The following is a 57,671-nucleotide window of genomic DNA, read 5'->3' on the forward strand; positions in this document are numbered from 1 at the left end:
GGTCATGATTTAAAGGAGTTGAATCATACACCTACATCTCTTATAGTGATCGGTTTCCCCGCAAGTTCAGAAAGGTAAGTTCATGGCTACGATAGAGGTACCCTGCCGTTATTGTAACAGTCTATTAGTGTATAAACATGGATATGCCCGCAGTGGCGAACCGCGCTATCGATGCCGTGAGTGTCTGCGTAGTTTTCAGCACACCTATCGTTACGAAGGCAACAAGCCAGAGACGCCTGAAAAGATAGTAGAGATGGCCATGAATGGCAGTGGTGTCCGCGACACCAGCCGGGTGTTGAAAGTGAGTATCACGACCGTGATTGCTCACTTAAAAAAAATTAGAACCGGTAAAAGTCAATCCATTACCGATACAAGAGGTGATGGAGCACCATAAGGTGGAACTTATCTGTGAAATGGACGAGCAATGGTCTTATGTGGGTCACAAGAAACAAAAGCGGTGGCTATGGTATGCGTGGCAACCGCATTTAAAGACGGTGTTGGCCTATGAGCTGGGAAGCCGCGCGGATAAGACCCTAAAGCGTTTATTAGCTTCCTTACAGCGCTTCAAGATTCGGCTGTTTTGCACAGATGGCTGGGAGGGGTATCAACGTCTCTTACCGAAGGATAAGCACCTGATCACTAAGCGTTATACCCAGTCTATTGAGCGCCAGAATCTTAATTTTCGCACCCGTATCAAGCGGTTGGCACGCAAGACGATTTGCTTTTCTAAGTCGGTGGAGATTCATGATAAGGTGATCGGGGCGTTTATTAACAGAATGTTTTTCAACTCTTCTAAATCATGACCCGTTTGCTTTGGGTGGTGCCACGGCCGCTCCGAGATGCCCTATATAGCGTTGTCGCTCGAAATCGGTACTCGTGGTTTGGAAAGGCCGATACCTGTTTAATACCAACACCCGAACTCAAAGCTCGGTTCAACTATGACTGAGCTGCAAGCCAATATTAATTGGTTTACATTGTTTATTTTTGGTACTAAATTGGTAGTATAAATGGTTGTTGTGAGGAACAAAGCATGAAAGCATTTAACAAGTTCCCAGCTACAATAGCAGTGCTATACACGGGGGCGCGCTGATTATGAGAACCATAAGGAGAGTAGCGTATGATGCTGAAAAATGTGTCCATAATAGCATTGGCGACTATGGTCTGGATGACATCGGGTCTAGTTCAGGCTACTGGTTCGGCTAGAGGCAATCCCGAATCCTACCAGTATGGCATGAAGCTTTATCCGGCTGCTCCTGCTGGTTATACCCGCATGAGCATACGCCTGCCTAAACTGGCGGGCGAGGAAGAACTTCTGCTGGTCTTTAGAGCAGGAAAGCAGATGATGACGGATTGCAACTATAAATCTATCCCTCATGGAAGTTGGCGAGAACAGACGGTGCAAGGCTGGGGACTCGACTATTACACCCTAAATACCAACGGAGAGGTGGAGACAACTGTGATGGAGTGTGTTGACAAGAAAGAAGAAAAACAGATTTTTGTGCGGGCAGGCGATGTGCAGTATGTGCGCTATAACAGCCGAATGCCGATCGTAGTTTATGTACCGAAAGGCTATGAGGTACGGTACAACGTCATGGTGTCGAAATCTGAAGGAGTTGGAAGTCCGGAATAGAGCGCAGTGCCAAAGGAGTGTTTTGGTTATAGCTACGGGTTTGTGTACATGCCAGAATAGGGACTATTCAAAGGATAGGATATTGCATGTTTGAACAAACCTTTAAGAACATTGATGATGTGCTGTGGAAAGAGGCGGGCTGTTCTTCCGAACTGGACTACACAGAACAAACCTCTTGGATTCTGTTTCTGAAATATCTAGACGATCTGGAGCAGGAGTGGGAGCAAGAAGCCGAGCTTGCCGGTAATGATTACGACTATATCATTGAAGCACCTTATCGCTGGTCAACGTGGGCAGCACCGAAGAAAAACGGTCAGATTGACCGTGATAGTGCTATGACTGGTAATGATCTGATCCGTTTTGTTGACAGTAAACTATTCCCCTATCTGCAAAATTTTAAAGAGTTAGCCACTTCTCCTGATACGATTGAATACAAGATTGGGGAAATTTTCGGGGAGATCAAAAACCGTTTTCAGAGTGGTTACTCCTTGCGGGATGCTCTTGATCTAGTCGATCAGCTACGTTTTGGTACACAAGAAGAAAAGCATGAGTTGTCCCACCTCTATGAAACCAAGATCAAGAATATGGGCAATGCTGGGCGCAATGGTGGCGAGTATTACACCCCGCGTCCACTGATTCGCGCCATGATCCGTGTCACCCAGCCCAAGGTGGGAGAGACGGTTTATGATGGAGCCTGCGGGTCGGCTGGCTTTTTATGCGAAACCTTTAATTATCTGCGCTACGATGAGAGCGGGAACAGTAGACCCCTTAAAACCGCTGAGCTGAATACGCTGCAAACCAGCACTCTGTATGGCAAGGAGAAAAAGAGCCTTGCCTATGTCATCGCTATCATGAACTTGATCCTGCATGGGGTGGATGCGCCCAATATTATCCACACTAATACCCTGACCGAGAATCTAGATGATGTGCAGGAGAAAGACCGCTATGACGTGATCCTTGCTAATCCTCCTTTTGGTGGTAAGGAGCGCCCGGAGATTCAACAGAATTTCCCGATCAAGACCGGAGAAACCGCGTTCTTGTTTTTGCAGCATTTCATTAAGCACCTGAAAGCCGGTGGACGGGCTGCAGTGGTGATCAAGAATACCTTTTTGTCGAATTCGGATAATGCCTCCCGTGCCTTGCGGCAGGAGCTGCTGGAGAATTGTAATCTGCATACCGTGCTGGATTGTCCGGGGGGTACGTTCATTGGGGCGGGTGTTAAGACGGTGGTGTTATTTTTCACTAAGGGCGAGCCGACGCAAAAAATCTGGTATTACCAGCTTGATCCGGGGCGGAGTATGGGTAAGACCAATCCGTTGAATGATAATGATCTGAAAGAGTTTGTTGAGTTACAGGCCAGTTTTGCTGATTCGGATAGGTCGTGGTCGGTGAGTAGGGCGGAGGTGGATCAGGCTACTTTTGATTTGTCTGTTAAGAACCCTAATAAGGGAGAGGAAGCACCGCTGCGTGAGCCATCCGAGATTCTGGATGAGATTGCTGCTCTTGATGCGGAGAGTGCTGAGATTCTTGAGACGATTAGGGGGCTGTTGTGATGGAAAAAACACCAGATTATCAGAGGGTTGTTGTGATTAATCAATCCTCGCATTGGAAATCTGCAAAATTAGGTGATGTGGCCTATTTAGCGGGGCGTATTGGATGGAAAGGATTGACGGCAAAAGAATATACAGATGCTGGCCCTCTTTTTTTGTCTGTCCATTCTCTGAATTATGGGGATTATGTTGATTGCCGAGATGCTTTTCATATTAGTCAGGCTCGGTATGATGAAAGCCCTGAAATCATGCTGCAAAAAAATGATGTCCTAATATGCAAAGATGGTGCTGGAATTGGAAAGGTTGGCATTGTTAAGGATTTACCAGCTCTTGCAACAATAAATTCATCCTTGCTTTTGATTAGATCGGGAGACGCAGTTAATGCTAAATATCTCTACTATGTACTTTTAAGCCCCTATTTTCAGCGTATTGTGCAGTCACGATTGGAAGGTGCAACTACTCCTCACCTATATCAGAGAGATATTAAAGAGTTTCCTATTCATTACCCCCCTCTCCCCGAACAAAAACGTATTGTCGCCATTCTCGATGAAGCCTTTGCAGGCATCAGCCAAGCGGTTGCCAATGCCGAGAAGAACCTTGCCAATGCCCGTGAGTTGTTTGATAGCTATTTGAATGAGGTGCTTACACGTAAAGAGGAAGGGTGGGGACAAGAGATTCTGTCTAATATCTGTACAGTTAAAGATGGAACTCATGATTCGCCTAAGTATGTTCAGCAAGGTATTCCTTTTATAACTCAGAAAAATATTAAGGATGATGGGCTAAATTTTGATGATGTTCGACTTATTTCAGCGAGTGATCATAATAACTTTTACCGGAGATCAGATGTCGCAAAGGGTGATATTCTAATATCAATGATAGGTGTTAACCGTGGAATGCCCTGTTTAGTGGATGATGATCGGGTTTTTAGTATAAAGAATGTTGGATTGATTAAAAGTAGTGATAGTATAAATATGAATTTTCTACTTTTTTATTTAAAATCCAGTCTGGCCAGAAAATATGTTGAGATTTCATCTAATGGTGGAGCACAACCATTTATTGGTTTAACCAAGCTACGGAGCTTTCCCATTCTGATAGCTCCAAAACCTGCTCAGAATAAGATTGTTGATACTTTAAATGCTATTCAAGGTGAGATTCGAGTTCTTGAAAGCATTTACCAGCGCAAACTAACAGCCCTAGTCGAGTTAAAACAAACTATCCTGCAAAAAGCCTTTACTGGAGAGCTGACCGCCGATTGGGTTGAAAAAGAGGTAGCCACATGACCATAGAACGTGACCTCAACGAAGCCAACACCCGTGCCGAATACATCGAAGAACACTTAAAAGCCGCACACTGGGGCGAACGCCTCACCCCAAAATCACGTATAGACCGCGAACACAGCATTTCCGTCGGCAAACTAGTCGGGGGCGGCAAACGCGGTGAAGCCAAAGCCGCCGACTTTGTACTGCTCTACAAAGGCAAAAAACTAGCGGTTATTGAAGCCAAACGAGTACGCCTACACGCCACCGAAGGCGTACAACAGGCAAAAGACTACGCGGCATTACTCAACATCCGCTTTGCTTACGCCACCAATGGCAAACAAATCTGGCGTATTGACAGGCAAACCGGAGCCGAGGGCTATGTCGAGCGCTACCCGACCCCAGATGAACTCTGGAGCGCTACCTATACCCAGCCCAGCAACTGGCGTGACCGCTTCGCTACCATCCCGTTTGAAGACAAAAGCGGTACTTGGCAACCGCGCTACTACCAGCACAACGCCATTGAAGCCACACTAGAAGCCATTATCAGCGGCAAAGATCGTATCCTATTGACCCTAGCCACTGGCACTGGCAAAACCGCCATCGCCTTTCAGATTGCTTGGAAACTCTTTCACAGCCGCTGGAACGTCAAGCACTGGCACGGTGATGCCAGCGTCGACCGCCAGCCGCGCATCCTATTTCTAGCTGACCGCAATATTCTGGCGAATCAGGCCTACAATGCCTTTTCCCCTTTTCCAGAGGATGCCATGGTGCGAATTTCCCCTGAAGCCATTAGCAAGAAAAAAACGGTTCCCAAAAATGGCAATCTGTTTTTTACCATCTTCCAGACCTTCATGAGCGGGAAAAAGGATGCTGATGGCAACCCGACTCCCAGTTTTGGCGACTATCCGCCGGACTTTTTTGATCTCATCATTATTGACGAATGCCATAGAGGCGGAGCCAATGATGAAGGCAATTGGCGCAAGATCATGGAGTATTTTGCTCCAGCGGTACAATTAGGTCTAACCGCGACCCCGAAGCGGGCGGGTAATGTAGATACCTACAAATATTTCGGCGAGCCAGTCTATACCTATGCCCTCAAGGATGGCATTAATGATGGCTTCCTCACTCCGTTTCGCATTCGCCGCATTGTCAGCACCCTAGATGAATACACCTATGGCTCGGATGATGAAGTATTAGAAGGCGAAGTGGAGGAGGGCAGGGTTTACAAAGAAGCCGAGATAAACCGTCTCATTGAGATTGACGAGCGGGAACAGCACCGAGTTAAAACCTTCATGGATATGATCGACCAACGTGAAAAGACGCTGGTATTCTGCGCCACTCAAGAGCATGCGCTGGCTGTGCGTAACCTGATTAACCAGATAAAGCTCAACAAACATCCGAACTATTGCGTCCGAGTCGCCGCACGAGATGGAGAAGAAGGGGAGCGACAGCTGCGCGAATTCCAGAACAATGAAAAGACCATCCCCACTATCCTGACCACCTCGCGTAAACTATCCACTGGGGTAGATGCTCGCAATGTGCGCAATATTGTACTGATGCGTCCGGTCACTTCTATTATTGAGTTCAAGCAGATTGTGGGGCGTGGTACGCGCTTGTTTGACCAAAAGGACTACTTCACCCTCTATGACTTTGTGAAAGCCTATGAACATTTCAATGATCCAGAGTGGGACGGTGAGCCAGAACCCTGTCCGGTCTGTCAGCAGTCGGTGTGTAGCTGTGAACCTAAGCCCAAGCCAACTCCCAAACCCTGCCCTCAGTGCCACCAAAGCCCGTGCATCTGCGAACCAGAGGCTTGTCAGGTATGTGGGGAAATACCCTGTAACTGCTTAGTGCAGAAAAAAATCCGCATCAAGCTAGGCAATCGCACCATTGAAAACCTGATTGCTACCGAGTTTTTGGGTGAGGATGGTAAACCGATTTCGATGCAGGATTATTTGCGACAGTTCTATGACAGCCTGCCGGAGTTCTTTAAGGATGAGGATCAGCTCCGTGCGCTTTGGAGTCAGCCAGAGACTCGTCAAGGTTTGCTGAATGGTTTACAGGCTAAGGGATATAGCTTAGAGCAACTTAAGTTGATTGCTCAGGCTATCAATGCCACCAATAGTGACCTGTTTGATGTGTTAGCACATATAGCCTTTTCTTTGCCGACCAAAAGTCGAGAGCAGCGGGTGGCAGAACGTAAAGCGGCTATTAGTCGGGGGTATAATTACCAGCAACGCGACTTTATTAACTTTGTGCTGAGCCACTATATCGATGAAGGTGTGGGCGAGCTGGCAGACGATAAACTAAAAACGTTTATTGAGCTGAAATACCAAGGCGTACGTGATATGCCAGACGAGCTAGGGAAAGTTGCCGGAGTTAGGCAATTGTTTCTGGATGTTCAGCAGCGTTTATACCAGTGAGAGCGTGGGAACCTCCCTGCCTTGCGCCATCATACCAGCACAAGGCAGTTGGCATGTTTACGCGCTAATTTGCCGTATCTGCTAATAAGCGGAAGGTGAAAACCCGTGTCCCTTTATAATCAAATAGGGTTAGTTTTTTGCCTAAACGCTGATAAGAGCGTACGCGTTGCCAAGCCGCTAAAAAGGCTTGTTCTTCTTTCATGACTCGGTCTGGTGTATGGCACATTTTGCGTGTGCTACCCATTTTATCGACCTGCAGAGTGCCTTGGCTCGGATCGATTTTATAGCTCGCCCGATAGTGATTACAGCCTGCAAACCCACTGAGCTGCCCTTGTTTATCAAAAGCGGCGGTCATCCGTGCTGAATTGACACTGGTTACTAAGGCATTACCGGAATTATAGGAGGCGACTTTCCATTGGGTATTGGGTAATTCGGTGAGTGGCTTACTAAAGCGGGCCAGCATTCTACCTTTTTTATCGAGTAAAGTGAGTTCTTTAGCCGTCATTTGATAATGGGTGGTGCGCTGTAGGACTTGTTGAAAATCTTGCGATAGATTTTCGGCTTTTGGTAGGCAAGCCATGCGAGTAGTCGCCATGCGCTGGGTATTAATAGTTAAGGTCGAGCGCTGCTCATTGTGCTGATAGCCGCTATGAAAACTATTACAACCATTAAAACCGTAAACCATGCCATGATTAAAGCCGAGTGTTAACGGGAGCCTGAGTTGCGGCAAGGATTGCGCTTGAGAAGGATTGAGTTGGATGAGTTCCCAATCGGTTTGCTCTAATGAAGTAGCGTGAGCAGTATGGATAGCACCTACAAGTAGCAAACTAACTGTTAATAATTTTTTAAAATTTTTCATTTAGTTATCCTATTTCAAAGTAAAAGACGGCTGAAGTAGCTAACAAAAACTAACTGCATCTTGCTGTAGCAGTCTGCTGAATAGGGATGCCAACTTATAGCGTATAAGGACGTATTTTTTTTACAACAGCCATGCAAGGAAGATGCGATTATTTTTTGTGACTTAGAAATAATGACTTTAGTCAATCTAGGTAAAAAAAGTGAAAAAACTTGATGAGTAGCAAGATTGAGTAGGCCTGAAAAAACACTCTCTTAGCTAAGAGTAGAGAGTGTTTCTGCGTAGGCGTCTTAGTGACTAATGTGCAGCGAGTCTATCCATGACGGCATAGAGCAAACCTGAAATAACAAAGGTCATATGCAGTACCACCATCCAAATCAGAGCAGTGCTTTGTTCGGGTGTCATGCCGCCCTGCTCCAAAAATAGACTTACCCCCATAAACCCTTTGAGTAGCTCAATCCCCGAAATCGCCACCATAGAACCAATCAGTTTAATCTTGAGATCACTAAAGCCAATTTGCCCCATCCAGTCGGGACGATCCGCGTGATCATGCAAGTCATCCATTTTAGAGACGAAGTTCTCATAACCACTGAAAATAATAATAATCAGCAAATTCATCACCAATGATACATCGACTAAGGTCAAGACGCCGACAATTAAATCTTGACTGGTTGCCTCTAGAATGGTGCTGAATAAAATCCACATTTGTTTGCCAAACTTAAACAGCATTAAGGCTAAGGATATAACTAAACCAAAGTAAATAGGGACTAGCAGCCAGCGGCTAGTGAATAATAGGTGTTCAAACGCGTGTTCCGCTTTTTTCAGTAATGACATCATTTTGCTCAGGTAGTGATAAAATGTGTGCATTATGCCGTAAGTATATTGCACTGCAATAATCCAAGCTTTTGTAGAGTGTTTGCTAAATGACGTATTTAGCCCCACAATGCGCCTCTTGCCCGATTACCAGACTAGACTTTGCCCAAGATTATGAATATTCGTGAACATTATTCTCTGCGTGCGCTCAATACTTTTGGTTTGGAAGTAAAAGCGCGTTACTTTTGCACACTAGCCACCTTAGGTGGCCTACGTACTGTATGGCAGTGGCAGCAGCAATACCCTGATTTACCTATCTTATTTTTAGGTGGGGGCAGTAATATGCTCTTTGTCGAGGATTTTCCCGGCTTAGTGGTGCATATTAAATTAATGGAGCGCACGATTATTGGCTCCGATGCTGAATATACCTATGTCAAAGCCGGGGCAGGGGAAAATTGGCATGACTTTGTGCGCTGGACGATTGATAAGGGGCTAGCCGGCTTAGAAAATCTATCCTTAATTCCGGGAACGGTGGGGGCGGCTCCGATGCAAAATATTGGTGCCTATGGGGTAGAGCTTAAAGATCATGCCTATGAAATCTTTGCGGTCGATTGGAAAACGGCAGAAATGCGCCATTTTAGCGTAGCAGAATGTGGATTTGGCTATCGCAATAGCCGCTTTAAATCGCTAGAACCAAATCGTTGGCTGATTGCTAGTGTGACCTTTCAATTGCCGAATAAACCGACTTGGCATTTAGATTATGCCGGAGTGAAGGAACAGCTCACGGGTGAGGTGACTGCGCGTAGTATTAGTGATGCGATTATACATATTCGTCAAAGTAAGTTGCCTGATCCTGCTCAATTGGGTAATGCGGGGAGTTTCTTTAAAAACCCGATGATTAGCGATGAGCATTATCAAACCCTGAAAGAGCAATACCCTCATTTAAGTGGTTGGGTATTAGAGGAGGGAGTGAAGGTCTCAGCCGGCTGGTTGATTGATCAGTGTGGCTGGAAGGGTAAGCGTTTTGGCGATGCGGGTACCTATGAGCGACATGCTTTGGTATTAGTCAATCATGGTCAGGCCAGTGGGGCACAGATTTGGCAATTGGCGTTGGATATTATTGATTCAGTCGAGCAGCGTTTTGGTATTACCCTAGAGCCAGAGCCGAATGTGGTGGGTAAGCCTATGCTCTCTCAACGTATGCCGAATGTGGTTCTTACACAACCCTAGTTGTCTTTCCTCAAGGTGTTTTTAGGCTGATTACTATAGTGTAAGCATTGGGTAGGCTTACTGATTTATGACAGGGAGTGTTTTCATGCGCAGGTTAAAGTTAGGTTGGTTGACTGCGGCGATTATGTTGAGCACCGCTAGTGCTGGGGCGGAGGATCTAACCATTGCCGCTGCGGCTGACCTGAAATTTGCCCTCGAAGATATTAAAGCAGCCTATAGAGCAGCAAACCCCAATGATCAGGTAACCATTACCTTTGGCTCCTCCGGCAAACTCAGCACTCAGATTGAACAGGGCGCACCCTTTGATTTATTTTTCTCTGCTGATATTAAATACCCAGAGCAACTAGCCAAAGCGAATCAAGCAGCTTCCAAGGTAACACCCTATGCACGAGGGCATATTGTGTTATGGAGTAAGAACTATGATGCCAGTCAGCTAACCCTAGCTGATCTTAAGGATGCTAAGTTTCAGCATATTGCCATAGCCGATCCCGCGCATGCTCCCTATGGCAAACGTGCGGAGGAAGCCTTAAAAGCGAGTCAACTCTGGGACATCATAAAGCCTAAACTAGTATTCGGTGAAAATATTGCTCAAACCGCGCAATTCATCGAGTCGGGCAATGCCGATATTGGGATTATCGCGCTATCTTTGGCTGTTAACCCTGAACTCACCAAACAAGGCGGTTATGCTCCAATTGATGAAAAGCTGCATAACCCTTTAGAGCAAGCCTTTATTATTACCTCGCATGGCAAAGATAATGCCGCTGCTCAGCGCTTTGCGGACTATATACAGAGTGCGGAGGCTCGGCAGATTATGGTGAAATACGGCTTTGTATTACCCGGTGAAAGCACAGACACACTGGCTAACCAGACAGAGCCGGTCAGCACTGGCACACCATAATGGATGGGTTGCCGTTTTCGGCTGAGGATTGGGCTGCTATTCGCCTCACGCTCACCCTTGCCGGTAGTGCCACACTCATCTTGCTTCTATTAGGTACGCCTTTGGCCTGGTGGCTGTCACAAACCCGCTCCCGTTTCAAACCGATTATTGCCGCCTTAATAGCGATGCCCTTGATACTGCCCCCGACTGTATTAGGGTTTTATCTGCTCATGCTCATGGGGCCTTATGGGTGGGTGGGGCAATTGACTCAGTCTCTTGGCTTGGGGCGCTTGCCATTTAGTTTTAGTGGCATGTTGGTAGCCTCCGTGCTGTTTTCTATGCCCTTTGTAGTACAGCCGCTACAAAACACTTTTGAGGGTTTGGATGCACGTATGTTAGAAGCAGCGGCGACCCTGCGAGCTAGTCCGTGGGATGCCTTTTTTAGTGTGGTATTGCCCTTATCACGGCGTGGGTTTCTCACCGCAACCATTTTAGGCTTTGCCCATACGGTGGGGGAGTTTGGGGTCGTGCTGATGGTGGGAGGCAATATTCCGGGGCAAACGCGTGTGGTGTCTATGCAAATTTATAATCATGTCGAAGCCATGCAATATAGCCATGCTCATTGGTTAGCGGGACTAATGGTCGCCTTTTCGTTTTTGGTGTTGATTAGTATGCAACTCATGAATCAACGCCTCGATGTGGAAAAAGCGGTAAAAGTATGATTGAGGCGCGTTTTCGGGTGCAATTTCCCGATTTCTTGCTGAACACGGATTTACAGTTACCCGAACGAGGGGTGACAGCCTTATTTGGGCATTCTGGTTCTGGTAAAACCACCCTATTGCGTTGTATTGCCGGGCTACAACGCTCAGATAGTGGTTTTTTACAAGTGCGCGGGCAGGTATGGCAGGATAGTAAAGCCGGGCTATTTTTACCAACCTATCAACGCCCCTTAGGCTATGTCTTTCAAGAGGCAAGCCTATTCCCGCATTTAACTGCACGCAAAAATATTGATTATGGGCGTAAGCGTTCCCCCCAAGCCGCTAATGAAACCGAGTTAGCCGCCCTTATAGAGCTTTTAGGGATTGGGCATTTACTCAATAAAATCCCGGCACAGCTTTCGGGAGGGGAACGGCAGCGGGTTGGTATTGCGCGTGCGTTGGCACTTAAACCGCAAGTCTTATTAATGGATGAACCACTCGCTGCGCTTGATCTGCAACGTAAGCAAGAAATTCTACCCTTTTTAGAGCGCCTTCACCGCGAGCTAGACATTCCTATCTTGTATGTTACCCACTCCCCCCAAGAAGTTACGCGGCTGGCGGATCATTTAGTGGTGTTGGAGGCGGGGCAGGTAGTGGCTTCGGGTGCCTTAGCAGAAACACTGACCCGCTTAGATTCCCCGCTGGCTGAGCGTAAACAAGCATCGAGTGTGTTAGAGGTCGAGGTTTGCGGGCATGAACCGGAATTTCATCTCACTCAAATGCAGTTTGTGGGAGGACTATTGAGTTTACCCTATCAACAGACGGCTGCTTTGGGTACACCACTACGCTTACGGGTATATGCGCGGGATGTTAGCATTACACTGCAAAAATCGGAGCACACTAGTATTCTTAATATCTTACCGGCTCAGATTGTGGAGATGGCGCAACCATTAGCCGGACAAGTGATGATACGCTTGAGTCTAGGGGGCGTCCCTGTATTGGCGCATATTACCCAAAAATCAGCGATACAATTGAATTTACAAGTGGGTATGCAGGTATTTGCCCAAATCAAAGCAACGGCTATTGTATAAGTGTTGAAAGGAGTCAAGCCCGATAAGGGGGTATTTCTGGAGCAGTCTTGGCGGCATGGATGCCGCCTTGTAGCGTACAGGGATGTATTCACAGCGACTGCGGAAGAAATACCCCCTTATCGGGCAACAGATGCCTAAGTTTTGATGCTTATCTACCGGCCTGATTCAGATGATACTGGCATAAATACCACAAAGTTTATATCCTTCATCTTTTCTAACTCACATTGCAAACTCATGACCACCATGCAGGAACACTATAACCACAAAACGCTGGAACCCGCAGTACAAGATTACTGGGATAAACAGGCTACCTTTAAAGTCACCGAAGATCCTGATAAGGAAAAATTCTATTGCCTGTCTATGTTCCCGTATCCTAGCGGTGTGCTGCACATGGGGCATGTGCGTAATTACACCATTGGCGATGTGATTGCTCGCTTTCAACGTATGCAGGGCAAGAATGTACTGCAACCGATGGGCTGGGATGCCTTTGGGCTTCCGGCTGAAAATGCCGCCATTAAAAATAAAGTCCCGCCGGCTGAGTGGACGTATCGCAATATTGATTATATGCGTGGTCAACTAAAATCCATGGGGCTAGGCATTGATTGGTCACGCGAAATTGCCACCTGTAAACCGGATTATTATCGTTGGGAACAATGGTTTTTCACCCAGCTCTATGAAAAGGGCTTGGTTTACCGCAAAAAATCCACCGTAAACTGGGATCCAGTCGACCAAACCGTATTGGCGAATGAGCAAGTCATTGATGGACGGGGTTGGCGCTCAGGGGCTTTAATTGAGCAACGTGAAATTGATCAATGGTTTTTGCGTATTACCGCCTATGCAGATGAGTTATTAGAAGAATTAAAAAATATGCCCGGCTGGCCTCAGCAAGTGCGTACTATGCAGGAAAACTGGATTGGGCGCTCCGAGGGTTTAGAGCTGGAGTTTGGTATTAAAGGCTCCGATGAGCGTTTAACCGTATTTACGACGCGCCCCGATACGCTAATGGGTGTGACCTATGTAGCGATTGCGCCACAGCATCCACTTGCCATCTATGCCGCCAATTCGAGTGCCGAGCTAACTGAGTTTATTGATTCCTGTAAGCAGGCTAAGGTGGCGGAAGCCGATATGGCGACCATGGAAAAACGCGGCATGGCTACGGGTTTAGAGGCCATTCATCCCCTCACGGGTGAGCGTGTACCGATTTGGGTAGCGAATTTTGTACTCATGTCCTATGGCTCAGGGGCTGTGATGGCAGTACCCGCGCACGATGAACGCGATTGGGAATTTGCCACCAAGCATCATTTACCGATTAAACAGGTGATTGCACCCAGTGATGGCTCCGAGGTAGATATTAGCCAAGGGGCTTATACCGCACGAGGTATATTGGTGAATTCAGGTGAGTTTACCGGCTTGAGTTCGGAAGATGCCTTTGAGCGTATTGCTAATGTGCTGACGGATTTGCATTGGGGGCGTCGTCAGGTCAATTATCGCTTACGGGATTGGGGGGTTTCACGCCAACGTTATTGGGGTTGTCCTATCCCTATTATTTATTGTGCGGATTGTGGTGCAGTTCCCGTACCGGAACAAGATTTGCCGGTAGTATTACCAGAAAATGTGGTATTTGATGAAACGGGCGGCTCTCCACTAAAGCGCATGCCGGAGTTTTATCAAACCACTTGCCCAAGCTGTAATAAGCCTGCGACACGCGAAACCGATACCTTTGATACTTTCTTTGAATCCTCTTGGTATTTTGCCCGTTATGCCTGCCCAGATAATAATGAGGCGATGTTAGATGAGCGGGCGAATTATTGGTTGCCGGTTGATCAATATATCGGTGGGATTGAGCACGCTATATTGCATTTATTGTATGCGCGTTTTTTCCATAAACTGATGCGTGACAGTACCTTAGTGGAGTCGGATGAGCCATTTACTAGTTTGTTAACGCAAGGCATGGTACTAGCCGATACTTTCTATCGTGAAGACAGCAATGGACAGACTTGGTATTCACCTACTGCTGTGACGGTGGAATATGATGAAAAGGGACGCATCTTAAACGCCGTATTGAATGCCGATGGTCAGGCAGTGGCGTATGGCGGTATGAGTAAGATGTCTAAGTCCAGAAATAATGGGGTAGACCCGCAGGATATGATCGAGAAATATGGTGCGGATACCTTACGCCTATTTTCTATGTTTGCGGCTCCACCTGATCAAAGTATGGAATGGTCGGATTCTGGTGTGGAGGGCGCACAACGCTTTTTACGCCGCCTATGGAAGCAAGTGTTTGAGCATGTCAATTTAGGGGTAGTGAATACCGCTATTTTAGCCGGAGCCGAGCTGAGTTCTGAGCAAAGTGCCTTACGCCGTAAAGTCTATTTAGCCTTGCAAAAAGTCACTGATGATATGGGGCGTCGCCAGATTTTTAATACGGCGGTCGCGGCGAATATGGAGCTGATTAATGAAATTAGCCGTTTCAATGATCCCTCCGAATTAGGGCGAGCCATTGTTCAAGAAACCTTAGAGATCATTACTTTAATGTTATCGCCCATTGCACCGCATATTTGTCATGAGCTATGGCATGCCTTAGGACATGAAGAGGCTGTGGTGAGTGTCGCTTGGCCTGAAGTGCTGGAGTCTGCTTTAGTACAAGACTCATTAGAGCTCATTGTGCAGGTGAATGGTAAGGTGCGCGGTAAGGTAAGAGTAGCGGCATCTGATGATGAGAGTATTATTAAGGTTGCAGCTTTGGCTCATCCTAATGTGAAAAAGTACATAGAAACCATGACTTTAAATAAGGTGATTGTGGTCAAAGGGCGCTTAGTGAATATTGTGGCGAGTGAAAATGCTTAGCGTTCAGTGGCTGCTAAGTAAAGGGCTAGTAGGGGGATGTCTCCTACTGCTCTTAAGTGCTTGCGGTAGTACAGAAGGTTTTCACTTACGCGGTACAGATCCCTTGGCGATGCAGCAGGCTAAAGTGGCAGTGCTGGGTGAAAGCGGTACGGAGTTTGGCAATTCAGTTCGCGCAGCCTTACAATCCCATGGAGCCGTTTTGAGTGATCCGAGTACAGCCAGCATACTGTTAACGCTACAAGCTCCGGTTGAGCTGCGTCGAGTGTCTGGCTATTCAACAACTCGTGCTGTGAACGCCTTTCGTTATACCACCGAGGCAAAATTTAGCCTACAACGTCAAGGTACAGCCGAGGTAGTGGCTGACAGCGTGGCACAATCGCAAGTACAAACCTATGACAATGAATATGTACTAGGTGCTGAAGAAGAGTCAGATCAAATTAAAGCTGGTCTCAAGCGTGATCTAGCAAGGCTGTTAGCCTTAAAAGTGGCGGCCTTTCAGCGTAATTCGCCATGAGTCGCCATCAAGGATAAGTAGACATGTAAACGTAGGTGAGTATTTCTGAGGCAGTGTTGGCGGTAGGAATGCCGACTGGTAGCGTATAAGGCTGTATTCACAGCGACTACGAAAGAAATACTCATCTATGTTTACCCCCTGTTTTGCCTAAAAGCTTAACCTATTCATTCAGGCTATAAGGATTGATATGTACCCCTGGTTTCGATTTTTTGTGGCAATGTATAAGGCCAAATCCGCGCCACCTTTGCAAATCTCAGAGACCTGCATTACACCGCTACGAGTGGGCTGGAGTGATAGCGATCTATTTGGTGAAATGAATAATGGGCGGCATTTAACCCTATTTGATATTGGGCGCTTTGTGTTTTCGGTGCGTACTGGACTTTGGAAAGCGGTTAAGCGCAATGGTTGGGGCTTTGTGGTGGCGGGGAGTAGTGTACGTTATCGCAAGCGTTTACACCCCGGGCAACGTTTTGAACAGCACACCTCAGTCATTGCCTATGACGACAAATGGTTCTATTTTCTGCAAACTCATCAGCGCGGTGAGGTATGGCATGCGGCGGCTTTGATCCGTGCGGCGGTGGTGAGTAAGGGGAAATTAGTCTCCACTCAAGAAGTACTAAGCACTATGGGGCAGACTGCATGGCAGCCTACGATGCCGGAATGGATACAAGCGTGGATTGAGGCCGATAAGCTCAGACCGTGGCCTGAGACTCATAGTGGTCTGGCTCAAAGTGAGGTTTAGCGTTATTTAATTACCCTAAGGATTTTACCCATGCGCATAGTTAAGCTGAATCAAATGTCGCCTGAGTCATTGGCTCTGGCCTTTACTCAATGTTGTGTTGCTGAGCGTTGGGTGAGTCAGATGGTGGCGTCGGCTCCTTTTACGAGCGAGGAACACCTATTCACTCAAGCTGATAGTATTTGGGCTAACTTGGGGGAGGCGGATTATTTACAAGCTTTTGAGGGGCATCCCAAAATTGGTGATGTGAGTTCCTTAAAGCAAAAATATGCTAATACCAAAGCGCTGGCCTCTGGTGAGCAAGCCACTGTCAAACAAGCCGATGATGACACCCTGCAACGCTTAGCTACGGGTAATCAAGCCTATGAGGCTAAATTTGGCTTTATTTTTATTGTCTGTGCTACAGGGAAAAGTGCGGCTGAAATGCTCAAACTATTAGAGGCGCGTCTGCCGAATAATAGAGAGACTGAGGTACAAAATGCCGCCGAAGAGCAGCGCAAAATCACCCGGATTCGTTTAGAAAAACTACTCAACTCTTTGGAGGCCGCATGAGCCAGATTACCGTACATGTATTAGATACCGCTTTAGGTAAACCTGCTCAAGGGATTAATGTGCAATTGAGTGCTTGGCGAGCGGGACAATGGCAATTAGTGGCGCAAGGTGTGACGAATGCTGATGGACGTGTGGTTGGTTTATTGCCATCTGAACAGGTACTAGAAGCAGGACGTTATCAAATGCATTTTGAGTTAGAGGCTTATTTAGCGCAAACCGCACAGCCTTTGTTTTACCCTTATGCCGATATTGTGTTTCAGATCGGTGGTGACGGACAGCATTATCATATTCCCTTACTCCTAAGCCCCTTTGGTTATTCCACCTATCGAGGAAGCTAGCATGCAAAATAGTGGTGCATGGCGTGGTAGGGTGCTGCATTTTACAGCCGACCCTAGCATTGCAGGCGAGCAGGCTTATCAATACTGGGAAGATGGACTGCTGTGGGTTGAGGCGGGACGGGTCAAACAAGTCGGTGCAGCCCTTGATATACTACCTAACCTTCCTCCTTCCCTCTCCGTTCAACACACCCCTGATTATTTTATTTTCCCCGGCTTTATTGATACGCATATTCACTATCCCCAAACGGAAATGATCGCGGCCTTTGGTACGCAACTCTTAGAGTGGCTCAATACCTATACCTTTCCGGTGGAGAGTCAATTTAAAGATGAAGCCTATGCCTCTGAAATAGCCAATTTTTTCCTCAAAGAGCTTTTGCGTAATGGCACAACGACCGCACTCGTATTCGGTACGGTACACCCTCAATCGGTGGATGCCTTTTTTAAAGTGGCTCAAGCACTGAATCTGCGCATGATCGCGGGCAAGGTCATGATGGATCGCCATGCACCGGCGTATCTAACGGATACACCAGAGAGTAGTTATGCTGATTCTAAGGCACTGATTGAGCGCTGGCAGGGGGTCGGACGTTTGCAATATGCCGTGACCCCACGTTTTGCTCCAACAAGTACGCCGGAGCAATTAGCTAAAGCGGCACAGTTATTGCAGGAATATCCAGGTGTCTATTTACACACGCATTTATCCGAAAATCTCAATGAAATCGCTTGGGTTAAGGAGTTGTTCCCTAATGCAAGTAGCTATACCGATGTCTATCACCAAGCCGGATTGACAGGTAAGCGTAGTGTATTTGCTCATGGTGTGCATTTAAGTAGCGCTGAATGTGAATGTTTAGCACAGACCCACTCAGGGATTGCCCATTGTCCTACCTCGAATCAGTTTCTAGGTTCAGGTTATATGGATTTAAGCCAATTAGAACACTTTAACATCAAGGTAGGCTTAGGTACTGATATCGGTGGGGGGACGAGTTTTTCTCTGTTTAGGACCATGGCGAGTGCCTATGAGGTGCAACAAGCGCGGGGGCGTAGTTTAGACCCGTTTAAGGCATTGTATTTAGCCACCTTAGGGGGCGCAAACGTACTGGATTTAGTTGGGAAAATTGGTAATTTTGCGGTGGGTAATGAAGCCGATTTTATTTTAATCGATCCATCTGCAACGCCTTTATTAAAGTTACGCAGTAAACATTGCAAAACGCTAAAAGAGCAATTGTTTGTGCTGAATACTTTAGGTGATGATCGTTGTATTGCAGCGACTTATAGCATGGGACAATTAGTGCATCAACGGGAGGCATAAATGGAAACCTATTTATATGAATGGCTCAATTTTGTAGTGCGCTTTTTACATTTAATCACAGGTATTGCTTGGATTGGCGCATCCTTTTATTTTGTGTGGCTCGATAATAGCTTGCGTGAGCCACCCCAATGGAAAAAAGATAAGGGTATTAAAGGGGATTTATGGGCGATTCATGGCGGTGGTTTTTATGAGGTCGCCAAATACTCCCTAGGCCCTGAGCAAATGCCTAAAACCTTACACTGGTTTAAATGGGAAGCCTATACTACGGGTATTACGGGGTTTATTTTATTAACCTTACTTTATTATATTGGTGCCTCTAGTTATACCATTGACCCTGCTAAAATGGCTTTGACCCCGTGGCAGGCTAGCCTCATCGGTATCGGGGCGATAGCTATTTTTATTGCCGCTTATGAGGTTTTATGCCGTACGGCCTTAGTGGAAAAAAGCTTACAGTTTGGTTTAGTGGTTTTAGCGATTTTAACGGTATTAGCCTTTGGTTTAGATCAGCTCATTAGTTCACGTGCCATGTATATTCATATCGGGGCTATGATTGGTTTGGCGATGGTATTTAATGTGTTTACTACCATTATGCCCTCACAGCGTAAAATGGTGGAGGCCATTAGTCAGGGGCAACAGCCTGATCCTAGTTGGGGGCATAAGGCTAAGCTACGCTCAGTCCATAATAACTATGCTACGTTGCCGGTTATTTTAATTATGATTAGTAATCATTATCCGATTACATATAGTCATAGTTATGGTTGGTTAATCCTAAGTGCTCTGATTGCGATCACAGCCTATGCTCGGCATTTCTTTAATTTAAAGCATCATGACATTATTAAGCCTAGTATTTTAATAGGTGCTTTGATTGCTTTTGCAACGTTAATATGGCTGTTTGCACCTAAAGCAGTTAAAACGGAAGATAAAACTGTGACTACCGCGCAAATTATGCCGATTATTCAGAGTCGTTGTTTACAATGCCATGCAGCAAAACCGACAGATGATGTGTTTAAGTTTGCTCAAGGCGGGATTATGTACGATACCGAGGCTGAGGTATTAGCGAAAGCTGAGCGAATTCATGCGCGTGCAGTGGTATCTAAAGATATGCCTTTTATTAATAAAACCCAGATGACCGATGAAGAGCGGCAGTTAATAGCGCAGTGGTATCAGGGGTTGAAGAAGTAGGGTACTGTTTGTAATTGATTCAATTGAGGTGATTATTTCCTACTATTTCTATAGTCCACTATAGGGATAGTAGGAGGACTAGCTTGTTATTAACCGTCTAATTAAATGGTTGATGGCGAAAACTAAGAGCAGCTGCCTCTAAAAAAGCCGTTTTCCCAACATTATTTCTACCTGATATTAGATTAACTCTACCAAACCCCTTGGCTTCAAAATTATGAAAGCATTTGTAGTTTTCAATGTTGAGTGTTTTTATAAAATGTTCAGACATGGCTTATGATTATCCGATTGAAAGGATACTGTTAGTGTGGCAGGCAATGCTTGAGTGTCAAGCACTCTCATTCAAGAAAACAGGCAAAGAATAATCTTTGCCTGTTCAGGTGCAGATAGGGGATTACTTAAAACTAAACCCGTCTGAGATCCAAGGTATTAGGGAAATCAGGATTAACTTCTTCCCTCGGTGGTTCCATCGGTTTAACCATACCATTGGTGTAGAACTGATAGGTTCCGCCTGAAATAGGCTTAGGTTCAATAACATCCGGTGTATTGGTGGTCATTTGGAAACGTGAGAAACGTCTACCTTCTGCCTCATATGCATTAATCGGGAAGGTTTCATAACTACGTCCGCCCGGATGCACCACATGATACGTACAGCCACCAATCGAGCGCCCATTCCATGTATCCACCAGATCAAATACTAGCGGTGTTTGCACGGGAATAGTGGGGTGTAAAGCGGAAGGCGGTTGCCATGCACGGAATTTAATCCCTGCCACATATTCGCCTTGAACCCCGGTATTTTTCAGGGGCACACGGCGTCCATTACAGACCAATACATAGCGCTCACTACGAATACCTGAGACTTTCACTTGAATGCGTTCCATCGAGGAATCCACAAAGCGAGCAGTCCCGCTGCTACTCATTTCCTCACCCAACACATTCCAAGGCTCAAGTGCGGCACGGAGTTCAATTTCCATGCCTTGATATTGCACGCGCCCAAAGACAGGGAAACGGAACTCATGGAAAGGTTCGAGCCATTCTAATTGGAAGGGGAAGCCCGCCGCTTGTAGATCAGCACAGACATCACGCATATCTTCCCACACATAATGCGGCAGCATGAAACGGTTGTGTAGATCGGTGCCCCAACGTACTAATTTTTTCTGATAAGGCGTTTTCCAGAAATGTGCAACTAAAGTACGTAATAACAGCATTTGTACCAAAGACATGCGAGCATGCGGTGGCATTTCAAACGCACGTAGCTCTAATAAACCTTGGCGTCCGCTGTAAGAATCGGGTGAATAGAGTTTATCAATACAAAACTCAGCCCGATGGGTATTGCCAGTGATATCCGTTAATAAGTTACGCAATAGGCGATCGACCAGCCATGGCTGATTCACATCCCCAGTAGGCATATGTTGGAAGGCAATTTCCAATTCATACAAGCTACTATCACGCGCTTCATCAACCCGTGGCGCTTGGCTAGTAGGGCCTATAAAGGTGCCAGAGAATAAATACGAAAGCCCAGGGTGATTTTGCCAATAGGTAATCAAACTACGCAGCAAATCAGGACGACGCAAGAAGGGGCTATCGGTAGGGCGTGCGGCACCTAGGGTGACGTGATTACCACCCCCCGTTCCGGTGTGACGACCATCGAGCATAAACTTCTCAGCCACTAAGCGAGATAAACGTGCCTCTTCATACAGTGTTTCGGTGTTATGCACCAATTCATCCCAAGCGGAAGCTGGATGAATATTCACCTCAATGACCCCCGGATCAGGCGTGACCTTAAAGGATTTTAAGCGTGCATCACTAGGGGGTTCATAGCCTTCAATCAATAAGGGCATATTGAGCTGTTTAGCGGTGGTTTCCAGAGCGTTAATCAGTTCAACATATTGATCGAGATAATTAAACGGTGGCAAGAAGGCATGCATCCGTCCTTGTCGCGCTTCAATACACAGAGCGGTGCGAATAATTTCGCCGTGATAGTCCTTAGGATAAGGCTTCACAGGTTTTGAATTAGCCGCAGCAGCGAGTACTTCTGGTGTATCAAACGGATCGGGTTTAGCCTCCACTTCACGCTCAGCAAAAGGGGTATATTGCAACGCATCTAAAGGTAAACGTAAGCCCATGGGGGAGTTACCCGGAATCAGGTACATGGATTCGCGACGGAAATACCACGGTGCACTATCCCAGTTTTGCTCCATAAAATTCCAGCGTAAGGGTAGAGCATAACCATTGGGCTGATTGAGGCCGCGTTGCAGAGCCAGCACTAAATCATTGCGATATTCGCTATTTTTTAAATCCAGCCCTAACCAGTCGATATTAATCGGCTGACTGGCTTCTTTCCATAAGTAGTACAGTCTATCTTCATAGCCCGGTACTAGAAACTCATTAGAAAGACCGAGGTTTTGACACAACAAGTCAGCAAAGCGTTTGGTATCCTCTAAATCATAGCCATAGTCTTTGGTATCGTCGGCAATTAATTGCGGGTCATTCCATAATGGCTGTCCATCAGTACGCCAGTAACAGGCTAAAGCCCAACGGGGGAAGGGTTCGCCGGGATACCATTTGCCTTGACCAAAATGGAGTAAGCTACCGGAGCTAAACACTTGTTGCATGCGACGGAATAAGACGCCAGCGCGTTCGCGTTTATGCTCGCCGAGAGCGGCTTGATTCCATTGCGGACTATCCACATCATCCACAGACACGAAAGTAGGCTCGCCACCCATAGTGAGACGTACATCTTGCGCGGTTAGGCTCGCTTCCACCTGACGCCCTAAAGCCATAATATCCGCCCATTGTGCATCACTATAAGGCTTAGTGACCCGTGGGTCTTCGTGAATACGCACGACGGTATTGGAATACTCCATCGTGGATTCACATGGATCAGTAAAGCCGTGAATCGCCGCTGCACTGCTAGGGGAAGGGGTACACGCTAAGGGAATATGTCCGGTACTCGCAAATAGCCCTGAAGTGGGATCTAGTCCCACCCAACCCGCACCGGGGAGATAGACTTCCGTCCACGCATGTAAGTCAGTGAAATCCTCTTTAGGGCCACTAGGGCCATCGAGTGCCTTCACATCTGGGGTCAGTTGTACTAAGTATCCCGAAACAAAGCGGGCCGCTAAACCTAAATGGCGTAAAATCTGTACTAGTAACCAAGCACTATCCCGACAAGAGCCGGTGAGTATATCAAGGGTATGCTCTGGGCTTTGTACGCCCGGCTCCATACGGATATTGTATTTAATATCGTGCTGTAAACGTTGATTCAGGGCAACTAAAAATAAAATAGTATTGGTTTGGCTGTAATCAATACCTTTAATCCACTCTTGCAGTAAGGGGCCGTTGTCACGCACTTCTAAGTAAGGAATTAGCTCCTTAGCCACTTCTGCGTCGTATTTAAAGGGGAAATGCTGAGCATATTCCTCGACGAAGAAGTCAAAAGGATTAATCTCTACCAGATCAGCAGTGAGATTGACCTCAACACTCATTTCCTTGGCACGTTCATTAAACACGATACGGGCAAGCCAATTGCCAAAGGGGTCTTGTTGCCAGTTAATGAAGTGATCTTCTGGTTTAACAGTTAAGGAGTAAGCCAGAATCGGGGTACGAGTATGAGGTGCCGGACGTAAGCGGATAATGTGGGGGGATAAATTAACAAATCGATCAAATTTATAAACCGTACGATGGTTCAGGGTAACGTGAATACTCATGGCGTTCTCTTTGGTAAGCTCGTAGAAGGGCAAATCTAAACTAGATTTGCCCAGGGTACTAACTAATCCTAATCCTTGGCTTGTTGTAGGGATGATTAGCCAGACTATGATTGGGCTTGCGTTTGCGTTTGACTAAAGGTCGGGTAGAACCATGTTTTAGCAATTTTCTCTTGGAGGTCGCCCATTTCGCTTTGTAAGGAATCCATCAATAGATGGACTTGATCAGCTGGAATGGAAGTAATATCAGCACTCGCGAGTCGATCACGTATTTTTTGCACTTTAGCAATAGGGAACTCAGGCTGCGGTAAATAACACATGCGTCGAATAATCGCGGCTAATGAATAACCGACGGAACCGGGGAAAATAGTGTCCTTCAGTAGGAAGTTCATGGCTTTAACTCCATTGAGTCTAGCATGAACGTGCTGCATATACATCTGCCGCGCACTTAAAGCTTGTAATAAATTCCCCCAGAGAATGCCCTCATAGCGCCGTAGTATATCACTGCGGTCATCGGCTAATAGTAATGAAGTCATTTCTAGAATCCGCGTGCTCATATCCGCGCGTTCAATGTGTTTGCCGATCTGCATAAAGTCGAAGGTATTATCCCGACTCATGTGGCTATCGAGCGCACCACGAATACATTGGCAATGCTCCATGACCTGACGCATAAATTGTTGGCGCAAGTGTCGATCTGAAGTATTAGGGAGGGATTCATTCATCAAGAGATGAATCCGGTTCGCCTGCTCCCATACTTCTTCGGGCAATACATTGAGCGAGGTACGAATATTTTCCCTCACCATCGCGAGTGATGTTGCGAGCGAGGAGGAGTTATTCCGATCCGCCACGAGGAACTGCATAATATTGCGTTCACTCGCCTCATTGTAATGCTCACGGAAATCGTGCTCGGCATTAAACAAGCGCACGAGGGTATACCAGTCGATTTCCATGCGATCCGGTAAATCCATGAGTAAGGAGGTGTGGACGTGAATCAGGCGTGCCGTTTTTTCTGCTCGCTCTAGGTAACGAGCCATCCAGTACACGCGTTCAGCAACTTGGGACAGCATAGTAATCATGCTTCAATCTCCTGCGTGGGGTCATCAAAATTGGGCATGAATTCATTCACAATCCAAGTATCCTTACTGCCGCCCCCTTGCGAGGAGTTGACGACTAATGAGCCTTTGACTAAGGCCACACGAGTTAGCCCGCCCGGCGTGACATAAATATCTTTACCGCTCAAAATAAAGGGACGTAAATCCACATGCCGCCCTTGAATACCTTCATCCGTTGCGGTTGGAGTGACGGATAGGCTTAAAGTGGGTTGGGCAATGTAGTTATTCGGATTCTCCTGAATCAGTTTGCGGAACTCTTCCACTTTCTCAGGGGTAGAGTGTGGGCCTACTAACATGCCATAACCACCGGATTCATTAGCTGGTTTTACCACTAACTCAGGCAGATGATCGAGCACATATTCACGGTCTTCAGGACGACGACATACCCAAGTTGGGACATTTGGTAAGGAAGCTTCTTCGCCCAAATAGTATTTGATCATATCCGGGACATAGGCATAAATCACTTTATCATCCGCCACACCACACCCCGGTGCATTGGCAATGGCAACTTTACCATCGCGCCATGAGCGCATAATGCCCGGAATGCCTAAAATAGAATCTTTGCGGAACACTTCGGGGTCAATAAAGTCGTCATCAATACGGCGATAGATCACATCAACCCGCTCAAGCCCCTTAATGGTTTTCATATAGACATAGTTGTCTTTGCCCACCGTTAAATCCGAGCCTTCTAATAAAACTAACCCAGCTTGGCGTGCTAAAAAGGCATGCTCAAAATAGGCTGAGTTATAAATGCCGGGGGTGAGTAGGGCAATGGTCGGATGATCTAGATCAGGGCGCAGCGAGGCGAGCATCTCATAGAGCTGTGAGGGATAAGCACTCACAGGGCGGATGGGCATGAGTTTGAAAATTTCAGGCAACACGCGCTTAGTAATGGTGCGGTTTTCTAGCATATAAGCTACACCAGAGGGAACGCGTAAATTATCCTCTAGTACATACATAACACCATCACTGTGACGCACTAAATCCGAGCCGCAAATATTCGCCCAAACACCATGAGGGGGCGTCATGCCTTCACAAGCTTTGCGATAGCCCTTAGATTGATAGACTACATCGGATGGAATCACTCCATCTTTAACAATCTGCCCACCATTATAGAGATCCTGAATGAACATATTAAGAGCGCGAATACGCTGCTTAAGCCCCATTTCAGTGCGATCCCATTCCGCGCCGGGAATAATGCGGGGAATAATGTCAAAAGGCCAAGCACGATCAATATTGCCCGCGTCACTATATACCGTAAAGGTAATACCCATTTGACGAATAGTCGCCTCTGCCTCACTCACACATTGTTTAAAATGTTGAGGGGTCTGTGAGCTTAAAAAGTCAACTAAGCGTTCGCTAGTAGGGCGTGGCTGTCCGGGAGCAGCAATCAGCTCATCATAATAAGTTTGCGAGTGGTATCGGTTCCATTCCTGGCGCATAGGATAATTTCCAAACTGAGTTGTTGTTAGTGGGGTAGTGGTTGAGTTACGGTATCTACCACGCCCATACTTCCTACTATTAGTAAAGCAAAAAGCATACCGTTTAGTGCGTTATCACACTCGATTAAGAGTATTATTGAGGTTTAGCTGTTTTTGAGCCAAAGGGACTAAATAATTCAGTCCATTTAGTCCAGGTATCGGTGTTGCCCATAATGCCCGCACGGAAGAATTGCAACGGATCATAGCCTTCTGTACCCGCTTTAAGGCGTAATAGCATTTCTTCCATTACGGCCTCATTAAACTGCTGTACATCGGGAAAACCAATGAGTCGACGCATTTCTTCTGGGGTTAGATCCACATCTATTGTTACTTTCATCGCTGATTTTCCTCCTACGGTGCTGATCCCCGTTATCATGATCACATTTGCAGGGATTTTCTAGCGTCGAACAGAAAAATATTGTTATTTTTATCATAATGCAAGTTAAGTGTTTGAACTTCTGCAATACTTTTGTAGGAGAGGGGCTGAGATGGGTGAAAATAAAAGAGGTTACTTGCTACTAGCCTAATTGAAGTGCTAGGCCTGAGTGAGGAAGGGGAGAGGATTAAAGCCAGCAAACCCTAAGGGCTTGCTGGCTGTATGGTCGTGTGAAAATGCTAATGAGTTAGGCTTAGTCAGCACTACCTGCGGCAGCTACTTGAGCATTACCGACATGACCGGTGTTACCATTAAAGCGATTGAAGTTAGTAAAGCCGGTGTCAAATAGGTCTTTAACTTCATAGAGTTTAAAGGTTTGTGTATCGCCTTTACTGGAGATAGAGCCATCTAGTTTTTGGAGTACACCACCCCCTTGGGCTTTATCACCGGTTTCACCATCGCGTTTTTTGCCATTACCATCAGCCGTTTGACCCCAGAAGCCGTGAGGTAAAACGCCATCTGCAGCAACGTTACTGCTCTTGAATTTTAACGCTAATTCGCCACTTGAAGGGCCGGCACCGATTTCATACTCAGGTGTTTTAATGGTGACTTGATTGCCTTGCTTTTTAACAGCGCTTGAACCTAATTGATAAGTCCCATCTTTCATTTGCTCATTGTTAATGGTTAACTCACCTTTTTCAGTAACCTTAACGTTATAAGTACCATTTTCATTTTGAATGGTAGCACCAATAGCCCCCATGAGGGTTTGATTGGAGCCTTTAGCTCTAAAGGCAGCATTGAGCTGGAAGCCTTTGTCACTGATGATATTGAAGGTTTTGCCTGCTTCACCCTTAATATCATATTTCTCACCATCGGCACCAACAAAGTGAGGGTCACCCCAAATGGTGGCACCATGACCAATAGAAACGGGGGCGATAGGAGCGGGAGCCGGAACTGGAACAGGCACCGGCATAGGTACTGGAACAGGCACGGGTACAGGGATTTGTGTAATAACACTACCGCCTCCTCCCCAACCGCCCCAACCATTCATGCCGTTCATGCCGTTCATGCCGTTCATGCCGTTCATGCCGTTCATGCCGTTCATGCCGTTCATGCCGTTCATGCCGTTCATGCCGTTCATGCCATTTGTGCCGCCCCAGCCACTCCAGCCATTCATGCCATTCCAGCCGGTTCCACCATTACCACCCCAACCAAGTGATACTGAGCCGCTAGTGCCACCTTGACCAAATGAGGAGAGCATTTGTGAAATTAGATTCATGATTGATGGGCTGATACTAGAGCTACCACCGCTTGATTGGCTAGGAGTGCTAACAGAGCTAGCACCACCTAGTAAACTGGGGATACTAGCAGAACCACTACCACTGGATTGGTTAGTAGAGCTGCCGCCACTTAATAGGCTGGATAGGTTGGATAAACTTGGCATGCTAGTAGAGCTGCCGCCGCTTGATTGGCTAGTAGAACTACCACCACTTAATAGGCTGGATAAATTAGATAAACTCGGCATGCTAGTAGAGCTACCACCGCTTGATTGGCTAGTAGAACTACCACCACTTAATAGGCTGGATAAATTAGATAAACTCGGCATGCTAGTAGAGCTAGCACCACTTAATAAACTTGTCCCACCACGAATAGTAGGGAGGGTATTAGTTAAAGTGGAGTTAGTAGTCACCGGGCGTTGTGTTATCGTGTTATTCATAACGTATACCTGAAATAAAATGAAAAACCATTAGTATTAATTTCTAACTGAGGATATTCACTAAGTAGTAAGGTATATTAAATTGAATAGTAATTTAGTTGTAAATGTTATGTGTAACAATATTGAGTTATCCATTTGCAAACTTTAAATAACCCCTATCAACACATAATATATATGTTATTAACGTCCATATTAATTAAAATATATCGCGAACATTACTTACTTTACTTCCTGTTAGATAGCACTATTTAGATATTCCTAGGGGTTGTGCGACAATATTTTTTAGATAGGCTGTCAACATCTAGCTATGAAAGGTAGCGTATTGTACCCGATTCAGGTATTTACTTTTTAAGCAATAAAAGTCACTATAATTTTTTAATGACCGCCTATAAAAATATTGTATGACATATGTTTCAATAGGAATAAGTTTTTTCTTATTCAATTAGTTTAAGTTTTAATTAATTTACAGCAAGATAGCACTCAAGGTATGCTCTCTGACTTTTTATGGAGAGGGTAACTTATGGATGGTAGCTTAGGTTTGGGATTTTTATCCGGTGATGTGGTAGTAATACTAGTCGCTTTAGCTGTACTTGCAGGCTGGGTGGATTCTATTGGTGGGGGCGGCGGATTAATTACATTACCAGCTTTGTTATGGGCAGGTATTCCCCCTGTGCAGGTATTAGCAACTAATAAATTACAAAGCAGTTTTGGCTCATTGACGGCTACTTTAAACTATACGCGCCAAGGTTTATTAAAGCCGAGTGATTATAAGTTGGCGGTATTATTAACTTTTATCGGGTCAGTTTTAGGCGCTTTAACGGTACAACAATTGGATAGCTCTATTTTAAATAAAGTGATTCCATTTTTAATGATTTTATTTGCTTTATACTTTATTTTTGCCCCCTCTTTAAATGATCAAGAGCGTCAGCGCCGAATTAGCCATACGGGGTTTGCCATTATTATCGGGACAGGGGTTGGCTTTTATGATGGCTTTTTTGGTCCAGGAACAGGAACATTTTTTGTTATGGCAGCGGTGTTATTATTAGGGTTAGGAATTCAGCGGGCGACAGGTTTAACTAAATTACTTAATTTCACCAGTAACTTAGCAGCCTTGATAGTTTTTGCCTTACATGGTGAGGTATTATGGGTATTAGGTTTACTAATGGGGCTAGGGCAAATAGCCGGAAGCTTTATAGGATCACAAATGGCGAGTAAGCATGGAGCTAAATTAATTCGCCCGGTTTTAATTGTGGTATCCCTAGTGGTATCCGTCAAGCTATTGATTTTTAGCTAATCAACACAGTGAGAATGACCCTCTACTAAGCGTATTTACTATACATCGTACGGTGGCAAGTAGTCTCTGGGCAGAAAGATCACCGACGAGGTAGAAGGCCATCCTCGCTATGCTGATTAGAGGTCCTATTTGACGAATAATCTTTAGCGTGTTGTCTACATAAATAGCATATTTTTTTGAAAAGTAAAGTGCGCTTTGATTAATTTTTTGGCCTAAAATAACAGCAGAGCGCTTGATTTTTATCATAATAACGGGTGGCATCAGGGGGTATAAACCACCCGTTAAACGGTAGGAAAAATACGACTATTGGTTAATGACGCGGCAGCAACCGGATACTACTTGGCGCTCATCCAAGGATCCGGTAAGGCTGTAGTTATAAGACGCATTACCTACCGAGCAAGACGCTACCTTTTGTAGAAAGAGCTGGGTCGTGCGTTGATCTTTTTTGCCTCCGACCATGGCAATGCTGGATTGATTAGCGGATTGTTGGCGGAAGGTAACCGGAACCGTATACGATTTTTTACTAGGATCGATGACATGTACACTGGTGGCACTAATGTGAATAGTCCAGCGTGGCTCGGCTCCCATACAACTCATCACCACGCGTTTTGCCGTTTGAGGTTTAGCAGGTGCTGATGCTTGAGGTTTGTGTGTATTGGCAGCTACCGTGCCAGATTCTGCGACGAGATAACGTTGATTAACCCAACCTTCTACACCAGCCCAAGTCACTTGCTTCCAAGTGCTAGAGCCTTGAGTGGCTTGCTTACCCGTAGCGATAACGCCTTTGCCATTAAAGGGGAGTACCGCCGTCACAGGGTAGTTGACACCAGGGCCTGAGCGTACATTGAGATTATCGTTAGGGGTAATACGTGTCACTGAATAGACACGGCTTTGCTTATCTACTTGAGTGGTCGATGCGGATAAAGGTGCAGCAGTAGCTAGCAAAATACTGGTAGTTAAAAGAGTGGTTAATAATTTCATGGAGACTCCTATCAAATCAACTTCCTATTGAACAGCAACACAAATGAATAGTTTTTGAGCTAAACTACGAGTAGTGTTGTGGACGTGCCTACTAGTGTAATGGCATTTATGAAAATATCTGCATTAAAAAACTATTTTTGAGTAGATTAGGGATTTTTTTGCTCTATTTTTGAACAGACTCCTATAAAAATGGCCGTCTAGCAGGCTCTACTAAATTAAACCAAGGCTGTGATATATAGTGGTGAGTGTGTAGCTGACCCCTATTAACGAAGGATGACCCCATGATCCGACCTGCTAGAGTAGCCCCTGAAGCTACTGCTCATCATTACTATCAACAAGCAGTAATTTTATATAAACAAAGATACTATCCTGAAGCATTAAAACAGTTGGCATTGGGTCTGCAAGTCGATGCGGATTATAAATTACTTTATTTATTAGCCAGAGATATCTTTGCTAAATTAAATGGAGCAGAAGAGCGGCGCTTATTTGCCATTGCCTTAAGTGACTTTAATCAGTTTCAAGCCTTTTTTGATTTAGGCTATCATTTTATTGATACCGAGCACTATGAGTTAGCAGCAGCTTTACTCGAAAAAGCCTTAAAACTAGCCCCGACTAATATCGATGCAGCCTATGAGTTGGCTTTTGCCTATATGGCACGCTTTAAGAATCAAGAAGCTTTAGCGGCATTGAGTAAGGTAGATTATGAAAGCGATTTTTGGGCAGCCTATTTATACTATCAATGTAAGCTATGGTTGAAGCAACCTGAGGGTATTATTGAGTTTATTGATGATGTACAGTTATTACTGGATAATAAAAAGCTCAATGAATCGGCTGATTTGATTCAAGATAAAGTGACCGAGCTACAAGAAAGTTTAAAGCGTTATCAGCAAGTAAGCTTTAATGATCAAGTGCCTATTCGAGAATGGCACTTTGTACAATATGGTTGTGCTATTTTAGCTTATAACGAAGAAAATACTGCTATTGCGGGGGGGCGTTATACTCATTTAGTAGGTGATTTATCTTTTGTACATTTAATTTTAGATAACTTAACCCGATATTTAGCTAGCACTCAGCGTATCCCTAAAAAAATAGTCGCTTTACCCGATCCTGAGTCAATGTTATTAGGTTTAGTATTAGCAGAGTTACTACAGCTACCTTGTAACCTATTGGAAATCATGGAGGATTTTACGGATTGCTTAGTAGTGGCAGCAGATAGTCAATCATTTAATGGTATTGAGCCATTGATTGATATTTTACCTAATCAAACCGTATTTGCTTTGCATCATACTTGGCTAAGCCGCTCAATGATTATACCCGATGTAGTAGGGGTTATTAGTCAATTTTATACCTCACCATGGTCTGAGTTAGGTTTAACAGACGATAGTGAAATGCTCACAGGGTTGACAAAGCGTATCTTAGCTGCTTCTATTGAACGAAAAACTAGTTTTGATAGACATCTCACTTTTTATCAGCAACACGCGGAGTGGTTAAAAGGTGGGAAACTAGGCGGAAATAAACGCTCGCCTTATAGCATTGAAAGCCCTATTGGTGGTGAGTATTATTTTTGATTGATGGTGCTTATATAGAATCAAAAAAATAATTAAACGATGAACCTATTATTTTTTATACCTCTTGTCTTTTAAACTTTACCGCTTATCCATTTTGGATCTTAAATTATGGCGTAATGATTAAACTCTATAGCTATCACTTACCCAATTTAAAACAACTGATCTGAAAAGGAGTTCTGGCTTATGAAAGCAACAACAACATTAAGTGGTTTAGTAGCAAGTGCTGTATTAGCAGTGTCTATGATTGCACCCGGTACAGCAAGTGCTGCGAGTAAGCCTAATCCAGCTTGCAAAAAAGCGGAGAAACAGTTGACTGCTAAAATTAAGCGTTTAAAAAGAATGGCGGCTGAGCGTCGTAGCAAAGGGGATGCTTATGGTGAGCGTCGCTTAAAAAGCCTAGCTAATGTGATTGCTGCACACCGTGGTAATTTACCTTGCGTAAATAAACAAACCTGCGGTATCTAATGTCTTCCTCTACCCCGCTCATGCTTTAGGCTGAGCGGGGTTTCTATTTATAGTTCTTTGATATGATGGATTAAGTCATTAGCGGCTGCTTGACCATCACCATAGAGCATTCGGCAATTATCCGCATAGAATAAATGATTTTCTACACCAGAAAAGCCTGCCCCTTGACCGCGTTTAATCACAATGACATTTTTAGCGTCTTGTGCATTTAAAATCGGCATACCATAAATGGGGCTCGCAGGATCGGTTAATGCCACCGGATTAACGACATCATTAGCCCCAATGACTACTGCGACATCGGCTGTTTTAAATTCCTCATTAATTTCATCTAGGTCATAAATTAAATCATAAGGAACCCCAGCTTCGGCGAGTAATACATTCATATGTCCGGGCATACGTCCTGCGACGGGATGAATAGCAAATTTCACCATCACACCGCGTTGTTGCAGTAATTTGCACAGTTCCCAGACTTTATGTTGTGCCTGAGCGACTGCCATACCATAGCCCGGAATGACTATCACTTTTTCAGCAAAGGCGAGCATAATCGCACTATCTTGGGCTTCAATCGCCTTCATGGAGCCAGCAATGGGCTTTTCTTCACCAGAGCTGGTACCAAATTGGCTAAAGAGCACATTGCTAATGGGGCGATTCATGGCTTTAGCCATTAATTGAGTCAATAAAGTACCCGCTGAGCCGACGACCATACCGGCAATCATCATGGCAGGATTATCTAATACATAGCCCTCAAAGCCGACCGCTAAACCCGTAAAGGCATTATAAAGTGAAATCACCACGGGCATATCCGCTCCACCAATCGGTAGCGTCATTAATACCCCAAAAGCGAGTGCTGCTACAAAGAAGAGGGCGAGGATAAACAAGCTATAGTCATTACCACTGAAGATAATCACTAACCCTAATAACACCGCCACAGCAAACACAACACCATTGATTAATTGCTGATTGGGAAAACGAATACTAGCGCGGAAGGCTTTAATCCCTTGTAATTTAGCAAAGGCAATGCCTGAACCTGCAAACGCAATCGCACCAATTAAAGCCCCTACTACCGCTAGTGTTTGTACACCCGTACTTAGACCATGATGTTTCATCAGCTCCACGGCGGCAATCGCGGCAGCCGCACCCCCACCCATACCATTATAAAGGGCAATCATTTGCGGCATATCGGTCATGGCGACCGTTTTAGCACTCTTCCAAGCAAGACCACCGCCAATCGCAATCGCTAAAATGATCAGAATATAATTGGTATTAATGCTAGGATGAACAAAGGTCACGACGGTGGCTAATACCATCCCCGCGCCCGCCCATTGAATCCCGCGTTGCGCGGTCGTAGGCGAGGCCATTTGCTTTAAGCCAATAATAAACAGCACCGCAGCGATATAATAGGCCAGTTCTACTATAAAGTTCATGAGCGTTTACCTCCTTTGCTGGTTTGGAACATTTCCAGCATGCGCTCAGTGACCACATAGCCACCCACAGCATTACCGGCGGCGAGTAATACCGCAATAAAACCAACGATTTGTTGTCCCACACTCTCCGCTTGACCCAGAGCGACCATGGCACCGACTAGAACAATACCGTGGATAAAGTTAGAGCCAGACATTAAGGGGGTATGTAAAATCACCGGAACTTTAGAAATAACCTCATAGCCCGTAAACGCGGCTAGCGTAAAAATATAAAGAGCAATCCAACCTTCCATTTAAGCCTCCGCAGCGCGGCGTACCGCCTCATTTGCAATCTTACCTTGATGCGTTAATAACGAACCCGCAATAATTTCATCATTGAAATCAGGCTGATAGTTGCCATCCTTCAGTGATAAGCTCAAAAAGCTCAAGAGGTTTTTGGCATACATTTCACTGGCATGGGTGGGGAGTTGGCTCGGAACATTCAGCGGGGCATGAATCGTGACATAGTGCTGAGTGATGGTATGTCCGGGGACACTTAATACACAGTTGCCTCCGCCTTCGGCAGCAATATCAATAATCACCGCACCCGCTTTCATGACTTTAACCATTTCCGCCGTAATGATTTTGGGCGAGGGGCGACCCGGAATCGCTGCGGTGGTAATCAGCACATCGGCACTAGCAAAATATTGTGCTAACTCCGCTTGTTGCTGAGCTTGCTCTTCGGCGGTGAGTTCACGCGCATAGCCGCCACTGCCTTCGGCTTTAATCCCTAGCTCAATAAACTTAGCTCCAAGGGATTGCACCTGTTCTTTCGTCGCAGAGCGTACATCATAGGCCTCGACAATTGCCCCTAAGCGCCGTGCGGTAGCGATTGCTTGTAAACCGGCTACACCTGCACCAATGACAATTACTTTAGCCGGGCGAATCGTACCCGCAGCGGTGGTGAGCATAGGGAAAAAACGACTCGCTAAGTCCGCACCCATAATCGCCGCCTTATAACCTGCGACTGATGCTTGTGACGACAATACATCCATGGCTTGAGCGCGGGAAATACGCGGGATGAGTTCCATGGCAAAGCTGGTGATGCCGCGTGCGGCGAGTGCTTTCACCTGCTCCAAGCGTTGATAGGGATTGAGCATGCCAATCAAAATACTATTCGGCTTGAGTAGGGCTATCTCCTCAAGGCGGGGCATTTGTACCGTGAGGGTAATATCAGCATTATAGAGGTCTGCTTTAGGGCTAATAGTCACCCCTTGAAAGGCAGTGTCCGGGTAGTGGGCATGAGTACCGGCACCCTGTTCGAGCAACACTTGAGCACCGAGTTTAAGCAGTTTGGTGGCGACACTGGGTTCAAGGGCAACCCGTTTTTCGCCGGGGGTCGTTTCTTTAGGAATCGCTATGGTAGTTGACACAATTGTTTATCCTCCCATGTGTAACTGTGACCGCATCATCATATAACAAATTTTGCTAAAAAGTTTGGCGGCTTAAGGGAGGCGTGTGCTATCTATTGCTAGCTAGTACTTTGTCCCTATACGGTGTATGGATTAAGGAGGTTGGGATGTTCATTTTTGATCAGGAAGAGCAATTTGAAACTTGACCCTACGACGGGCGACTACTGATTCATTAGGAATCATGGCCTCTGTTATATTTCTATCTAGGTCTATTAAGGTGATACCACGATAGGTTGTTAATAACACAATACTATCGCTTAATTTGATCATGCTATTGGGGAAATTACGGTACCACCCTTTTACACTCATTAGCTTTTGACTATAGGATTTCGCATTAGCTCTATAAATGAGTTTAACGAGTTCACCCTTAAACGTTACAAATAAAAACTCGCCTTTTTCTTCATTTAGTACAATAGCTTGAGTAATCGCAATATCCCAATCTATTATTTTTCTAAGATAAGGTTTTTTGCCCTTAACATTAATTTCATATACACCTCTTCCCGATGATGCAACGCTAGTTAGCTCACCACCAACAGAAGTAAATGCCACCGCCTTTTTATTCAATAATAGCAAGGATATAGTTCTTTCTGGTAAAACTAACTTTTTCTTATTGTTTAATAATAATGTGACAAAGCCACTGTTTTTGTTCCAGCCATTTTCATTATTTTTGCATATTATATATTTATCTAGTTTATTACAGGTGTCTGTTTTCTTGGTATCGTAATCTTCAGTATTATTAATAGATAGAATGTTATTGCTTAAGCTAGCATTGATAGCATTTATATTTCTTTCTTTTAGCCATAATCGGATTCTATTGACCTGAAAGTTGCTTTTTGTAGATAAAGTTATATCACCAAGGCTTATAAAGCCATGGCGAATGAATTGATTTTTCATATAGAAAAATAGTTTATCATCGGCATTGCCATTCACGCTCCAACACTCAACGACTGATAAGCACAATATTAACCTCCTAAATAAATAGGCGACATAGTTAAACTAAATTCTATTTATTTTTTATTAAAAATCAATAGGTTATAATTTGTTCTATCTACTATTTAATTGGTGGGTTAATAAATATCTTATTATAACTTTCATAATGAGCGTCCATTAAAATGAAAAGAATTAAGGCTCTTTGGGATTTTCCGTGGTAATGATCAATTTTTGATCAGATTAAGGGCAAAACTTAGCAAACTGAACATCTCAACTTGTTGATTTCGTTAAGAAGAATTATCCAACAGAATAATGAGAAAGGTTCTCACCACGGAAGATCCTGAAGAGCCAGAAGTAATTCCAGACTCGTGAATAAGACTGAGGTCTTGTTTTAAGTGTGGGCGCTGCAACCTAGAGATGTCAATGCTGTTAGGAATATTCTCGTGCTGCTTCACGCCTGTTATTTAACCCGCTGGTAATTGGCATGAATGATTATAGGTGAGTGTTGTTTTACGTGCTGATCGCGCTAGCGGGTAGGCACAAAACCTTTAGGGGTTAGGGTCATTTGATCGAGGGCTAAACCGGATTGTTGTGCTTCATTTAATACCGACTCACTCAGTTGCTGGAGCAACGAGGGATTAGAGTGTACGTGGGTCAGTGTGGTATCCAGCAGTAGCGCTTGGAGTAATAAAGTTTCAGCTAATTCTTGTTTACTGCCATCCGGCGTGGTTTTAAATACCCCAGTTTTTAAGAGTGCTTGGGTGGCTTGTTGGCGTACTGCTTGTGCGGTTTCACGGTTCAACTCATAAGGCTTGCCTTGTGCCGCTTGCCACATACTCACCCACCACACCGTATACGCATCAGCTAAATGCGTGACGGTTAGATTCTTAGCCGCCAGAGTGGTTTCGATGGTGGCAATAATATCGCCTTGTGCTTGTAGGGTGATAAGTGCCTCAGCGCCTAAGGGGTTTTGGCTTTGGATTCTATCGATAAACTGTTGGGTGAATTGACGGCGCAAGTTTAAATCGGCTTTAAAACTTAAATAATCCACCTCTGGCTGGGGAGGTGTGGGCTGGGTATCTGTTGGTGCGGCTGCCATCCTAAGGGAATGCAAAGCATCTGTTTTAGCAATAGGGTGTTTATAACTCGCATAAGAATTGACCATTGTGAGATGTAAAGTCACTAATAACTTGACAGGTAAGACTATTTTTATGCTTCTCATCTCGTGGGTCTCAATTATTAAGGCGTGTACTGAGTGTAGTGAGTCGCATCATTATTAGGGGGGAGACTAAAGGGGCTAATAGCTTAAGCGTAGGGGATTCAACGATAGGTGGTAAAGCTTTAGTGCATCCCTCCTTAAGATAGCTATAATTCCCGCACTATTTGGCTTGAGTATTCCCTATGAAACAACATCCGCGCTTCACTGCTTTATATCCCCATACTCACTCAAAAATCCTCACCGCACGTCAAGCCGTGAGTCTGATTCAAGAAAACGATACCGTCGCTACAGGGGGCTTTATTGGTATTGGATTTGCAGAGAATATTGCCGTAGCCATCGAGCAGCGCTATGTCGAGAGTCAAGAACCTAAAAACCTCACCCTCGTCTATGCCGCTGGTCAAGGCGATGGTAAAGAGCGGGGGCTAAATCATTTTGGGCATAAGGGGTTAGTCAAGCGCGTGATCGGTGGGCATTGGGGCTTAGCACCGAAACTAGGTGCATTAGCAGCAGCCAATGCAATTGAGGCATGGAATTTACCGCAAGGGGTGATCTGTCATTTATTCCGCGATATTGCCGCCGGTAAGCCGGGCACTTTAACCCGTGTGGGATTAGGTACATTTGTTGATCCGCGCTTTGGGGGCGGTAAATTGAATGCGGTGACTCAGCAGGACTTAGTCCGGCTCCTAGAGATCGAGGGCGAGGAATATCTGCTCTATAAAAGTTTCCCGATTCAGGTGGGTATTATTCGGGGGACCACCGCTGATTTAGCGGGCAATATTAGTATGGAAAAAGAAGCCCTCACCCTAGAAGCGCAAGCGATTGCTATGGCAGCTCATAATAGTGGTGGCATTGTGATTGCTCAGGTCGAACGTATCACAGAGCGCGGTACGTTAAACCCTAAATTAGTCAAAGTGCCGGGCATATTAGTCGATGCCATTGTGGTAGCGGAAAAAGCCGAGTATCAGCATCAAACCTTTATTGAACCCTATAATCCGGCTTTTTCGGGTGAGTTACGTACTCCCGTGTCGGCGATGGCTCCGATGCCTTTGGATGAGCGCAAAATTATTGCCCGCCGTGCTGCGATGGAATTAGACGCGGGTGCTGTGGTGAATCTAGGGATTGGTATGCCCGAAGGGGTCGCAGCCGTGGCAGCAGAGGAGGATATTTTTAACCTCATGACCCTCACCGCTGAGCCGGGGGTGATTGGCGGAATTCCAGCCGGGGGTTTAAATTTTGGGGCGGCGATTAATACCCAAGCAATTTTAGACCAGCCGAATCAATTTGATTTTTATGACGGGGGCGGCCTCGATATTGCGGTCTTAGGCTTAGCGCAGGCCGATGAAGAGGGTAATCTCAATGTGAGTAAGTTTGGGGTGAAATTAGCGGGAGCGGGGGGCTTTATTAATATTTCTCAAACCGCCAAAAAGGTGGTGTTTGTGGGGACTTTCACCGCTGGAGCTTTAGAACTCGCTATCCATAATCAAGCACTTCAGATTATCCAAGAAGGTAAAACGCGCAAATTTGTTAAAACCGTCGAGCATCGCACCTTTAGCGGGCGAGTCGCCTTTGCCTCTAAGCGTCCAGTGTTATATATCACTGAGCGAGCGGTGTTTCGCTTATGTGCAACGGGTATAGAGCTGATTGAGCTGGCCCCCGGAATGGATTTAGAGCGCGATATCTTGGCACAAATGGATTTTAAACCCGCGCTTGCGCCTGATCTAAAGCTCATGGATGCACGTATTTTTGCGGATCAACCCATGGGCTTAAAAGCAGATTTAGCGGGGTAATGTGATGAAATTACTGCATACCTCCGACTGGCATTTAGGGCGTTTGCTCTATGGTAAAAAGCGTTATAGTGAATTTTCTGCCTTTTTAACGTGGCTCATCACAACAATTCAAGCGGAAGAGGTGGAGGTGTTAATTGTCGCAGGCGATATATTTGATACCACCACACCCGGTAATCAAGCCCAAGAGCTGTATTACTCGTTTTTGCGTGCAGTGGGCAATACCTGTTGTCGGCATGTGGTGATTACGGCGGGCAATCATGATTCCCCGGCGTTTTTAAATGCACCGAGTGCGTTATTGCGTTGTTTGAATATTTATGTGGTCGGTGCCGCCACACCGGATTGGCGTGATGAGCTGATTACGCTTTGTGATGCAAAGGGGCAACCGCAAGCCCTGATTTGCGCCGTACCCTATTTACGGGATCGAGATCTGCGCCATGCGGAGGCAGGGGAGACGATTGAAGATAAAGAGCTGAAGTTATTGCAAGGTATTCAGACCCACTATGCGCAATTAGCCGAACTTGCATTGCAGGCTCAAGCACAATGCTCTGAGCCTATCCCGATTATTGCCACCGGACACTTATTTACTAGTGGGGCGCAAACCGCCGAGGGGGATGGGGTGCGGGAATTGTATGTGGGGTCTTTGGGGCATATTCCGGTGTCTTATTTTCCTGCTTGTTTTGATTATGTGGCGTTAGGGCATTTGCATGTGCCGCAAGTGGTCGGGGGCGTTGCCACACGGCGCTATAGTGGCTCGCCGCTTGCGATGGGGTTTGGGGAGGCGCGGCAAACTAAAAGTGTGTGTGTGGTGGAGTTTGGTACTGCAGCGCCGGTGGTAAAGCTCGTACCTGTTCCGGTGTTTCAGGTGTTAGAGCAAGTGCGGGGTTCTTTGAGTGTTTTACAGCAGCGTTTGGCGGATGCAGTAGCGCTGCAGCAATCGATGTGGGTGGAGGTGATTTATGAGGGTGAGGAGGTCATTGGGGATTTACGCGAGCAATTAGAGTTGATTACGGCGGGGAGTCAGGTCGAGATTTTACGCATTAAAAATACCCGTATCAGTGATCAGGTGTTGCAGCCGCTACAACTGGGTGAGAGTTTAGATGATTTGGATACCTTTGAGGTGTTTGAGCGCTGTTTACAAGCTCATCAAGTGCCAGAGTCGCAATGGGCTGATTTACAGCTTTTGTATAAAGAGGTGGTTGCGACTTTGCAGCAATGAGTTCTAGTGTTTAGTCATCTATCAATTCAAGTTTAATGTAGTGTTGAAGCGTTAAGGTTTGGGTTAAGATGCCGGGGTGCTGTTGGTGAGAGTGATTTATGGCATCAGATAAAACCCCAGAAGAGATTGTTTTAGAACGAATTGACGAGTGTCGGCAAACGCGCTCGCCACGTTTAGATTTAAGCAAGCTAGATTTGGCAGAAATACCCGAATCGGTGTTTGAGCTAGAGTGGTTGACGGAGTTAGATGTTTCAGGGTCTTGGGGTAAGCACGGTACTATATGCTCTATTTCTCCTCAAATTAAAAAGCTTACACAACTAACGAAATTAAATATTAGTCGCAATAAGTTTGCTGACTTAGATTGGTTGCAATATATACCACTATTGCAAAGTTTAGACTGTAGTTATAATAGATTGATGACGTTAGATGGCTTGGGGTATGTTCCATTACTACGAACCTTAGACTGTCATAGTAACGGATTGGAGACGTTAGAGGGTTTAGGTGCTGCTCTGCAGCTACAAGACTTAGACTGTAGTCGTAATAGATTGGAGACGTTAGCGGGCTTGGATGCTGCTTCACAGCTACAAAGCTTATATTGTCGTAATAATAGGTTAACAACATTAGATGGCTTAGGTGCTGCTTCACAGCTACTAATCTTATATTGTAGTGATAATAGATTGGAGACGTTAGCGGGCTTGGATGCTACTCCACAGCTACTAATCTTAGACTGTCGAAACAATCAACTTTTGTCCATAGAGCTGATTAAAACATTAGGATTGATTAATCAGCTTAAGAGCCTAAATCTTTATGGTAATCCTATAACATATATTCCGCCGTATATTTTTAGTAGTCACATTAGTAGTGGTTGCCTCGAACCACTTAGGCACTATTGGCAAGCTCTAGCCAAAGGCGCTACTAGAGTCCAGCAACTCAAAGTCCAGTTAATCGGCAATGGACTAGTCGGCAAAAGTACACTCGCCTATGCACTTGAGCATCGCAAAGCCCCAACTGAAAACTTTACCACCACACATGGCATTGTGGTGAAAAACATTGACCTCAGGGTCGAGGGTTTAGAGCAACCAGTAACGCTCAATCTATGGGATTTTGGTGGGCAAGAAATTTATCACGCGACCCACCGCCTATTTTTATCCAATGATCGCGTTTATCTCCTCCTCTGGGCAGAGGATACAGAAGAGCATGAAAATGAAACTCGCCATCCGGTGAGCTACTGGCTCGAATTGATTCATGATTTAGGTGAAAATTGTCCCATTATTTTAGTGAAAAACCAGATTGATAAGAGTGATTACGATGGTTTTAGCCCACCAGAATTAGATAAAAACTGTATCGGATACGATCAAGTCGAGCATGGAATTAAAGTTTCGGCTTTGAAGTATGAGGGTTTAAACACTCTACGAGGTGCATTAGAAGATGCCATCAACAAGCTAAGTGGCAAAGTTTGCCTTGATCTACCCAATTCATGGCTCTCTGTGCAAAGTGAATTAGAGCGTTTACGCTCGGAAAATACTAAAACAATTCCCTTTGCCCATTTTGAGCAGCTTTGCATTGGGCATGGTATAAGTAATACTGCTTGGTTTGTAAAGTACTTGCATGATACAGGAGTGCTTTTTTATAAAGCAGATATATTTCAAAATCAAATAATTCTAGATCAAAACTGGGCGATTGAGGCGGTATATAAGGTTTTTGATCCCAATAAGAAGTTTCGTGCTCGGATTGAGCGGGCAGGTGGTCTTTTGGCTCCAGATGATTTGGAAGATATTTGGCCTAATGAGAAAGAGGCTGAGCGAGAAATCTATCTGGAGTTTATGAAAAACTGCCACATTGGTTATGCTAAAACCTATGATTATAAAAAGAGATTAACACAATATGATTTTATTATTCCTGCTTTATTGCCACAAAATACACCTATTAAAACTAGTTGGGGGCGTGACCAAGCAGATGATTGGATTTTAACTGTCGATTATCCTTTCTTGCATCGTAGTATTGTTGAGCGTTTAATTATTAAATTAGGAGAGAAGTATCAAGACCAAAGTACTCCATGGTTTAATGGGGTTTATTGTGTTACTCCACAAGGGAAAATCTTAATGGAGGCTATGCTAGATAATAAGAAGCTCTCTAATAAAGGCCAAGTATGCTTTAAACTAAGAGGAGAGCGCCTAGATCCTTTACTTCTAGAGTTGCGTAAGTTTATTCAAGATGCTAGTCCCCATAGGCGTTATGAAGAGTCTCTAACCAAACAAGGCGCTACTGAACCACTAAAGCCCTTAACAGCAAATTCATTTCAAGAAGAGGAATCGACAATGGATCAAAAAATCAAAATTTTTATTTCTTATTCTCATGCCGATGAAAAGCCTTTTTTAGAAAAAACGGAGCAATGCCTCAAAAACCTCGGACGCGCCCTACCCATCGAGTTTTGGCATGATCGTAAACTACTAGCAGGTTCTTCCGTTCATGATGTGATCTTTAAACAACTTAAACAAGCCGATATAGTGATTCTGCTGGTAAGCCCTGATTTTATCGCATCGGACTATTGTTTCACTAGAGAAATTGTGGAAGCACTCAAAATCTATGAAAAAGAGCAAAATATTATAATTCCAATTATTATTCGTGAAACTGAGGGTTGGAGGGATTATGATATTGGTAATATCACAGCACTGCCAACTGATGGTAGGCCATTTAAAAAATGGGCTGATCCCGATGAATTTTGGGCAGATGTACAAAAAGGTTTGCGTTTAACCATTCAAGCCCTACTTGAGAAAAAAGGAGTAACCAATGTCTCATGACGCACCCATCAATACCGGACGTTTAAAACACCTCGAAATGATTCAGCAAGTCATTAATCGTCTGGCGGGTAATGCCTTTATTATCAAAGGCTGGAGTATTACCCTCACCTCAGCTTTACTACTCTTTATAGCCAAAGAAGATAAAGATCAAATTGCATGGGCAGCCGTCTTAGTCATACTCGCCTTTTGGCTACTCGATGCACTCTATCTACAAAAAGAACGGCAATTTCGAGCGCTTTACAATCACTATATTCAACAACCCCAAAATAGCGCAACAGATTTCAAAATGGATATTAGCCAGTTTAAAGACCAAGTTGGTTCCGTTTGGAAAGTTCTCTTCGCACCCTCACTAATTAGCCTACATCTACCGCTATTGATTGGCCTTGTACTGGTCTTAGTGCTTATTCGTTAAGCACTGACTCCACTGGTCTACTGATCATAACATCCATTTTAGCTGCCATTGACCCGCTGCTAGTGCCGTACCATAATCCTAATTAATTGTAATCTTGGAATTTAAACATGGAATTATTTAGTTACTTTCGATCCTCAGCCGCATTTCGCGTGCGCCTCGCGCTGAATTTGAAAGATATTCCACACACCATTACTCCAATCAGTTTAATAAAAGGTGAGGAAAAATCGGCGGAGTATCTAGCAGTCAACCCTCAAGGCTTTGTCCCCGCGCTACGCCTAGATAGTGGGCAAGTGCTGACTCAGTCACAGGCGATTATTGAATATTTAGAAGAAACCTATCCCGATAAACCTTTGTTAGCGACTGATCCTATTGTGCGAGCAGAGCAACGCGCTTTTGCAGCAGTGATTGCCTGCGATATTCACCCCTTAAATAACACCCGTGTGCTGAATGACCTAGAGCAACGCTTTGGAGCAGGGAAGGAGCAAAAAGAAGCGTGGTATCGCCAATGGATTCAAGAGGGTTTCGATGTGCTAGAGGCGCGATTGCAAAATCATGCCGGACGCTTTGCTTGGGGCGATACTCCGTCAGTCGGCGATGTGTTTTTATTGCCGCAGACTTTTAATGCCTTACGCTTTAATGTACCCATGGATGCTTATCCTACTATTATGGCGATTTATCATCACTGTTTAGAATTACCCGAAATAGTCGCCGCAACCCCCGCCCAGCAGGCCGATGCATTTTAGGGTAATATTTATTTTTAAGGCTGCTAGGAGTGTACTTTGATGTCAACTTTACTGTGGCAACCGTCCGCTAAACAAATGCAAAGCAGTACCTTATGGCACTTTATGCAGTGGGCAGCGATGCAAACCCAACAAGTATTCAATACTTATGCAGAGCTGTATCAGTGGTCGATAGAGGACAGTCCGCGCTTTTGGTCATTACTGTGGGACTATACCCAAATACGCGGCGTCAAAGGCGAGCAAATAGTCGTCAATCAGGACAATATTGAGAAAGCAGTCTGGTTTCCTGACGCACAGCTCAATTTTGCTGAGAATCTATTGCGTGAACCCGATGCTGGGGGCGATACAGTCGCGATTTATTTTAAGGTTGAAGATCAAGCCATTCGCACCCTGACTTTTGATCAACTACTCGACCAAACCCAAAGGGTAGCGACTTGGCTGAAAGCACAGGGCGTGACGGCGGGTGATCGGGTGGCGGGCTATGTGGCGAATACACCTGAAACCGTGATTGCTATGCTGGCTGCCACCAGTTTAGGGGCGATCTGGACTTCAACCTCGCCCGATTTCGGGGAGGAGAGCGTGATTGAGCGCTTCGGACAGACTGAGCCTAAAGTACTGTTTGCAGTGGATGGTTATTTTTATAATGGTAAGCGTGTCGATATTCGGAGCAAAGTTCAGACGGTACAAGCCGCACTTCCAAGTATTGAGCAGACTGTGATTGTGCCCCTACTAGAGGCGGATACAACGGGGTTGGGAGTCGCTTGGGCAGAGGTGCTACAAACGCCCAGCCTACCGCTGGAGTTTGTGCCGCGTGGTTTTAATGATCCTCTGTATATTTTGTATTCGTCTGGTACGACGGGCAAGCCTAAATGTATTACCCATAAAGTCGGGGGCGTATTACTCCAGCACCTGAAAGAACAGCAATTGCATAGTGATATTCGCGCCGGCGACCGGGTGTTTTATTTCACCACTTGCGGCTGGATGATGTGGAATTGGTTAGTGAGTGCTTTGGCTTCCAAAGCGGCTTTAGTGCTGTATGAAGGTTCGCCCTTTTATCCTTCAGGCGAGGTATTGTGGGATTATGCCGAGGCGGTGGGAGTCACCTTATTTGGGACTTCAGCTAAGTATTTAGAGGCCTTGAATAAAGCCAATATTCAACCTAAAACCACGCGGCGGCTACATACTTTACGCACCCTATGTTCGACCGGCTCCGTGTTGGCACCAGAGAGTTTTGACTATGTCTATGCGGGCATTAAACGAGATATGTGTCTGGCCTCGATTTCTGGGGGGACGGATATTGTGTCTTGCTTTGTGTTGGGTAATCCACTCTTACCCGTGTATCGCGGGGAAAGCCAATGCCGTGGGTTAGGGATGGCAGTTGAGGTATTTAATGAAGAGGGTAAGCCAGTAGTAGGGCAAAAAGGCGAGCTGGTGTGTACCCAAACCTTTCCCTCACAACCCGCCTTTTTCTGGGGGGATAGCACTGGCGAGAAATACCATAATGCCTATTTTGCTCAATACCCGAATGTGTGGCAGCACGGTGATTATGTAGAACTAACCGAGCACGATGGGGTAATTATCTATGGGCGTTCCGATGCGACCCTTAATCCGGGGGGCGTGCGGATTGGGACGGCTGAGATTTATCGCTATGTCGAGCAATTAGACGAAGTGCTAGAGAGTATCGCGATTGGGCAGGATTGGGATAACGATGTGCGAGTGGTGCTATTTGTGGTGCTTAAGCCTGCTTATGTACTTGATGCTGCACTGATCCAGAAAATTCGCTCGACTATTCGTCAGCACTGTACTCCGCGCCATGTTCCTGCCAAGGTAATACAGGTCGCTGCGATACCCCGTACCAAGTCGGGTAAAATTGTGGAGTTAGCGGTGCGCGAGGTAGTGCATAATCGGGTGGTCAAGAATATTCATGCCCTCGCCAATCCAGAAGCATTAGAGTACTATCGGAATTTAATCGAATTGCAGACTTGACCCTAGCTTCGATCCCTGATGCTGTATTTCGCCATCAGACATGAACAGGTATGAATCAAAGACCTAATTTAGCTTTGTTTGATAAATATGAGTTCCCTTTTTGTGGTTCATGTGTAGTATCATGGGTTAGAGTGATAATAAAAACTAAATCTTGACTATTTTGCTCTTGAAATCTCAGTTGGCTGTCCATATCTAGTGTATAAGTATTTAATAATAGACTTTAACTGATCACTATATGATCGATTTTTGTTATTAAATGATTAGTAAATAAGTAATTGATATTAATTAGTTTATTCAAGGGTTCCGGTATTAAATAAATGCCTTGTCCCTACTCTCATAACATTACTTAGGTCTTTTTACGCATTGCAAGCACTGCCTACTAGAGGCGAACGAATCAACCATCGTTTACACCTCTAACTATCAGTGCGGCAACCCAAATGATAGAAAATAGAAACTGTGAGGTTACGCTATGACTGAATCTAATGTTCGCGCAGCGCAAGGGTATGATTCTACCCCCTCAAATTTGCCTGACGATATTTTAATTGTGTTACCGACTCGTAATATGGTGCTATTCCCCGGAGTAGTTGCCCCCATTACCCTGAGTCGAGAAACCAGTATTACCACCGCTCAAGAAGCCATTCGCCAAGGCAAGCGCTTAGGCTTAGTAATGCAACGCGATCCCGATCAAGATAATCCGGGCGTGAATGACCTTCATGCGGTCGGCATTCAAGTCAATATCTTGCGCTATGTGACCACTAAAGATGGGAGTCACCACCTTGTAGTACAGGGTGAGGAGCGTTTTCAGGTATTAGATTACGTGATTCAAGGGGGCGCTTATTTAGGGGCTAAGGTTAGACACTTACCGGATGTCGACGATCAAGATCCCACGATTAAAGCCAGAATGCGTCATTTACAGCAGATGGCACTGGAAGTTGCAGGCTTACTCCCGCAATTGCCGGAAGAGGTGATCCAGACCCTGCGTAATATTAAAGAAGCCGGTGCTTTGGCGGATTTAATCGCTAACTTTATGGATATGACCCCAGAGGCCAAACAAGCCTTATTGGAGATTACTGATCTACAAGAGCGCTTGGATAAGGTGTCTGAGCTACTCACACGCCAATTAGAAGTGCTCAAGCTTACCAATGAAATCGACAAGAAGGCGCGTGCCTCGATGGATGAGCGTCAACGTGAGTATCTCTTACGTGAGCAATTGAAAACGATTCGCCAGCAACTCGGCGATGATGATGACAATAGCACTGAACTAGAGGAATTACGGGCGCGTTTAGAGGCGGCAGAATTACCGAATGAGGTTTATGAACAAGCTAAAAAAGAGCTACGGCGTTTAGAGCAAATGCAAGATTCCTCCAGCGAGTACTCCATGGTGCGTACCTATTTGGAGTGGTTGGCTGAGTTGCCTTGGAGTCGCTTGGATGCTGAAACCATTGATATTGCTAAAGCGCGGCAGATTCTAGATGACGAACACTTTGGCTTGGAAAAAGTAAAGCAGCGCATTATTGAATATTTAGCGGTACGTAAGCTCAATCCAGAAGGACGCAGCCCTATCCTATGCTTTGTAGGCCCTCCGGGGGTAGGCAAAACCTCGATGGGGCAGAGTATTGCGCATGCGATGGGCTTGGAGTTTGTGCGTTCGAGCTTAGGTGGGGTACATGATGAGGCGGAAATTCGCGGGCATCGGCGCACCTATCTAGGCGCTTTACCGGGTAATATTATTCAAGCCTTGCGTAAAGCCGGCACCCGTAATCCGGTGTTTATGCTCGATGAGATTGATAAGCTAGGGGGCGGCGGTTTCCACGGTGATCCCGCAGCGGCACTCTTAGAGGTACTTGATCCTGAGCAAAACGGTACGTTTCGGGATAATTATCTAGCCCAAGCATTTGATTTACGCAACGTCGTCTTTATTGCTACGGCGAATGTGCTGGATGCGATTCCAACACCTTTGCGGGATAGAATGGAAGTGATTGAGCTGCCGGGCTATACCGAAGAGGAAAAGGTCGAGATTGCTAAACGCTATTTGGTCAAACGCCAATTAAAAGATAATGGCCTCACCGCCGAGCAAGCACTGATTACCGAGGCGGCTCTGCGTAGCCTGATTAGTGAGTATACCCGCGAGGCTGGGGTGCGTAATCTGGATCGTAAGCTAGGTGCTGTATTGCGTCGTGCAGCGGTACAGGTGGCAGAAGGTGCGGCTACACCGATTATCATTGATGCAGAGCAAGTGCAAAGTGTTTTAGGTGCGCAGCGCTTTGAAAGTGAAATCGCTATGCGTACTAGTATGCCCGGCGTGGCAACAGGCTTGGCATGGACGCCCGTGGGTGGGGATATTCTCTTTATCGAAACCACTAAAATGCCCGGTCATGGTAAGTTAATTATTACCGGACAGCTGGGGGACGTGATGAAAGAGAGCGCTCAAGCGGCCTTGAGCCTAGTTAAATCTCGTGCAGATGCTCTGGGGATTGATGCTAAGGTGTTTGATGAACATGATATTCACCTACACGTACCGGCAGGGGCGATTCCTAAAGATGGCCCTAGTGCTGGGGTGGCGATGTTTACCTCACTGGTATCCTTACTCACCGGACGCTGTGTGCGTAGTGATGTAGCGATGACGGGTGAGATTAGTTTGCGCGGCCTCGTGTTACCGATTGGGGGTGTGAAAGAAAAATGCTTAGCGGCTTTACGCGCAGGTATCCATACGGTGTTATTACCCGCTCGGAATCGTAAAGATGTAGATGATGTGCCGGAAAATGCGCGTAAACAACTAAACTTCATCTTTATGGAGCGCGTAGAAGATGCTATGAAAGCGGCGCTAGAGACGAATGAGTCAATGGTCGCCGCCTATCAATCGGCAGCTTAGGGTATTATAAAGTTACTTGACTGGTACTAGCCCCTAATAAGGCTAGTACACTTTTAAAGCACCTCTTGGGTTATTTGCACCAAAGAGGTGCTTTTTTGTTTTAGTAGCAGGGTAAAATAAGGACACAGAGAAAGTCAGTAGGTCTTTCTTCCGCAGTCTTGGCGGCATGGATGCCGCCTTGTAGCGTACAAGGACGTATTCACAGCGACTGCGGAAGAAAGACCTACTGACTTTCTTCTCTAATAGCTGAACAAAGTCGAGTACTTAGCTCAGCACTATTTTTTGGCATAAAAACTGCTAACGGTTAGTATTGGTGCTTGAATAGGTTTATCTATGCTCAAATTGACGACGAAACTCCCGAATCCTCCTAAAACGACAGCCTTCACGCTGACGCTGCCTTATGAAAAACGCATTATTACGCGTCAACGGGTGATGCTAGATCAAGGGCTGGAGGCGGGTTTATTTTTAGAGCGCGGTGGTACGTTGCAACAAGGGGATTGCTTGCAAGCTGAAACCGGCGAGCAGGTAAGGATACAAGCGGCTCTGGAGGCGGTTTCAACCGTTTATTGCGAGGATGCTTTATTACTCGCGCAGGTATGCTATCACTTAGGCAATCGCCATATACCACTGGAAATCAGTGCGGGGCGTGTGCGTTATCTACAGGATCATGTCTTAGATGATATGGTGCGCGGCTTAGGATTAAGTGTGGTATTAGAGCAAGCAAGCTTTGAACCAGAGGCGGGTGCCTATGCGGGTGCTCATGCTCATAATAGCCATCCCTATATTAGCTTTAACCATGGGCATTAATGCTTCTACAGATGTGGCACTCATTCGGCTCATGCATTTGGTGAGTCCTTCGCTGCCCATTGGATCTTTTACCTATTCGCAGGGGATTGAGTGGGCAGTTGAGCAGGGATGGATTAAAACAGTTGCTGACTTGAAAGCTTGGTTGCTCAGTCAATTAAATAGCAGTTTAATTTATGTCGATATTCCCATCGTTAAACGCTTATATAGTGCAGCGCAAGCACAGGATTTAACTGCACTCATCTATTGGGTGGAGGTGTTGCTGGCGAATCGTGAAACGCGTGAGCTGATGTTAGAGGAAATCAATCGGGGGCGAGCTTTAGCCGATTTATTGATTGCCTTGGATATCCCAAATGCTAAAGAGTGGAAACCTATATTAGCCCAAAGCCAAGCGGCTGGCTTTGTATTGGCCTCGGTACATTGGCAGATTCCTTTAGAGCAGGCTTTATATGGGTATGTGTGGAGCTGGTTAGAAAATCTAGTGCTCTCAGCCGTGAAAATTATCCCGCTGGGGCAAACGCAGGGACAGGCTTGTTTGCATCAATTAATTCCTACCGTATTGCCCGCCATTGAGCAGGGGTTATTGCTGGGTGATGAAGATTTGGGTGGCTCTAGCTTTGCGTTAGCCCTAGCGAGCAGTCGTCATGAAACTCAATACACACGTCTGTTTCGTTCCTAAAGTTAACAATTTTGTAAAATATTCACCTTTTGCTCAATAAGGCATGGGTGGAGCTTTACCACTTGCATTATTCCTCCTACAGTAATGGCTATCAGTTGATCAATAATGCCTAATGACCTGATCAACTCTTATTTGCACTAAACCATTATCATGTTAACAAGGAGTTTGATGATGAATAATCCCTATAAAGCTAAAGTAGCCGCTATGGCACTCTCTTTTGTGGCAGTAGGCTTTACCTCGGTAGCTTCAGCTAATCCTAATCAAGCCTCTCAAACCGGAGCTGTTACACAAGCTGTGCCACCTAAGCCAGCGGTTAAAGCCCCGAAACCAGCTCAAAAGCCACCGAAGAAAGTAAAACAAAAGAAAATTACGCCTAAGCCTGTGGCTAAGCCGAAACAAGAAGTACCGGTTCCACCAATAGCTGTGAATCCAGCAGGTCCCGTATCAACAACAACAGTCACTGTAGAGCCAATTAAACCTAAGCAAGAAGTACCGGCTCCACAAATCTCTGTGAACCCAGCGCCACCTATGCCAAAACCTACAGTTTCTGTTCAAACGATACCGACTCAATCTTCTAAATAAAGCAAGTCAGGTATACTAAGTGGTAAGGGTCGGTTGATAAGTTTAGGAGCTATTATGTCAATGGGTGAGCAACAACGATTAATAACATTTTGGCAAAATCAGGTCTTAGCCGAGTATGCCTCGGCGTCTATGACGGCTCATTTTACCCATTGGCTGATTCAACTCGGCGCACCCTTAGAGTTAATTCGACAGGCTTTGGCGATTGCTCAAGATGAGGTCACTCATGCCGAAGTCTGTCATCAAGTAGCCGCCACTTTAGGGGCTACTCAATTATTAGATACCACTAAGGCGCAAATGAGTTTTGCCGAACCCTTTGCTGATCCGCGCAAAAACTGTTGTGCGGCCTTATTAGACTTTTATTGCTTAGGTGAAACCGCTGCAGTACCTCTGTTTGCAGCCATGCGTAAAAACACGACTGAACCTATAGCACTACAAGCTTATGAGCGTATTATTGCCGATGAGCCACGTCATTCAACCTTTGGCTGGTTAACACTTGCGTGGGCGGATGAAGTGTGGAGCGAGGCAGGGCAATGGCTACAGGAATTATTTCCAGCGGCCTTAGAACGTATCGCAGCGCCTTATTATTGTGTGGAAGAGTATCAACCCGCACTCTCTGCTCACGAGCTTCAATGGGGCATGTTGCCACGCTTAGACTATGCACAGGTATTTGAAAATAAAATTATTCCCCTCTATGCCAAGCAATTACAGTATTACGATATTGATGTGCTGGCACAGTGGGAGTCATTAAAAGTGCGTAGATTTGCCTAGGTGCGTTTTTCGTTAACAGCCTATCAGCTCAAATTATTGGGTGTACTGCTCATGGTCGGGGATCATGTGCATTACTTCTTTATGGAGCTAGGAGTACCAACGGTATTATATGCTGTAGGGCGTATTGTCGCGCCTATCTTTATTTTTCTAAGTATCGAGGGCATGGTTCACACCCATAGTCGGGAGCGTTATTTAGTACGTTTATTAGGCTGGTCTTGGGTCATGACGGCGGGTAATGTCTGGCTGGAGCAGGTACTACCGACCGAAAAAGCGTTATTTGCCAATATTTTTGCCTGTCTGTTTTTGGGTGGATGGTTTATTTACTTTATCGATTTATGCCTACAGTCATCCAAGCAATCCCCTAGAGCTGGATGGAAAATAATCATTAGCTTGCTTGCTTTACTACTACCTTGGTTAGTCGATTTAGCCAAGGTTAGCATACTCGCCCAAGAGCCAGTAAATACCCCCTTACTGACGGCGCTGCATTTTATCCCTAGCCCACATTTCATCGAGGGCGGTTTATTATTTTTTCTCTTGGCACTCTGGTTTTACTATACCCGCTCCCAGCGCGAGGTACAGTTATTGGGGTTAGTCCTATTAGGAGGCATGCTGTATTTGCAAACCAACTCCGCCGAGCGCTGGTCGAGTGATTTGCAATGGATGATGCTGGGGGCGGTATTACCTTTAGCCTATTATAATGGGCAGCGCGGAGCCGGGCATAAGTACTTTTTTTATCTGTTTTATCCCTTGCATCTCTGGCTATTGTATGGATTGTATTACGTGCTAGTGACCAGCAAGGCTTAAAATCGCTTGCGCTACTAGTACTTTGACCGCATGCTTGGGGTTATGACTAATAATATTTAATTAGCTGGCATGAGTACTTGGTTTATTTCAGATTTACATCTTTTTCCTACCCGTCCGCAGAGCATTGAATTATTACTCCAATTCCTCACCTATCTAGAGCAGCAGCGCCCACAGGGGTTATATGTATTGGGTGATTTGTTTGAGTATTGGGTGGGCGATGATGTATTAGAGCATCCCATGGGGGCGGGGTTTGTGCCAGTGATAGAGGCCTTTCAGCGCTTAGCAGCTCAAGGGGTGCCCATTGCCTTTCAGCACGGTAATCGTGATTTCCTCCTAGGTAAGCATTGCGCTGAGCAAGCAGGTTTTACGCTGTTACCAGAGCACTATGTAGTAGATCTATATGGGGTGCCGACCCTACTCATGCATGGTGATAGCTTATGTACGGAGGATAGGGATTATCAGCGCTTGCGTATGCAATTACGTGATCCAGTATGGCAACAGCAATTTCTCGCACTGCCCTTAGCACAACGTATCGAGCAGGCTCAAGCACTACGTGCCGAAAGCCATACCCAGATGCAAGCTAAAGCAGAGGCTATTTTAGATGTGACCCCGACAACGGTTGAAAGTGTCATGCAGTCTCACGGTGTGACTCAACTCATTCATGGTCATACCCATTGCCCAGCGATACATCCATTTATTGTTCAAGGCCAATGCTATCAGCGCATAGTATTAGGGGATTGGTATGGGGATAAAGGCAGTTTTTTAAAAGTTAGTTATCAAACGGTAAAGCTATTGAATGACTATCAGAGCGCTTATTAGCTATAAATATTACTTTGCTTTTCGTCTTATTTTTAATAAACTAAGTTTATAGCATATAATATTAAGTGTTGTAATTAAGTCTAAGTGGTAATAATACTACACACTTTTAAAAGTGTTTCTTTAAAAATAGCACAAATGGTTTATAATGGATTGTGTAGAAAATATACAACAAATACTAGTTTTTACTACCGGCCTAGGAGATGTCAGTTATGCTTACTTTAGATGAATGCCGTGAGTTCTGTGGGCTGAATGAGTGCCAAATGCATGCTATTGAATATAGTGGTCATTTAACTCATATCGAAGCGCTCGTTTTAGCACAAGAAGCAGACCATGATCGCAGTGCCTGCCTTAAAGTGGTAGAGTGCCTATATGATTATTCAGATCGGGCTTGTGGTAGTCGAGAGACTACTTATGATCGTCAGGAAATGAATTATTCCATCCGTCAATACATGAAAACCCATAGGCAGTTTTTTTCCTAATTGATTAATTAATGTCACCACCTTGTATTTACGCCTAGGGTTTAGGGAGTACTAAGCACTAGGCCTATTAGCGTTTAATAATAAATACTTGCTTGTTAATCAATAAGAGGAGCTGGTTTATTTTGGTAATGATTTTTTCATGAAAAAACTATTATTAGTTGTTGTATTATTTGTTTTAGTTATTTTATTTTTTAGTTTTGATGGACAAACTTTTTTAACATTAGATTATCTAAAGTCTAGTCATTTGCAGTTTACGCGCTGGTATGAGCTGCATCCTTGGTTAGTTACAGGTGTCTTTTTTCTATTTTATATAGCTATCACGGCCTTATCTTTACCCGGAGCGGCACTGTTGACCCTAGCCGCAGGCGCTTGGTTTGGGCTGGGTGTGGGGCTGGTATTGGTGTCTTTTGCCTCCTCTATTGGTGCTACATTGGCTTTTCTGGTAGCACGTTATCTCGCGCGTGATCATGTTCAACAGCGATTTGCGCGGCAGTTACAAGCGCTTAATGCGGGCATTGAGCAAGAAGGTGCTCTTTATCTATTGACGTTGCGCTTAGTGCCTCTAATTCCTTTTTTTATTATTAATATGCTGATGGGCTTAACACGTATGCCCGTGCGTACCTTTTATGGGGTGAGTCAATTGGGGATGTTGCCCGGAACGTTGGTTTATGTGAATGCGGGTACGCAATTGGGGAAGGTGCAATCCACGGCTGAAATATTGTCGCCAGCCTTAATCGGGTCTTTGGTGGTGTTAGCGCTGTTTCCGTGGTTGGCTAAAGCAATAGTGAATTATTGGAAGCGTCGTCAAGTGTACCATGGCTGGTCAAAGCCAAAGCAATTTGAGCGTAATTTGATTGTCATTGGTGCAGGGGCAGCGGGTTTAGTGAGTAGTTATATTGCCGCAGCGGTTAAAGCTAAGGTGACTTTGATTGAGGCGCATAAGATGGGGGGCGATTGTTTAAATTATGGCTGTGTACCCAGTAAGGCTTTAATTAAGAGTGCCAATGTCGCGCATCAAGTCGCTAGGGCGCAGCAGTGGGGGATAATGGCTTCAGGGCAAGTGGATTTTAAGGCGGTCATGCAACGCTTAGCACAGGTGATTAAAGCGATAGAACCCCATGATAGTATGGAGCGTTATACCGAGCTAGGGGTGGAGGTAGTGCAGGGGAGGGCGACTTTAACCGATCCTTGGACGGTTGAAGTGAGTTTGCCAGATGGCAGTACGTGCCGTTTAACAGCACGCAGTATTATCTTGGCTACCGGTGCTAGTCCAGTCATTCCTAAGATTAAAGGGATTGAAAAGAGTGGCTATGTCACGAGTGAGACGCTGTGGGAACGTTTGGCGCAATATGAGCAGATACCTAGTGAGATTGTGATCATGGGGGGCGGGGCGATAGGCTGTGAGTTAGCCCAAGCCTTACAACGTTTAGGCGCAAAAGTGACCCTCATTGTGCGTGCAGAGCGCCTTATTCGCCGTGATGATGAGGAAATAAGCCTATTAGTGCAGCAGCACTTAGAGCGTGAGGGGGTAAGGGTATTAACACAATGCGAGTGGCTAGCCTGTGAGCAAGGGGCGATGAATACAGTTGTGTTGCAACAACAAGAGCAAATTTTAACCTTGCCGTATGAGTTATTAATTTTTGCGCTAGGGCGTGAGCCACGTTTAAAGGGTTTAGGTTTAGAGCGTTTAGGTATTGAGCCGGATAGCCCCTTAGCGGTAGATGATTATTTAGCCACCCGTTATCCCCATATTTATGTGGCTGGGGATGTGGTCGGGGAGATGCAGTTTACCCATGTTGCCGCACATCATGCTTGGTATGCGGCAGTTAATAGTTTGTTTGGGATAGTCCGACGCTTTAAAGTTGATCGGCGTGTGATTCCACGGGTCATGTTTACCGACCCAGAAGTGGCTCAAGTGGGTTTAAATGAGCAAATGGCACAGCAACAAGGCATTACCTATGAAGTGAGTCGTTTTGACTTGGCTGAATTAGATCGGGCGATCACGGAAGGCTTAAGGGATGGGTTTATTAAGGTCTTAACCGTACCGCAGTCGGATAAAATTTTAGGTGTAACGATAGTGGGTACTCATGCGGGAGAGCTATTAGCGGAGTATACCTTAGCGATGAAGCAAGGGATTGGATTAAATAAATTACTAGGCACCATTCATCCTTACCCTACATGGGGCGAAGCTAATAAATACGCGGCGGGTGTCTGGAAAAAAGCGCATGCGCCCCGGTTTTTGTTAAAGGTAATAACCTATTTCCACCAATGGCGACGGGGGTAGATCGCCACTTTGTTGAGTTGTTGTTATTACTTTAATTCTTATAATTTTAATTATGTAAAATAAATAATAACAATAAACAACAGTAAACTTCCTTTAAATCCAAAAATAAGCCACCATATTGCTTAATTAGGCTCCTAGCGACCCTTATAAAATAAGCAATACAATTGCTCCATTAAACATTACAGCGAGCTTGTTGAATGTCTCAAAAGCAAGATAATGATTCTGGTGTAGTGGTACAAGAATCCCGTCCGAAGGTGAAAGAACCAACACGATTTAAAGTTATACTATTAAATGATGATTTCACTCCCATGGATTTTGTGATTGAGGTTCTACAAACATTCTTTCACCTCGATCACGAAGCCGCAACGCGTATCATGTTACTGATCCATACTAAAGGTAAGGGGGTTTGTGGTGTATATACACGCGAAATAGCAGAAACTAAGGTTGCTCAAGTCAACCAATTTTCAAAGGAAAACAGTCATCCCTTATTGTGTACGATGGAAGAGGCGTAAATATCTATGTTAAGTGCAGAAGTCGAATACTCCATCAATGCGTTATTCCGTGACGCACGCGCAAAGCGCCACGAGTTTGTAACGGTTGAACATCTATTGCTAATTATGCTGGATAATCCTAGTGCAGCCGACGTACTACGCGCCTGCCAAGTAGACATACCAGCCTTACGAAACGAAATTAAACAATTTGTTGACGACAATACCCCCCTGATCCCTAATGGACAGCAGGAGCGGGACGTTCAGCCTACCATCGGTTTTCAACGGGTCATTCACCGTGCTGTTTATAGTGCTCAATCTACCCGTAAAGGCGAAGTGACTGGCGACATGATTTTGGTAGCTATTTTTGGTGAGCCGGAATCACATGCGGTTTTTTTCCTGAAACAGCATAATGTCGAGCGTCTAGATTTAGTCAACTACATCGCTCACGGTATCCGTAAAGGCGACAACTCCGATGAGGAGCGTGATTTTCAGGATTCTAGCACGCACTCAGCAGAAGCCAGTG

At 45.3% G+C, this 57,671-nt stretch carries 51 protein-coding genes (1 of these 51 running past the window's edge); 36 read left to right on the plus strand and 15 right to left on the minus strand.

Features of this window, described 5'->3' with window-relative positions:
• Positions 1-82 precede the first annotated feature (82 nt).
• The 5 genes from A3IK_RS20925 (at position 83) to hsdR (ending at position 6,862) form a co-directional block, all read left to right on the plus strand.
• A protein-coding gene (locus tag A3IK_RS20925; RefSeq protein ID WP_425425411.1) for an IS1 family transposase occupies positions 83-803 on the plus strand; the annotation gives its coding sequence in 2 pieces (ribosomal slippage) (positions 83-331 and positions 333-803; 720 coding nt in all).
• 314 nt (positions 804-1,117) lie between these two features.
• On the plus strand, positions 1,118-1,630 hold the full coding sequence (locus A3IK_RS19565) for an ecotin family protein (protein ID WP_020560609.1): 513 nt from the start codon (positions 1,118-1,120) through the stop codon (positions 1,628-1,630).
• Positions 1,631-1,716: 86 nt separating this feature from the next.
• Positions 1,717-3,183: a class I SAM-dependent DNA methyltransferase gene (locus tag A3IK_RS0114010; protein WP_020560610.1), complete on the plus strand. Its 1,467-nt coding sequence runs from the start codon at positions 1,717-1,719 to the stop codon at positions 3,181-3,183.
• Positions 3,183-4,460 (plus strand): restriction endonuclease subunit S, encoded by a 1,278-nt coding sequence (locus A3IK_RS21390; RefSeq protein WP_020560611.1) that lies wholly within the window; start codon positions 3,183-3,185, stop codon positions 4,458-4,460. Before A3IK_RS0114010 ends, A3IK_RS21390 begins: the two co-directional genes overlap by 1 nt.
• On the plus strand, positions 4,457-6,862 hold the full coding sequence (gene hsdR / locus A3IK_RS0114020) for an EcoAI/FtnUII family type I restriction enzme subunit R (RefSeq protein WP_020560612.1): 2,406 nt from the start codon (positions 4,457-4,459) through the stop codon (positions 6,860-6,862). Before A3IK_RS21390 ends, hsdR begins: the two co-directional genes overlap by 4 nt.
• Positions 6,863-6,926: 64 nt before the next feature.
• Here the strand turns inward: hsdR and A3IK_RS19575 are convergent, their stop codons facing one another.
• Both A3IK_RS19575 and A3IK_RS0114030 read right to left on the minus strand, forming a co-directional pair.
• A complete protein-coding gene (locus tag A3IK_RS19575) occupies positions 6,927-7,721 on the minus strand; it encodes an META domain-containing protein (RefSeq protein ID WP_020560613.1) in 795 nt (264 codons plus the stop codon).
• Between the two features lie 294 nt (positions 7,722-8,015).
• Positions 8,016-8,555 (minus strand): TIGR00645 family protein, encoded by a 540-nt coding sequence (locus tag A3IK_RS0114030; protein WP_245539491.1) that lies wholly within the window; start codon positions 8,553-8,555, stop codon positions 8,016-8,018.
• Positions 8,556-8,705: 150 nt separating this feature from the next.
• Here A3IK_RS0114030 and murB point away from each other — a divergent pair, with 150 nt between their 5' ends.
• The 6 genes from murB to A3IK_RS0114060 all read left to right on the plus strand — a co-directional run bounded on the left by murB (position 8,706) and on the right by A3IK_RS0114060 (position 15,788).
• Entirely contained in the window at positions 8,706-9,761 is a 1,056-nt protein-coding gene (gene murB / locus A3IK_RS19580) for a UDP-N-acetylmuramate dehydrogenase (protein WP_020560615.1), read from the plus strand.
• Between the two features lie 85 nt (positions 9,762-9,846).
• Complete coding sequence (modA, locus tag A3IK_RS19585; protein WP_020560616.1) at positions 9,847-10,659, plus strand: molybdate ABC transporter substrate-binding protein; 813 nt, start codon at positions 9,847-9,849, stop codon at positions 10,657-10,659.
• A complete protein-coding gene (gene modB, locus A3IK_RS0114045; protein WP_020560617.1) occupies positions 10,659-11,360 on the plus strand; it encodes a molybdate ABC transporter permease subunit in 702 nt (233 codons plus the stop codon). The genes modA and modB overlap by 1 nt, the downstream gene beginning before the upstream one ends.
• Positions 11,357-12,427, plus strand: coding sequence for a molybdenum ABC transporter ATP-binding protein (gene modC, locus A3IK_RS0114050; RefSeq protein ID WP_020560618.1), 1,071 nt, complete (start codon positions 11,357-11,359; stop codon positions 12,425-12,427). Before modB ends, modC begins: the two co-directional genes overlap by 4 nt.
• 243 nt (positions 12,428-12,670) lie before the next feature.
• Positions 12,671-15,274 carry a leucine--tRNA ligase gene (gene leuS / locus A3IK_RS0114055; RefSeq protein WP_026220984.1) on the plus strand — a complete coding sequence of 868 codons (2,604 nt, stop codon included), beginning with the start codon at positions 12,671-12,673 and terminating at the stop codon, positions 15,272-15,274.
• The gene (locus tag A3IK_RS0114060) at positions 15,267-15,788 is read left to right on the plus strand and encodes an LPS-assembly lipoprotein LptE (RefSeq protein ID WP_020560620.1); all 522 of its coding nucleotides are present in this window, start codon (positions 15,267-15,269) and stop codon (positions 15,786-15,788) included. Before leuS ends, A3IK_RS0114060 begins: the two co-directional genes overlap by 8 nt.
• On the opposite strand, the gene A3IK_RS21395 is transcribed toward A3IK_RS0114060, so the two are convergent.
• Complete coding sequence (locus A3IK_RS21395; RefSeq protein ID WP_162596664.1) at positions 15,770-15,913, minus strand: hypothetical protein; 144 nt, start codon at positions 15,911-15,913, stop codon at positions 15,770-15,772. The genes A3IK_RS0114060 and A3IK_RS21395 overlap by 19 nt on opposite strands.
• A 62-nt stretch (positions 15,914-15,975) precedes the next feature.
• Here A3IK_RS21395 and A3IK_RS0114065 point away from each other — a divergent pair, with 62 nt between their 5' ends.
• From A3IK_RS0114065 to A3IK_RS0114085, 5 genes are read left to right on the plus strand one after another with little or no spacing between them, the layout of a single operon-like run.
• A complete protein-coding gene (locus A3IK_RS0114065) occupies positions 15,976-16,530 on the plus strand; it encodes an acyl-CoA thioesterase (protein WP_026220985.1) in 555 nt (184 codons plus the stop codon).
• Positions 16,531-16,560: 30 nt separating this feature from the next.
• Positions 16,561-17,079 (plus strand): 2-oxo-4-hydroxy-4-carboxy-5-ureidoimidazoline decarboxylase, encoded by a 519-nt coding sequence (gene uraD / locus A3IK_RS0114070; RefSeq protein ID WP_020560622.1) that lies wholly within the window; start codon positions 16,561-16,563, stop codon positions 17,077-17,079.
• Positions 17,076-17,417 (plus strand): hydroxyisourate hydrolase, encoded by a 342-nt coding sequence (uraH, locus tag A3IK_RS0114075; RefSeq protein WP_020560623.1) that lies wholly within the window; start codon positions 17,076-17,078, stop codon positions 17,415-17,417. Before uraD ends, uraH begins: the two co-directional genes overlap by 4 nt.
• Before the next feature lies 1 nt (position 17,418).
• The gene (gene guaD, locus A3IK_RS0114080; protein WP_020560624.1) at positions 17,419-18,723 is read left to right on the plus strand and encodes a guanine deaminase; all 1,305 of its coding nucleotides are present in this window, start codon (positions 17,419-17,421) and stop codon (positions 18,721-18,723) included.
• Complete coding sequence (locus A3IK_RS0114085; protein ID WP_020560625.1) at positions 18,724-19,905, plus strand: urate hydroxylase PuuD; 1,182 nt, start codon at positions 18,724-18,726, stop codon at positions 19,903-19,905.
• Between the two features lie 97 nt (positions 19,906-20,002).
• On the opposite strand, the gene A3IK_RS20935 is transcribed toward A3IK_RS0114085, so the two are convergent.
• The 6 genes from A3IK_RS20935 to A3IK_RS20480 form a co-directional block, all read right to left on the minus strand.
• A complete protein-coding gene (locus A3IK_RS20935) occupies positions 20,003-20,173 on the minus strand; it encodes an AAA family ATPase (RefSeq protein ID WP_083915744.1) in 171 nt (56 codons plus the stop codon).
• A gap of 133 nt (positions 20,174-20,306) precedes the next feature.
• On the minus strand, positions 20,307-23,612 hold the full coding sequence (locus tag A3IK_RS0114090) for a transglutaminase family protein (RefSeq protein WP_020560626.1): 3,306 nt from the start codon (positions 23,610-23,612) through the stop codon (positions 20,307-20,309).
• 104 nt (positions 23,613-23,716) lie between these two features.
• Entirely contained in the window at positions 23,717-24,685 is a 969-nt protein-coding gene (locus tag A3IK_RS0114095) for an alpha-E domain-containing protein (protein ID WP_020560627.1), read from the minus strand.
• Positions 24,682-26,163 carry a circularly permuted type 2 ATP-grasp protein gene (locus A3IK_RS0114100; RefSeq protein WP_020560628.1) on the minus strand — a complete coding sequence of 494 codons (1,482 nt, stop codon included), beginning with the start codon at positions 26,161-26,163 and terminating at the stop codon, positions 24,682-24,684. The genes A3IK_RS0114095 and A3IK_RS0114100 overlap by 4 nt, the downstream gene beginning before the upstream one ends.
• 133 nt (positions 26,164-26,296) lie before the next feature.
• The gene (locus A3IK_RS0114105) at positions 26,297-26,539 is read right to left on the minus strand and encodes a DUF6489 family protein (protein ID WP_020560629.1); all 243 of its coding nucleotides are present in this window, start codon (positions 26,537-26,539) and stop codon (positions 26,297-26,299) included.
• A 292-nt stretch (positions 26,540-26,831) separates the two neighbouring features.
• On the minus strand, positions 26,832-28,295 hold the full coding sequence (locus A3IK_RS20480) for a hypothetical protein (RefSeq protein ID WP_162596665.1): 1,464 nt from the start codon (positions 28,293-28,295) through the stop codon (positions 26,832-26,834).
• A gap of 520 nt (positions 28,296-28,815) precedes the next feature.
• Between A3IK_RS20480 and A3IK_RS0114120 the strand changes: the two genes are divergently transcribed.
• On the plus strand, positions 28,816-29,589 hold the full coding sequence (locus A3IK_RS0114120; RefSeq protein WP_020560632.1) for a TSUP family transporter: 774 nt from the start codon (positions 28,816-28,818) through the stop codon (positions 29,587-29,589).
• A 303-nt stretch (positions 29,590-29,892) separates the two neighbouring features.
• On the opposite strand, the gene A3IK_RS0114125 is transcribed toward A3IK_RS0114120, so the two are convergent.
• Positions 29,893-30,570, minus strand: coding sequence for an SH3 domain-containing protein (locus tag A3IK_RS0114125; protein WP_020560633.1), 678 nt, complete (start codon positions 30,568-30,570; stop codon positions 29,893-29,895).
• A 281-nt stretch (positions 30,571-30,851) separates the two neighbouring features.
• Here A3IK_RS0114125 and A3IK_RS0114130 point away from each other — a divergent pair, with 281 nt between their 5' ends.
• Together A3IK_RS0114130 and A3IK_RS0114135 are read left to right on the plus strand one after the other, a co-directional pair.
• Complete coding sequence (locus A3IK_RS0114130) at positions 30,852-32,138, plus strand: tetratricopeptide repeat protein (RefSeq protein WP_020560634.1); 1,287 nt, start codon at positions 30,852-30,854, stop codon at positions 32,136-32,138.
• 183 nt (positions 32,139-32,321) lie between these two features.
• Entirely contained in the window at positions 32,322-32,603 is a 282-nt protein-coding gene (locus A3IK_RS0114135) for a hypothetical protein (RefSeq protein ID WP_020560635.1), read from the plus strand.
• 47 nt (positions 32,604-32,650) lie between these two features.
• Here A3IK_RS0114135 and A3IK_RS0114140 read toward each other — a convergent pair whose 3' ends face one another.
• The 5 genes from A3IK_RS0114140 to A3IK_RS0114160 form a co-directional block, all read right to left on the minus strand.
• The gene (locus A3IK_RS0114140) at positions 32,651-34,027 is read right to left on the minus strand and encodes an NAD(P)(+) transhydrogenase (Re/Si-specific) subunit beta (protein WP_020560636.1); all 1,377 of its coding nucleotides are present in this window, start codon (positions 34,025-34,027) and stop codon (positions 32,651-32,653) included.
• A complete protein-coding gene (locus tag A3IK_RS0114145; protein WP_020560637.1) occupies positions 34,024-34,317 on the minus strand; it encodes an NAD(P) transhydrogenase subunit alpha part 2 in 294 nt (97 codons plus the stop codon). The genes A3IK_RS0114140 and A3IK_RS0114145 overlap by 4 nt, the downstream gene beginning before the upstream one ends.
• Positions 34,318-35,436: a Re/Si-specific NAD(P)(+) transhydrogenase subunit alpha gene (locus A3IK_RS0114150; protein ID WP_020560638.1), complete on the minus strand. Its 1,119-nt coding sequence runs from the start codon at positions 35,434-35,436 to the stop codon at positions 34,318-34,320.
• A gap of 150 nt (positions 35,437-35,586) precedes the next feature.
• Entirely contained in the window at positions 35,587-36,405 is an 819-nt protein-coding gene (locus A3IK_RS0114155; RefSeq protein ID WP_162596666.1) for a hypothetical protein, read from the minus strand.
• A 526-nt stretch (positions 36,406-36,931) separates the two neighbouring features.
• Complete coding sequence (locus tag A3IK_RS0114160; protein ID WP_020560640.1) at positions 36,932-37,627, minus strand: DUF6683 family protein; 696 nt, start codon at positions 37,625-37,627, stop codon at positions 36,932-36,934.
• A gap of 179 nt (positions 37,628-37,806) precedes the next feature.
• Between A3IK_RS0114160 and A3IK_RS0114165 the strand changes: the two genes are divergently transcribed.
• From A3IK_RS0114165 to clpA, 17 genes are all read left to right on the plus strand, one after another.
• Positions 37,807-39,411, plus strand: a complete 1,605-nt coding sequence (locus A3IK_RS0114165; protein ID WP_020560641.1) for an acyl CoA:acetate/3-ketoacid CoA transferase — start codon at positions 37,807-37,809, stop codon at positions 39,409-39,411.
• 4 nt (positions 39,412-39,415) lie between these two features.
• Entirely contained in the window at positions 39,416-40,627 is a 1,212-nt protein-coding gene (locus A3IK_RS0114170) for an exonuclease SbcCD subunit D C-terminal domain-containing protein (RefSeq protein WP_020560642.1), read from the plus strand.
• Positions 40,628-40,725: 98 nt separating this feature from the next.
• Complete coding sequence (locus tag A3IK_RS0114175) at positions 40,726-43,428, plus strand: COR domain-containing protein (protein WP_020560643.1); 2,703 nt, start codon at positions 40,726-40,728, stop codon at positions 43,426-43,428.
• Positions 43,418-43,840, plus strand: coding sequence for a hypothetical protein (locus tag A3IK_RS0114180; RefSeq protein WP_020560644.1), 423 nt, complete (start codon positions 43,418-43,420; stop codon positions 43,838-43,840). The genes A3IK_RS0114175 and A3IK_RS0114180 overlap by 11 nt, the downstream gene beginning before the upstream one ends.
• Before the next feature lie 107 nt (positions 43,841-43,947).
• Positions 43,948-44,583: a maleylacetoacetate isomerase gene (gene maiA, locus A3IK_RS0114185; protein WP_020560645.1), complete on the plus strand. Its 636-nt coding sequence runs from the start codon at positions 43,948-43,950 to the stop codon at positions 44,581-44,583.
• Positions 44,584-44,622: 39 nt separating this feature from the next.
• A complete protein-coding gene (locus tag A3IK_RS0114190) occupies positions 44,623-46,566 on the plus strand; it encodes an acetoacetate--CoA ligase (protein WP_020560646.1) in 1,944 nt (647 codons plus the stop codon).
• A 469-nt stretch (positions 46,567-47,035) separates the two neighbouring features.
• Positions 47,036-49,438, plus strand: coding sequence for an endopeptidase La (lon, locus tag A3IK_RS0114195; protein ID WP_020560647.1), 2,403 nt, complete (start codon positions 47,036-47,038; stop codon positions 49,436-49,438).
• Positions 49,439-49,771: 333 nt separating this feature from the next.
• Complete coding sequence (ureE, locus tag A3IK_RS0114200) at positions 49,772-50,245, plus strand: urease accessory protein UreE (protein ID WP_020560648.1); 474 nt, start codon at positions 49,772-49,774, stop codon at positions 50,243-50,245.
• Positions 50,199-50,921, plus strand: coding sequence for an urease accessory protein UreF (locus A3IK_RS0114205; RefSeq protein WP_245539492.1), 723 nt, complete (start codon positions 50,199-50,201; stop codon positions 50,919-50,921). Before ureE ends, A3IK_RS0114205 begins: the two co-directional genes overlap by 47 nt.
• 168 nt (positions 50,922-51,089) lie before the next feature.
• A complete protein-coding gene (locus A3IK_RS0114210) occupies positions 51,090-51,503 on the plus strand; it encodes a hypothetical protein (protein ID WP_162596667.1) in 414 nt (137 codons plus the stop codon).
• A gap of 54 nt (positions 51,504-51,557) precedes the next feature.
• Positions 51,558-52,271 (plus strand): ferritin-like domain-containing protein, encoded by a 714-nt coding sequence (locus A3IK_RS20485; RefSeq protein ID WP_162596668.1) that lies wholly within the window; start codon positions 51,558-51,560, stop codon positions 52,269-52,271.
• Positions 52,272-53,075: a TraX family protein gene (locus A3IK_RS0114220; protein ID WP_020560652.1), complete on the plus strand. Its 804-nt coding sequence runs from the start codon at positions 52,272-52,274 to the stop codon at positions 53,073-53,075. It abuts the gene before it with no gap.
• A 69-nt stretch (positions 53,076-53,144) separates the two neighbouring features.
• The gene (lpxH, locus tag A3IK_RS0114225; RefSeq protein WP_020560653.1) at positions 53,145-53,894 is read left to right on the plus strand and encodes a UDP-2,3-diacylglucosamine diphosphatase; all 750 of its coding nucleotides are present in this window, start codon (positions 53,145-53,147) and stop codon (positions 53,892-53,894) included.
• 209 nt (positions 53,895-54,103) lie between these two features.
• Positions 54,104-54,373 (plus strand): hypothetical protein, encoded by a 270-nt coding sequence (locus A3IK_RS0114230; RefSeq protein ID WP_020560654.1) that lies wholly within the window; start codon positions 54,104-54,106, stop codon positions 54,371-54,373.
• Between the two features lie 139 nt (positions 54,374-54,512).
• On the plus strand, positions 54,513-56,657 hold the full coding sequence (locus A3IK_RS0114235) for an FAD-dependent oxidoreductase (protein ID WP_020560655.1): 2,145 nt from the start codon (positions 54,513-54,515) through the stop codon (positions 56,655-56,657).
• Positions 56,658-56,854: 197 nt separating this feature from the next.
• Positions 56,855-57,169 carry an ATP-dependent Clp protease adapter ClpS gene (clpS, locus tag A3IK_RS0114240; protein ID WP_020560656.1) on the plus strand — a complete coding sequence of 105 codons (315 nt, stop codon included), beginning with the start codon at positions 56,855-56,857 and terminating at the stop codon, positions 57,167-57,169.
• 6 nt (positions 57,170-57,175) lie between these two features.
• Positions 57,176-57,671: the 5' end (the start) of an ATP-dependent Clp protease ATP-binding subunit ClpA gene (gene clpA / locus A3IK_RS0114245; RefSeq protein WP_020560657.1), read on the plus strand. 1,799 nt of this gene lie beyond the right edge of the window; only the first 496 of its 2,295 coding nucleotides appear in the window; it begins with the start codon at positions 57,176-57,178; the stop codon falls past the right edge of the window.

Origin of the sequence: Thiofilum flexile DSM 14609 (assembly GCF_000380185.1) — a bacterium.
In the GTDB taxonomy this organism is placed as follows: Bacteria; Pseudomonadota; Gammaproteobacteria; order Thiotrichales; family Thiotrichaceae; genus Thiofilum; species Thiofilum flexile.

Bases quoted from the DNA above. Each gene is read 5' to 3' on its own strand.
- A3IK_RS0114010 (WP_020560610.1), top strand. From the start codon at position 1,717: ATGTTTGAACAAACCTTTAAGAACATTGATGATGTGCTGTGGAAAGAG.
- A3IK_RS21395 (WP_162596664.1), bottom strand. From the start codon at position 15,913: ATGAGTATTTCTTTCGTAGTCGCTGTGAATACAGCCTTATACGCTACC.
- A3IK_RS20480 (WP_162596665.1), bottom strand. From the start codon at position 28,295: ATGAATAACACGATAACACAACGCCCGGTGACTACTAACTCCACTTTA.
- A3IK_RS20485 (WP_162596668.1), top strand. From the start codon at position 51,558: ATGTCAATGGGTGAGCAACAACGATTAATAACATTTTGGCAAAATCAG.
- A3IK_RS0114135 (WP_020560635.1), top strand. From the start codon at position 32,322: ATGAAAGCAACAACAACATTAAGTGGTTTAGTAGCAAGTGCTGTATTA.
- lpxH (WP_020560653.1), top strand. From the start codon at position 53,145: ATGAGTACTTGGTTTATTTCAGATTTACATCTTTTTCCTACCCGTCCG.
- lon (WP_020560647.1), top strand. From the start codon at position 47,036: ATGACTGAATCTAATGTTCGCGCAGCGCAAGGGTATGATTCTACCCCC.
- ureE (WP_020560648.1), top strand. From the start codon at position 49,772: ATGCTCAAATTGACGACGAAACTCCCGAATCCTCCTAAAACGACAGCC.
- uraD (WP_020560622.1), top strand. From the start codon at position 16,561: ATGCGCATAGTTAAGCTGAATCAAATGTCGCCTGAGTCATTGGCTCTG.
- A3IK_RS0114165 (WP_020560641.1), top strand. From the start codon at position 37,807: ATGAAACAACATCCGCGCTTCACTGCTTTATATCCCCATACTCACTCA.
- A3IK_RS0114090 (WP_020560626.1), bottom strand. From the start codon at position 23,612: ATGAGTATTCACGTTACCCTGAACCATCGTACGGTTTATAAATTTGAT.
- A3IK_RS0114235 (WP_020560655.1), top strand. From the start codon at position 54,513: ATGAAAAAACTATTATTAGTTGTTGTATTATTTGTTTTAGTTATTTTA.
- guaD (WP_020560624.1), top strand. From the start codon at position 17,419: ATGCAAAATAGTGGTGCATGGCGTGGTAGGGTGCTGCATTTTACAGCC.
- uraH (WP_020560623.1), top strand. From the start codon at position 17,076: ATGAGCCAGATTACCGTACATGTATTAGATACCGCTTTAGGTAAACCT.
- A3IK_RS0114160 (WP_020560640.1), bottom strand. From the start codon at position 37,627: ATGAGAAGCATAAAAATAGTCTTACCTGTCAAGTTATTAGTGACTTTA.
- A3IK_RS0114100 (WP_020560628.1), bottom strand. From the start codon at position 26,163: ATGCGCCAGGAATGGAACCGATACCACTCGCAAACTTATTATGATGAG.
- A3IK_RS0114210 (WP_162596667.1), top strand. From the start codon at position 51,090: ATGATGAATAATCCCTATAAAGCTAAAGTAGCCGCTATGGCACTCTCT.
- A3IK_RS0114170 (WP_020560642.1), top strand. From the start codon at position 39,416: ATGAAATTACTGCATACCTCCGACTGGCATTTAGGGCGTTTGCTCTAT.
- A3IK_RS0114140 (WP_020560636.1), bottom strand. From the start codon at position 34,027: ATGAACTTTATAGTAGAACTGGCCTATTATATCGCTGCGGTGCTGTTT.
- clpS (WP_020560656.1), top strand. From the start codon at position 56,855: ATGTCTCAAAAGCAAGATAATGATTCTGGTGTAGTGGTACAAGAATCC.
- A3IK_RS0114030 (WP_245539491.1), bottom strand. From the start codon at position 8,555: ATGATGTCATTACTGAAAAAAGCGGAACACGCGTTTGAACACCTATTA.
- A3IK_RS0114145 (WP_020560637.1), bottom strand. From the start codon at position 34,317: ATGGAAGGTTGGATTGCTCTTTATATTTTTACGCTAGCCGCGTTTACG.
- A3IK_RS20935 (WP_083915744.1), bottom strand. From the start codon at position 20,173: ATGTCTGAACATTTTATAAAAACACTCAACATTGAAAACTACAAATGC.
- A3IK_RS0114120 (WP_020560632.1), top strand. From the start codon at position 28,816: ATGGATGGTAGCTTAGGTTTGGGATTTTTATCCGGTGATGTGGTAGTA.
- A3IK_RS0114095 (WP_020560627.1), bottom strand. From the start codon at position 24,685: ATGATTACTATGCTGTCCCAAGTTGCTGAACGCGTGTACTGGATGGCT.
- A3IK_RS0114085 (WP_020560625.1), top strand. From the start codon at position 18,724: ATGGAAACCTATTTATATGAATGGCTCAATTTTGTAGTGCGCTTTTTA.
- A3IK_RS21390 (WP_020560611.1), top strand. From the start codon at position 3,183: ATGGAAAAAACACCAGATTATCAGAGGGTTGTTGTGATTAATCAATCC.
- A3IK_RS0114205 (WP_245539492.1), top strand. From the start codon at position 50,199: ATGCTCATAATAGCCATCCCTATATTAGCTTTAACCATGGGCATTAAT.
- A3IK_RS0114175 (WP_020560643.1), top strand. From the start codon at position 40,726: ATGGCATCAGATAAAACCCCAGAAGAGATTGTTTTAGAACGAATTGAC.
- A3IK_RS0114125 (WP_020560633.1), bottom strand. From the start codon at position 30,570: ATGAAATTATTAACCACTCTTTTAACTACCAGTATTTTGCTAGCTACT.
- hsdR (WP_020560612.1), top strand. From the start codon at position 4,457: ATGACCATAGAACGTGACCTCAACGAAGCCAACACCCGTGCCGAATAC.
- A3IK_RS0114065 (WP_026220985.1), top strand. From the start codon at position 15,976: ATGTACCCCTGGTTTCGATTTTTTGTGGCAATGTATAAGGCCAAATCC.
- A3IK_RS0114180 (WP_020560644.1), top strand. From the start codon at position 43,418: ATGTCTCATGACGCACCCATCAATACCGGACGTTTAAAACACCTCGAA.
- modB (WP_020560617.1), top strand. From the start codon at position 10,659: ATGGATGGGTTGCCGTTTTCGGCTGAGGATTGGGCTGCTATTCGCCTC.
- A3IK_RS0114190 (WP_020560646.1), top strand. From the start codon at position 44,623: ATGTCAACTTTACTGTGGCAACCGTCCGCTAAACAAATGCAAAGCAGT.
- A3IK_RS0114130 (WP_020560634.1), top strand. From the start codon at position 30,852: ATGATCCGACCTGCTAGAGTAGCCCCTGAAGCTACTGCTCATCATTAC.
- leuS (WP_026220984.1), top strand. From the start codon at position 12,671: ATGCAGGAACACTATAACCACAAAACGCTGGAACCCGCAGTACAAGAT.
- modC (WP_020560618.1), top strand. From the start codon at position 11,357: ATGATTGAGGCGCGTTTTCGGGTGCAATTTCCCGATTTCTTGCTGAAC.
- A3IK_RS19575 (WP_020560613.1), bottom strand. From the start codon at position 7,721: ATGAAAAATTTTAAAAAATTATTAACAGTTAGTTTGCTACTTGTAGGT.
- A3IK_RS0114060 (WP_020560620.1), top strand. From the start codon at position 15,267: ATGCTTAGCGTTCAGTGGCTGCTAAGTAAAGGGCTAGTAGGGGGATGT.
- A3IK_RS0114230 (WP_020560654.1), top strand. From the start codon at position 54,104: ATGCTTACTTTAGATGAATGCCGTGAGTTCTGTGGGCTGAATGAGTGC.
- A3IK_RS0114105 (WP_020560629.1), bottom strand. From the start codon at position 26,539: ATGAAAGTAACAATAGATGTGGATCTAACCCCAGAAGAAATGCGTCGA.
- murB (WP_020560615.1), top strand. From the start codon at position 8,706: ATGAATATTCGTGAACATTATTCTCTGCGTGCGCTCAATACTTTTGGT.
- modA (WP_020560616.1), top strand. From the start codon at position 9,847: ATGCGCAGGTTAAAGTTAGGTTGGTTGACTGCGGCGATTATGTTGAGC.
- A3IK_RS19565 (WP_020560609.1), top strand. From the start codon at position 1,118: ATGATGCTGAAAAATGTGTCCATAATAGCATTGGCGACTATGGTCTGG.
- maiA (WP_020560645.1), top strand. From the start codon at position 43,948: ATGGAATTATTTAGTTACTTTCGATCCTCAGCCGCATTTCGCGTGCGC.